This window comes from Vibrio sp. 1-Bac 57, from assembly GCF_037546855.1.
In the GTDB taxonomy this organism is placed as follows: Bacteria; Pseudomonadota; Gammaproteobacteria; order Enterobacterales; family Psychromonadaceae; genus Psychromonas.
The window spans coordinates 1-57,671 of record NZ_JALAAC010000020.1 but is presented as its reverse complement, the minus strand read 5'-3'; the positions used below and the strand labels follow the sequence as shown (position 1 = coordinate 57,671).

The window sequence follows — 57,671 nt, the reverse complement described above, 5'->3', positions numbered from 1 at the left end:
GGGCGCCGTAATAAACTTGCTCAGCCTTTAACGAAACGGCATAACCAATCGCTAACGATAATAAAATCATATTGCGATTAGGCACCACGGTATTGAGCATATTGCTTTCTTCGTAATCACCTTGCGCAACGTCTATCGTGTTATCAGTTAATGATGACCCACCTATGATTTGATTAATTGAAGTAATATCAATAACCTTGTGCTGCACACCCAACTCTTGGCAGACCTGTCGAGCAATTTCTACTTCTTTTACATGACGCTGACCATAATCAAAGGTCAATGCGTAAGGGGTTAACCCTTCTTCAATGGCTTTGTGTAAAACAGTGTATGAGTCCATTCCACCTGAATATATAACCACGACTTTTTTGCTCATAGCACTTATTTTTCCTATTAGTATTGTTTGATAGCGATGCAACTTCTTTAACACTGAAACACGGTAGCTGCATAATGCGCTATTTATGTTGGTGGCTTTACATCTTGCGATATCACGAGTATAAAAACAGCCCACAAAAAGAGTGAGCAAGATCAAATAAGGTATTTTACGTCAATGACACAAAACTATAAAGTAAATGAACTGTTTCAAACTATCCAAGGGGAAGGTGTTTACACCGGCGTCCCTGCCATTTTTGTTCGTTTACAAGGTTGTGACGTAGGTTGTGCTTGGTGTGATACTAAACATACTTGGGATATTGACCCGTCAAAACAATCAGAATTAATGCTATTAACTGACAAAAGTACCGAGTCTGATCGTTGGGCTGATGTTTCAGCAAAAGAGATTGTTGATGAAATTAAACGTTTAGGTTACACCGCTAACCTGATCGTGATCACCGGTGGCGAACCGTGCATGTTTGATTTGCGAGAGTTAACCCAAGTATTACATGAATTTGGGTTTCAAATACAATTAGAAACTAGCGGTACTTATCCAGTGTTGGTTGATGATCAAACCTGGGTTACGCTGTCTCCTAAAATTAATATGCGTGGCAAAAAAGAAGTGCTAAAAACAGCATTAGTCAGAGCCAATGAAATCAAACATCCAGTTGGAACGGAAAAGGATATTGAACAATTAGATGCGTTATTGCAGCAACTCAAATCTGTAAATGACAAAACTATTTGTTTGCAACCGATCTCTCAAAAGCCTAAAGCAACGGCTTTATGTATGAAAACATGCATTGAACGAAACTGGCGCTTATCAATACAAATGCACAAATATTTAGATATTGATTAAGCATCGATTAAAGGTTTATTAAAACAAGAGTTTGACCCTGATTAATCATTTGGATTCATGTTTATTTAGCTGATTTAAAGGGTATTTGTAGTCTTTTATCAATAGATTGTATATTGTTTGAGCTAAGTGTTTATTTCTGTTTATCGCTATTTCTAGTGGTTGATATACAACCTTCATTCGAGAGCGTTTTATGTTTTTTGAGTCGTTACAATTTTCATTTTCTATTATTGGTCCCATTTGTTTACTGCTATTTTTAGGCTGGTTGCTAAGAAAGACGGGGACTATTAACGATGCATTTATTGAAACAGGATCAAAGGTTGTTTTTAAAGTGACGTTACCGACTTTATTATTTCTTGGGATTATTAATACTAACCGTGATGCAGAAATCGACTTCCCTTTAATTGTTTACTCTATTATTGCAAATTTTGCTTTTTTTCTATTCAGCATTTTAGTGACCAAATATTGGGTCAAAGATAAGCAGGATCATGGTGTGATCATCCAAGGTGCATTTCGTAGTAATACTGCGATTATCGGTTTAGCCTACGTAGCAAATGTTTATGGTGATGCGGGTATTGGATTAGCGGCTGTTTATGTGGCTTTTCATACCATGCTATATAACATTTTATCAGTGATCATATTATCGCCTAAAAAAGAGGGCGTTAACCCTGTAATGTTAATCAGCGTGTTTAAATCGATCGCTAAAAATCCACTTATTATTGGTATCATGCTCGGTTTGGTGTTCTTTGTTCTTGCCATTCCAGTACCGGATATTGTGATTAATACTGGGCAGTATTTTTCAGATATGACCTTACCGTTGGCACTGTTATGCACCGGAGGGAGCTTAAATATTCAAGCATTAAAAGATAATAGCTTTAATTGCCGATTTTCAACGTTATTAAAAATTATAGTGGGGCCGATCTTTATAACAGGGGGCGCTTATTTATTTGGTTTTACAGGTATTGAGTTAGGTATTGTGTTCTTTATGTCTGCGGCACCGACGGCAGCCGCTAGCTATGTAATGGCGCGTGCAATGGGGCATAATGCAGATTTGGCAGCAAATGTTATCGCGATGACGACCATAGGGTCACTGCTTACTTGCAGTCTTGGTGTGTCATTACTGTATTGGTTGCAGTTGATGTAACACAATAGGGAAAGAAGCTAAAGTTGAGGCTTAACACTCGGTTTTAATGCTATGCCTCAATGCTTCTTTCAATGCTATCTTTCAATGTTTTTCCTCAACGCTGCTTCATTGCAAAGCCCTAATTCTAAGTACTACTAAGTGCTATTAAGCGCTAATGTTGAGCCGTTTATTCTGAATATTAAGCGCTAATCTTAACCACTTTTTTGCCGGTAAAACTACCATCAAGTTGTCCTTTTAGGGCTGCTGAAACTGCATCAGCAGTAAAATCAACCGTGCTTATTTGTGGCACTTTAATGTCTCCACTAGCGACACCTTCAAGCAGTACATTATTCATAAAGCTCATTTTTTGTTGTGCACATAAGCTTTTTGCAAGCCAAGCGCCAGCAAGCGATACGATACAGATAGTTGGGCCTTTACGGAACATTTGCTCACGTTCAAAGGCGGGTAGTGCTTTTAAACAAGCAATACGACCACAAAAACGCATCAAATCTATATTGCGTACGGTGTTTTCACCGCCAATGGTGTCGATCACTGCATCAAACCCCTGTGGACCTAATTCACGACGAATTTTTTCACATAACTTTTTATCGTGATAATCAAATATTGCATCGGCCCCTAATTTTTTAAGTAACTTGTGATTATGTGGCGAAGCGGTAGCAAAAACCGTAGCACCACGTTGTTTTGCAAATTGAATCGCAAATTGTCCAACGGCGCCTGCACCTCCGTCTATAAATATCGCTTCACCATCTGTAACATCAAGCTTTTCTAATGCAATTAATGCGGTCATACCGGCACAAGGTAAGGCAGCTGCAGTAATCGCTGGAATGCTATTAGGCACAACAGAAACTGCACAATTAGTCACTTTTGCATAACCGCTTAATACACCTTGATCGCCAAGACTCGCATGCCACATTACACGGTCACCAATATTAGGATAAACTCCTTTTTGGCTTTAACGACAATGCCTACCGCATCTAAACCTAAAACATGTGGGTACTGCCATTGGAAAAAGCCTTTCCCGGCGAACAGCGCATCGACGGAATTTAATCCTGCATATTCAACCTTAATTAATAATTCATTATCATCACATTCAGGTACAGGTAAATTCACCTTTGATAAGGTGATATCTTGGTTTGGTTCATCTAATACAATGCCGGACATTGTTAATGGGATATTTATTGTAGTATTTGCTATTGTCATGGTTAAACTCTATCTCTTAAGGCCTATAAGGAAAGCACCCAATAAGCAATGTTAAAATTGTACGATTTGTAAATTCCGCACGGTGACAACATCCTGTCTTATATTCAAAAAGGTACTTTAATTAGGTTATAACAAAGTTAAAAAACCATCCTCTCGAGTCATTTATTTATCGAATTACTCACCTTATCTTTACTTATATTTTGATGAGCTTTGAGGCAGATATAACCTGCTTGTATAATCTAATTATTGCTAGTTTGAATTAATTTATATCAATATATTAGCTTTTTTACTTTAAACTAACATATTGATTTAAATTAATTTTATCTAATAAAACGTTGTGCAATATTGATATGAATAACAAAATTGATGTAAATAACAAAAGCACAACATTTATATTTTTCTTTAAAATTTTTAATACAACAAAATAGTATATTGATGAAAACCGCCTGAAGATTGATGTGTTTCAGGCTGTGGGTTGACTTGCATAACTACTGTACCATCAGATACAAGTTTATTAGGCCAAGCACTATCATCAAAATTTAATAGTAAGCTAGGTTTATATCCCTAGCTTACCAAGCTACTTTCGTTATATTTTTTGCTGCTTATTTTAACTGCTTGGTTTTACTCATCAGCATATAAAATACAGGTGTAAATAATAAACCAAACACTGTTACACCGATCATTCCTGCAAATACTGCATTACCCATGGCATGACGCATTTCTGAACCCGCGCCAGTGGCTAATACTAATGGAATAACACCCGCAGTAAATGCGATAGAGGTCATTAAAATAGGGCGTAAACGCATACGACACGCTTCAATCATGGCATCTAAATGAGATAGTCCTTGATCATTTCTGTCTTTAGCAAACTCGACCATTAATATTGCATTCTTGGATGCTAATGCAACTAATACAATCAAAGCAATCTGAGTAAAGATATTATTATCCGAGTCAACTAACCACACTCCTAATAGTGCTGAGAAGATGGTCATTGGTACAATCAAAATAATTGCTAGCGGTAAACGCAGGCTTTCATATTGTGCAGCCAGTACCATAAACACTAACAACACAACTAACGGGAATACATAAACCATGGTATTACCCGCTAATATTTGTTGGAAGGTAACATCTGTCCACTCGTATGCGATTCCTGCCGGTAACGTATCCGCTAGAATCTTTTCAATTGCTTGTTGCGCTTGGTCTGAGCTATAACCAGGTGCTGGGCTACCATTTAGTTCAGCACTTGGGTAACCGTTGTAATGCATTACACGGTCTGGACCAATTGCTGGTGTAACGGTTAACACTGAACCTAGTGGCACCATATCACCGCGTCGATTACGCACTTTCAAATTAAGAATTTGCGACGGATCTTCACGGAATTCCGCTTCTGCCTGTGCATTTACTTTATAGGTACGGCCAAATAAATTGAAATCATTAACATATACCGAGCCTAAGTAGACTTGTAGTGCGTTAAATACTTCATCTAATGGAATACCTTGAATTAATGCTTGTTCGCGGTCGACATCAATATCCATTTGTGGAACTTGAATACGGAAGCTTGAAAAGAGTCCTGTCAATGCTGGATCTTGACGTGCTTTACCTATTACTGCTTGTAAACTATCAAATAAAGGTTCAAAACCTTTGTTATTACGGTCTTCAATCTGTAATTTGAAACCACCTGTTGTACCTAAACCTTGGATTGGTGGTGGTGGGAACACAGCAACAAAAGCTTCATCGATAGCAGTAAATTGTTGGTTTAATTTTCCAGCAATGGCCATCGCAGAGCGGCTTGGGTCTGTACGTTCAGAAAAAGCATCTAATGTTGTGAATATAATGGCGCTATTGGGGCTATTAGTAAAACCATTCACCGATAGACCAGGGAAAGCAACGGTATGCGCTACACCGGGAACTTGCAGTGCAATTTTTTCCATCTCTTTCACTACTGCTTCAGTACGATCTAAACTTGCCGCATCAGGTAATTGCGCAATCGCCACGAGGTATTGTTTATCCTGTGGAGGAATAAACCCACCCGGTACTGAGTTAAATAGACTAATTGTTCCACCTAATAAAGCGACATAAGCGACCATTACAACCACTGCCATACGTATTAGCTTTTTAACTAGTTTTTGATAACCCTGTGCTCCGCGGTCAAACAATTTATTAAACGGTTTAAATAACCAACGTCCAAATAGGGCATTTAAAAAACGAGTTAGTCGGTCCGGTTCGCTATCGTGAGGCTTAAGCAGTAATGCCGATAAAGCCGGTGATAACGTCAATGAATTAAACGCTGAAATAACTGTAGAAATAGTAATCGTCAGTGCAAACTGTTTGTAGAATTGACCCGATAAACCGCTGATGAATGCTGTTGGAATAAATACCGCACATAACACCAATGCAATTGCAATAATTGGGCCGGTTACTTCACTCATTGCAACACGCGTTGCTTCTATTGGTGATAAGCCTTTTTCAATGTTTCGCTCAACATTTTCTACCACCACAATCGCATCATCTACCACAATACCGATCGCCAGTACTAAGCCAAATAATGACAGTGTATTAATAGAAATGCCCAACCAGTTCATGACGGCAAAGGTACCAATCAATGAAACAGGCACAGCAATAAGTGGAATAATAGATGCGCGCCATGTTTGTAAAAACAGGATAACAACAATTACTACCAGTACGATAGCTTCAAGTAATGTCTCAATAACGGCATCAATAGAATCACGAACAAAAATAGTTGGATCGTAAACGATATCGTATTCTACCCCAGCCGGAAAGGCTTTAGATAATTGCTTCATCGTCTCACGAACTTGATCTGACAAGTCAATGGCATTGGCATCAGGGCGTTGGAAGATTGGAATAGCCAGCGCAGGTTGGCTGTCTAACATCGACCTTAGAGAGTAATTATCTTGTCCTAATTCAATGCGAGCAACATCATTAAGACGAGTTAATTGTCCATTGTTGCCCACTTTAATAATAACTTGCTCAAACTCTTCAACACTTTCAAGACGACCTTTCACATTCAATAAAATTTGAAATTGACTGTCCGTTACAGCGGGTTGAGCACCTAAACTACCGGCAGCAACCTGTTGGTTTTGCTCGCGTAATGCAAGTATAACGTCCATTGCTGTAATTTCACGAGCGGCTAATGCATCGGGATTTAGCCAAACTCGCATTGAGTATTGACCTCCACCAAATAAACGTACATCACCGACACCACCTAAACGCGCTAACTGGTCTTTAACATATAAGTCAGCATAGTTAGATAAGTAGGTTGTATCGTGTGTTTTTTCCGGTGAAAAAAGATGCACTACCATGGTTAAATCTGGCGAAGACTTTTCTGCTACCACACCTAATCGTTGCACTTCTTCTGGTAAACGTGGCAGTGCACTATTGACGCGGTTTTGTACTTGCGTTTGTGCTCGGTCAAGGTCTGTACCCAGAGCAAAAGTAACCGTTAGCGTCATACGTCCATCACTGGTCGCTTGAGAAAACATGTACAGCATGTTTTCTGTGCCGTTGATCTCTTGCTCCAGTGGTGTTGCTACCGTTTGTGCAATAACCGTTGGATTAGCACCAGGGTAATTAGCCGTCACCACTACAGTCGGAGGCACGACTTCAGGGTATTCACTGATTGGTAATTGAAATAACGAGATGCTACCCGCAATTAAAATTACCAATGACAGCATAGCCGCAAAAATAGGGCGCTGAATAAAAAAGTGTGAAAATTTCATTATGGTTCCTTACGGCTTGCTGCTAATTGTTGTTCTGGTTCACTTAACGTAAAGGAAGCACTGCTACTATCAATCATGGTCACATTTGGAGAAATTGGCATACCCGGACCTACACGTGCTGGGCCGTTAACCGCAATAACATCACCTTTCTTTAAACCTGATGAAATTGCACGAAGGCTACCGTAACGCTCGCCAACTTCGACTAATTTGTATTGTAAAATATCGCCTTCACCCACAGTTAAAACAAAGCGATTTTTTAAATCTGTGCCGATTGCACGATCGGGTATTATTACCTGTTTAGTCACTTCATTTGCCGCTAATCGAATACGTGCAAATGATCCTGAACGTAACTCATCACTCGCTTCATGGAAAATAGCGCGGATACGTAACGTACCCGTTGCAGAGTTAATGCGGTTATCAATGAAGTTGATGTAACCTGAATACGGGAAGTCCTCTTGACCTACTTTTTGCATCACAACCTGTTGCTTGCTTGATGCAGTTACATCGTTAAACGAACGATTCCAAGTACGTTCATCAACATCAAAGTAAGCGTACATTGCTTTGTTTGATACAATTGACGTCAATACGCTTTGCCCTGCAATTACATTATTTCCTTTGGTGATATTAGCGCGAGAAATAATGCCATCAATAGGGGAACGGATTGCTGTAAATTCCAAATCTAATTGTGCAGCTGTTAGCTGTGCTTTTAATGCAGCAAGTTGTGCTTGGCGTTGACGCAATGTGGATGTGCGTGATTCAGCTTCTTCCGTAGAAATAGCTTTGCGTTGTCTCAAACTAACTGCACGCTTTGCTTCACTTTCGGCTTGGCTTAATGCTGCTTGCGCGCTCATTACTTGTGCTTTTAAGCTAGCAACTACGGCTGCAAAAGGGCGGCTATCTAGTTTAAATAATAAATCGCCTTGCTTAACATGGTCACCTTCTTTAAAGCTGATTTCTTCTATCAATCCTGAAATACGTGGCATTAATGCAACTTCTTCAGGCGACTCTAAGCGAGACGTGTAGGTGTGCCAACTTTGAGTTGGTTTAATTAAAACCTCTGCAACATCAATCGATTGTAAAGGTGCTTGGCTTACTGCCGGTACAGGTTCTTCAGCACAGCTGATTAATGTAAAGCTTGCCGCTGCAATAGATGCGGCGATTAGGTGTTTCTTCATGACGAGGCTCCAATAAAATATTGAGGCTATAATACGAAACTAAGTAGTGATAAAAAAGAATGGTTTTTTAATTTCATTAATGCCAATATCGCATCAATGTTTTAATAATTAACTATTTTGGATGAAAAAATGGATACGACCAGTCGCCTTTTAATGTTACTTGAAGTGGTTGAGCAAGGATCTTTTGCTAAAGCCGCTGAAGTTCGAAATGTAGATCGCTCTGTTATGTCAAAACAGATAGGCCGCTTAGAGGATGAGTTGGGCGTAAGATTATTGAATCGTTCCACACGATCATTTTCATTAACCGCAGCCGGTGCTGAAATGATTAAAAAAGCCACTGAGTTGCGGCAGGTATTATCTGAAACATTGCGTATGGCTGAAAATTATCACCAAGAACCTCGCGGTTTATTAAAAATTACTGCTTCCGCTATTATTGGTCAACGTTATTTACAACCTGTAATTAATGATTTTCAAAAACGTTTTCCACAGGTTGAAGTGGAGATGCGTTTAGATGACCGTTTGGTTGATATTATTTCTGAAGGGTTTGATTTAGCATTTAGAGTAGGTAAACCAAAAGACTCTTCATTGATTGCTAGACCGATTGCGCGTAATCGTTGGTTAATCTTAGCTACTTCAGAATTCATTGAAACCTATGGGCTTCCAAAAACCATTGAAGATTTAAGTGACTTTCCGGCTGCCAGCTATGCTAACTCGCAGGTCAGAATAGATCGAATCTCCTATATCGATGAAGATGGCAAGGATTGTGAGCAAAAGATGCGTAGTATTTTTAGGGCAAATGATGGTGAAGTATTAAAAATGAAAATACTATCGGGCACTGCTTATGGTTTATTACCTTCTTTTTTAATTAAAGATGAAGTGAAAGATGGCACCTTAGTCCCTTTGTTAACGGATCTTAAGATGGCTGAAGATAACCCAATGTATGCTGTTTATCCGCATCGTGATTTACCGGTAAGAACACGTTTGTTTTTAGATGCTGTACGCGAATTTATTGGTAAGGATAAACCTATATGGGAAGAGGCGATCCCAAATTTTGATAACCTTTATAAAGGATAAAATAACATTACTCGCCTAGGTATTTGCTTGGGACTAGAGAGCCTGAAATTTTCGGTTCTTAACGATTTAGGCTTTAAAATATTAAGGGGCTGTCTGTTTAAGCGATCAAACTTGCCGTGCTTAAGCTTATACTCGAATCCATTGGGTATAAGCATAAGCAAAGTTATTGCTTGCCTGCGTGTTTTGAAAAGCTGGCTGCTTTTTCAACAATTGCTATGTCTTCCTCCACATCAAGGGCGAGTCGAGCACGCTTTAATGCTAATCGGGCATGGTATAATGCCGCTTCATTCATTTCAGTATCTCCGATTGCAGACAAGGTATTCAATGCTTTTTGTAAACGCACTGACACTTCTATAGCGCCCGCGCCATCCCTTGCAATGGCTGTGAATGCATCATCAAACATATCTTGTACGGAAAGAGTCGGGACAGCTATTCGGTCATATTTGCATTGCTCTTCCTCACTTTCTGTTTCTTGATCTGGATGAATAGTCGCCCCATTCCACAGAGTTAATAATCGTAATAGAGAGCCTATAACGTTGATCGCCGTGCCAGAATCATTGACTGCTGGCGATAGGGCGCGAGCAGCTATTTCAGATAAAACCACCAGACCAAAACGAGGATCATCTTCAAATAGTCGATTATTTCCAATCTGAAACGCTTTAATTACACTGCAGCAGTCGACGGCTGATTTGTCATGGGATAATTTATTCTGTGGAGCGTTATTGACGAGATGATTAGAAGTACTGATGTAAGCTAATGCTTGGTCCGGAGCGGCGAGCGTTCCGGGTAGCGCTGCAATTAAAACCTGTGAGTGAGTTTCTTCAGCCCAACTTTGAATTGCCGCCATATCAATATGTTGAACATATCCGACGCTGGTGGCAAATATTGGCTGTCCTTGTAACTCGGTACTCGTTTCTGGCATCGCACACAAAGTGGGGTATTTTTTTCGCTGTTGTAAAGCTCGCTCAGTGGCTTTTTCAACTTTATCTATGGTTGAGCCAAGCCTTCCTAAGCGAGCAATGTTATCTACCCAACGTACAAAAGTGACAATCACGATGGCGAAAACCATTGCCGTGAGAATAAATAATATGAATAAACCAGGTTTTTCAAAGTAAGCATTTTTAACTGCCATTAATGCCACTACGCTAAAAATAAAAGCGCCTACAAAAGTCGATAATGCATTTTGTGATACATCATCTGCGACCACTAAACTAAAGGATCGTGGTGTTGCTGTATTACTGGTTGATGCATAGGCTGATACCATTGAAGATACAGAAAAAGTGGCGATCATTAACATGCTGCTTGCCATGATAGCTAATAGTGTTTCGATTGAGTCCAGCGTTACTTCGGGAACAAAGTCTGCTAACCCACTATCATCAGCCAGTTTTGCGGTAAAAACCGCTACAATCGATATTAAACAAACGGCTAATGGTCTGACCCAAAGGCGTTCTCGCAATCTATTGAGTAAAAAGCGCAAACGATCTGTTGAAATAGGAGATTGCATGGTGATTTCCTTTACGCTGCCTAATGAGAATGGAGAGTGTAGGTTTTTATGCCTATGTTGATGACAATGCTCATAATACAAAAAAATACAGTAATTTACATTTACTTGATCTTCAATGATTTATTCTATTTTCAGCAATTGTTTGATTAAACTGTGTCGTGGGTAGGGATTTGCTAATTCAACTCTTTATTGTGGAGAAGATATGAAGCTTCCTTTTGCTGATTTTTGTTCTGGCGGCTTTCAACACTAATTTCGACGCTACTTTGAATGCTATTTCCAATACTATTTTCAACATTACTTTCAACACTGTTGACTTCAATACTATTTTCAAAACAACCTTTATAATGACTTTTAGTTTCGTTATGGGGAGTGTGTGCAGCCTTTATATCGGCTTCACGCTTCATTAATAGAATGGTCAAAAATATTTTAGTGGGTAAGGAAAATATGAATCCTATTGCGATACAGGTTGCACTGATAATAATGCCTGTGACACCAAGTTGATGCATTTTTTCACTGAACAAGTGTAAGTAAATACCCAATGCGATTAAACATAAGCCGATAGTAATTGATATTTTTAGCATATTTAATAACGTATTTTGGGTCATTGATAGATTAACTTTCATTGCCAACAAGTATTAACAAACATATATTTTTTAAGAGCAATAGAAGTTAAGCTATATCAATACCAGCTAAATAATTTTCAGCTCTTTGATTATTTTTTGCATTTTTCTGTTTTTAGTCACTTAATCTAGTTAGGCTCTGGCTACTATTCTTATTTCTATTTTTATTCCTATTGCCATAAAAAAACCAATCACTTGGATTGGTTTTTGTTGAGCGGCAAAGCCTGTCATTATTGCCTTACCTGCTTTACTTATCGTCATCACTTATCGGCGATTGCTTATCGACAAGAGCCTATAAACAAGAGCTTATGGGCAAGCACTTATAGACAACTTCTTATGAAAACTGACTCATTGTATTATTGACACCGGATGCTTTCAGCGCTTGATCTCCAGAGAAGTATTCCTTGTGATCATCACCAATGTTAGAGCCGGACATGTCTTGATGTTTCACAGAAGCTAATCCTTCTCTGATCTCTTTGCGTTGAACATTATCAACATAAGCTAGCATGCCTCGTTCACCAAAGTACTCTTTTGCCAAGTTATCAGTAGAAAGTGCCGCCGTGTGATAAGTCGGTAGGGTGATCAAGTGATGGAAAATCCCTGCCTGCTGTGACGCTTCCTGTTGGAAGTTTTGGATTTTAAAATCCGCTTCTATTGCTAATTCGGTAGCATCGTACAACTGACTCATTAAATCGCCACGTTGGTATGAGGATAAGTCTTTACCTGCAGCTTGCCATGCATCAAATACTTGCTGACGGAAGTTAAGCGTCCAGTTAAATGACGGGCTATTGTTGTAAACTAATTTAGCATTTGGTACCACCTCTCTAATACGGTTTACCATGCCCGCAATTTGTTGCACGTTAGGTGCTTCGGTTTCAATCCATAATAGGTCAGCACCGTGTTGCAATGAAGTGATACAATCTAATACCACTCTGTCTTCGCCCGTATCAGCTTTGAAGCGTACTAAACCATTTGCTAAACGATGTGGTTTAATCAGTTCTCCGCCTCGACTTAATACCATGTCACCGGATTGTAATTGGTCTAATGATGTTAACGATTCACCATCAATAAAATCATTATATTGCTCCGCCAAATCACCAGGATATTGCGATACAGGAATTTTTTGAGTTAAACCTGCTCCTAATGAATCTGTACGCGCAACAATAATTCCATCTTCTACACCCAGTTCCATAAACGCGTAGCGTACGGCATTAATTTTTGCCAAGAAATCTTCGTGTGGTACCGTAACTTTGCCATCTTGATGACCACATTGTTTTGCGTCAGAAACTTGGTTTTCAATTTGAATACAACATGCACCTGCTTCAATCATCTTTTTCGCTAATAGGTAAGTTGCTTCTTCGTTACCAAAACCGGCATCAATATCGGCAATGATTGGCACAATATGTGTTTCAAATTCATTGATGCGTTTATGAATGGCCTGTTGCGCTAATTGATCACCACTCTCGACTGCACTGTCTAACTCCTGAAAAACATGATTTAACTCACGTGCATCTGCCTGCTTGAGGAAGGTATATAACTCCTCGATAAGCATAGGCACAGTGGTTTTTTCATGCATTGATTGGTCGGGTAGTGGACCAAACTCGGAACGCATCGCTGCCACCATCCAACCTGACAAATACAAGTAAGTACCTTTAGTGGTTTGAAAATGCTTTTTAATGGAGATCATTTTCTGTTGACCTATAAAACCATGCCAACAACCTAATGACTGCGTATAGTTGCTGCTGTCAGCATCATAGGCATCCATATCTTCACGCATTATTTTGGCAGTATACTTGGCAATATCTAACCCCGTTTTAAAACGGTTTTGTAAGCGCATACGTGCAATATATTCCGGATTAATGGCATTCCACGTTTGTCCTTGTTGTTCAGTAAACTGGCGAGCATTATTTGTTTCAGTTTTATAGTTCATGATATTTCTCCATTTGATGTCATTAAGTTATGTAAGCACTTTAAGGGTGTTATAAACGCTAGCGAAAATTGGAAAGAGCAATAGGCGCTAGTGATTTTTGGCAAATAATCGATATTCATGTAATAAAGGTTCGGTATATCCGTTAGGTTGTTGTGCGCCTTTAAAAATTAAATCTCGGGCGGCTTTGAATGCCATATTGTTAGAAAAATTCGGCATCATATTTTGGTAACCCGCAACGCCTTGGTTTTGTGTATCCACTATGCTGGCCATATTCTGTAAAACTTGCTCAACCTGCTGCGCATTACATATATTGTGATGTAACCAGTTGCAGATATGCTGACTAGAAATGCGTAATGTCGCGCGGTCTTCCATTAAACCTGTGTTGCTAATATCTGGTACTTTTGAGCAACCCACGCCTAACTCAACCCAGCGCACCACGTAGCCTAAAATCCCTTGAATATTATTTTCTAATTCGCTGATAATTTGATCTTCAGTTAAGACCATAGATGCAGGCATCACCGGCATGCGCAACAAATCGTGTAATTTTGCTGCTGGCTGTTGTTGAATTACTTTCTGCTGCTTAAAGACATCAACACTGTGATAATGCAATGCGTGTAAAGTAGCCGCAGTGGGCGAAGGAACCCAAGCTGTATTAGCACCCGATTGCGGGTGTGCTATTTTTTGTTGCATCATTTGTTGCATTTCATCGGGCATTGCCCACATGCCTTTGCCTATTTGTGCTCGGCCACTAAAACCACAACGTAATCCAACTTGTACATTATTGTCCTCGTAAGCCTGGATCCAAGGTTGTTGTTTGATTTGAGCTTTTGGATAAAACGGACCGGCTTCATTACTGGTATGGATTTCATCACCTGTACGGTCTAAAAAGCCGGTGTTAATAAATACCACACGTGATTTTGCCGCTTTGATGCAGGCTTTTAAATTAATTGTGGTTCTTCGCTCTTCATCCATAATGCCCATTTTAATGGTGTTCTCTGGCAGGTTTAACATCTGTTCAACACGTTCGAAAAGCAGATTAGTAAAAGCAACTTCATCGGGACCGTGCATTTTGGGCTTAACGATGTAGATACTGCCAGTGCGTGAATTACGTAGCCCAGATGTTTTTTGCAAATCGATGCTTGCAATCAATGAGGTCACTATCGCGTCAACAATGCCTTCCGGCGCATTGTTACCAGCGCTGTCTTTAATCAGCTCAGTGCCCATTAAGTGCCCAACATTACGTACTAGTAGTAATGAGCGGCCATGCACGTTATAGGGGCAACCGCTTTTATCGGTGTAACTACGATCTGGATTCATATTGCGAGTGATTAACTGATCTTGCTTTTTAAACGTCGCGCTTAAGTCTCCGTTAATTAACCCTAACCAATTTTTATAGGCATCAACTTTATCTTCCGCATCAACGGCCGCAATAGAGTCCTCAAAGTCGACAATCGTTGTTAGAGCCGATTCAACTTCAATATCATCAATATTTGCAATATCGTTTGCACCTATTTTTCCGTATTTATCAATGGTGATGCCGACATGTAAGTCATTGTTTTTAAGTAGTAAATATTTTGGTTCATGTTTTGAACCATCGAAGGCCACAAATTGACAAGGACTACGTAAACCACTTTCTGAACCATCAGGGAAAAAAGCTAACAGATGTTGAAAATAAACTAAGTAGCTAGACACATCTTTGTGCGAACCGTTATTCAATGGGAAAGCTTCATCTAAAAATGTTTTAGCAGCATCAATAACACTTGCACCACGTTGAGCATCAAAGCCTGACTCTGTAGAAAGTGGTGCGATTGCATCGGTACCGTAATAGGCGTCATATAAACTGCCCCATCTTGCATTGGCCGCATTTAATGCAAAGCGTGCATTTTGAACTGGCACTACTAATTGTGGTCCCGCCATGGTTGCAATCTCCGCATCAACATTTTCTGTTTCGATACAAAAATCTTCTACTTCAGGTTGCAAGTAACCAATCTCGCGTAAAAAAGCTTCGTATTCAGTCGGGTCATTTGCTGGGTTATTACGGTGCCATTGATTGATTTGTTGTTGCATGTTTTTACGAATGCTAAGTAAGTTGACATTCTGTGGCGTTAGGTCACTGATCAAACTATTAAAGTCATACCAAAAATTAGTCGGACTAATCTCTGTGTGGGGTAGTACTTGGTTATTGATGAAATCGTAAAAACCAAGATCTATTTGATTTTGTTGCTGTTGTAGTAGGCTCATCATTTAATTCCTTATATGGGTTAGTTAATGCGTTGTTTGTGATTGTTGAAAACCGATTCCTGAAAACCGACAGTTGAAAACTGCTTGTTAGCTCTCGTTGTTCACGAACTTGGATCACAAACTTGCTTTTCATCGCGTTAACCGTTCACTACTCATTGTTTGCTTTGTGACCGATGTGAGAGATATTAGATTATTTTTTTATATAATTTCACAAAGGAAATTACACAGTGTGAATTTTACAAATGAAATCAAATAAAAGTTTAACTAGACAGTCGCATTTTCTCGGTACAAAAATCCGTAACTTACGGAAACGTAACCATTTAACCTTGGATGACTTATCATCTAGGTGTGTAAAATTAGCACCTGAAAATGCACCATCCGTTTCTTACCTTTCTATGATAGAACGCGGAAAACGTATCCCTAGTGAAGAAATGCTAGAGGTAATTGCACAGGTTTTTCAAAAAAACGTGCAATGGTTCTTAGATGATGCACCCGCGCCCGATGAGTTAACGCCTGAAAAGGGGAGTCGAGGCGGCATTAGCGGCATGGCGCTTGAGCCTAGCTTTTTGTTTTCTCAAGATATTCTGCAAATAGCGATTCCTGAAATGCTGTCTCAAACGGGTACCACGGGACGCCAATTTGCGCATTTATTAATACGTGCTTACCAAGAGCACCATCAAAATCATTTTCCCGACCTAGAGCGTGCTGCAGAAGAGGTTGGGCAAAAAAGAATGCCGTTATACGTGGAAGATCTACAAGAAATTGCTGAGCAAAAAGGGTTAAGTATTCGCTGGTTTAGTGATCTTAAAGATCAAAAGAATTTATCGGAGGACGAACAAACTCAAAGTATGAAAAGCATGGTGACTTCTTATCTACAACCGCCATCTACCGTGTATTTAAATAAGAAATTGAAAAAAAATTCGGCACGTTTGAAATATGAATTAGCTGTACATATTGCACACTGTGTTTTACATAATAATGACGGTGAAAAAAGCATTATGGTCGCGGGGGATAGAGCCCAATATGATGTGCAAAAGAAACGACCAAACAGTTCGGCCCCATCTACTCAGTTAGAATCCCAGGATATTTTACACGCATGGCGTGATTTTGAATGCAGCTTTTTTGCCGCGGCTTTGTTATGCCCTAAAGTGGCGTTTAGACAATTGTTAGATAGACACGGTTATGAAATCAATATCGGTAAAGTGATTGATGTTTCTTCATCGGTGGTAATGCGCAGAATGACTGCGGTATCAGCTTATCCTCATTGGCATTATTTTGATGCCTATAGTCCCGGTAAACTAAAAGCGGTATATCGTGGTAATGGTATTCCACTACCTTGGGGAAATATGCGTATTGTTAATGACCCTTGTCAACATTGGTCTGTGTTTCGAATGCTCGCGGCTAATCAGGAAGGCACTGCCGCACAGTTATCTATTCTTAATGACGGTGATATACCAAAAATCTATTGTTGTGAGTCGATTAAAGTTAAAGATTTAACCGATGCATCGCATGTTTTGTGTGCAGGCATTGAGTTAAGTCCTGCGATCACTGCGCAAGGCTATGACGCGTTAGCTTTAGTTAATGAATTAAAAAAATTGTGTATTGAGAATGGTGGTGAAGCGGTGATCCCCGCGCATATTAAAAAGGTGTTAATTGCCGTTGCACGTATTCTTAATATTAATTGGATAGAGCGAGGGATCGAAGAAAAAGCACGTTTAATCTGCTCGCGTGGGGCGGTTTGTCCACGTAAACCTGGATGTTACTCAATACCAAAAATGTAATGTTGCTCGCATTACATTTTTGGCGCTTTAGAGACGATGCTATTTTAACTAGTTTTTATTATTTAGGTTTACCCTATTAGGGCTGTAATAAGAGGGCGGCAATAAGAGGGGATGAGATTAATAGTATGGCCATCGATAAAAATAGATACACAACGACTAAAAATAGTCTGTGTTTTTTTCGGTTGTAGGGTACTGGTTTGCCTGTTAGTAAGTCTGTTTGATAGTAGTATTTAGCCGTCAACATTCCCACTAAACAGATTAAATAAGCACTTAATAAAACTAATGTCCAATAACCATCTATTTTCACTAAAAATCCTGCTAGTACGGGCAATAAGATTGCTGCACCCATGCACATTAACCAGAGGGTTAATATAGAAAAATCACTTAACCATTTAAACTGGCGGGCTAATAATTTGGGAAGGTATTCCATTATATTTCCTGTTCATAGGTTAACGGTTTTAAAAGTGATGTTATGTTTTTGTACATTTAGCTATTTTCTATATTTAGCTTTTTTTCTACACTCAGTCATTTTTGTAAGCATTACTTATTCTGAGTTGAGATCACATATCTAATTTATGGCGTTATTAAAAACACTTTCCCTAGGCGCTTGCCGTGGGATCGTTTATGCTATTTATACTCTTGAAATATTATGGGTATCAACTCTTCAAAGCAACTTATTAAAAAGGAAAGACTATGCGTATCACTGCTAATTTCGATGCAGGCAATATTGAAGTTATTAATTTAGATGATAAAAAAGATATTCAGCTGGCTATTCGTCCTGATGTTGGAAACGAGTTCTTTCAGTGGTTTAACTTTCGCATAGAGGGTGAGGTTGGTGAACAATATATTCTTAATATTCTCAATGCTGGTCAAGCCTCTTACATTGAAGGCTGGGAAAACTACCAAGCGGTAGCTTCCTATGACCGTCAACATTGGTTTAGATTACCAACATTTTATAAAGATGGAAAACTCACTATTGTCGCCGATATGGACTGCGAAAACATTCAGATTGCTTATTTCGCTCCCTACAGTTATGAACGTCATCAAGACTTATTAGCGGCAGTGCAGATGCATCCATTAGTCAGTTTAGAGCATCTTGGTGAAACCATTGACCAACGTGATTTAACCTTGGTTAAAATCGGAGACGGGGATACTAATAAACGTAATATTTGGATCACAGCACGTCAGCATCCTGGTGAAACAATGGCAGAATGGCTGGTGGATGGGCTCTTACATAGTTTGTTAGATAGCGATAATTCAACTGCTAAATTATTGTTAGATAAAGCGAATTTTTATGTGGTGCCAAACATGAATCCTGATGGCAGTGTGCGTGGACATCTGCGTACTAATGCTCTTGGTGTGAATTTAAATCGTGAATGGTTAAACCCAAGTTTAGAAAAAAGCCCTGAAGTATTTCATGTTGTGAATAAGATGAAAGAGACTGGTGTGGATCTATTTTATGATGTTCATGGCGATGAAGCTTTGCCTTTTGTATTTTTAGCTGGCTCTGAAGGTGCTCCAAGTTATAATCTACGACTTGCTGGATTACGTGAACGTTTTTCTGACGTACTTAAACTAGCCAGTGCCGATTTCCAATCTCAATTTGGTTATGACGTTGATGCGCCAGGTGAAGCAAATATGACCGTGGCAACTAATTGGGTTGCAGAACAATTTGATTGTCTTGCAAATACTTTAGAAATGCCATTTAAAGATAACGATAACTTACCCGACCCAACCATGGGTTGGTCGCCTGAGCGTTCAATAAAACTAGGTGAAGCATCTTTAGTAGCAATGTTAGCTGTGGTTGATGATTTACGTTAATTTCCGCTATTGGAAGTGTTGAATATAACGTATCAAATGAGTCGTTTACAAAGACGACTCATTTGATTGCTGATTAAGTTGATTACTATTAATAAAAATTCAGGATAAAAACTTAGCGTATTCTAACTTTTGAGAACACGCTCCTTTAAAGTGTGATAATCCTCTGTGTGCCTATCTTTGGTAACACAAATACTGAGTAAATCTGCAATAAAATGAATCAATGCACGATGCTCTATCCCTCTAATCACAGTTTGAATTTCAGGCGTTAGCATGTGGTACATACTAGCGGCACCAAAATCTCCAAAAATAATATTAGCTTGCTGATCAAATAAAGTATTGTGTGCATACAAATCACCATGACAAACCTGATTATCATGCAAGTGATCAAATACTTGTTGCATTTGATTTACTATTTTTTCAATTGCAGTTATCGGTAGGCTAAACTCTGGATCAAAGGTATCGCGAGTACAAGTGTTAAAATCTGGTGGCAACCCTAAGTTTTTAAAGTGTGTTGGAATCAATGCCATGATCAATGCTAGATAACCCTTTTCATTAACCTGTGCGATAGACTCAATAAGGTTGTTATGAGCACCTACTTTTAAACAAGCTTGTAATTCATCTTGAGGATAACCATCACTAGTGACTTCGCCTTTGAATACCTTAACTGCTACCTGTTCAGGAAAGTCACAGAGAGTGGTTGCAGTTGTTTCATGCCATTGTGCTTTATAGATAACGCCCGATGCGCCCTGACCAAGTACTTCTAATAACGTGTAATGATCCGATGATACTTCGGGTACAGTTTGAATATGCAAATCGGTTTGACAAAAAGGATTACCAGCAAAAGCAAACCAAGCCAGTTTAGGCAGCGTTAACAACTGTTTTGGAAATGTGCTTAGTTGATTGGCTGAAATACGTAATAACGCTAAATTCTCTAATCTACTAACACTTTCCGGTAGGTGTGTTAAACGATTGCCTGCTAATGCGAGTTTTTGCAAACGAGGGCGCTCGCCTAATGTTTCTGGCAAGGTAACTATCTGATTATCCGTTAAAATTAACCAACGTAATAACAGAGGTAATGAATTTGCTGGTACCTCTTTTATTTGGTTGGCTTTAAAACCCACCATTTCTAATAATGGGCATGCCCCTAAGGCAACGGGTAATACTTCAAAACAGTTGTTAGAGGCAAAAATAATCTTCAGTTTAGTGAGTTGAGATATTTGCTCTGGCAGTGTGCTTAGTTGATTATTGGATAGATCTAATATCTCCAAGGTATCTGCGAGTGTTAAAATTTCCATTGGAAATTCAGTTAATTTTTCAGAAATTTGTAGGCGTTTAATACCTATTAATTGACCTGCTTTCAGTTGTGCAATGGTGTGCAAATTATTTCCTCATGAGCGTAAATCATTATTTTATTAGGACATAATATAATAAATAAGCTGCTAATACCCACATCAGAATAGCGATCACAAAATCAATGACCTGTTGGCTTTTCGGTTTGGATAAAATAGGTGCTAGTTTTTGACCCAATAAAGCCAGAGCAAAAAACCATATAAATGAAGCACTCACACCTCCTAATACAAACCATGGGCGTTGATCGGCTGTTAAGTTGGCGGCAAAACCACCTAAAATGACAATAGTATCAATGTAAACATGCGGGTTTAAGATAGTGAATGCACAACAGGCAATTAAAATAGCTTTGAACCCACGGTTTTTATGGTCGGTAGTGAGGTTATTACCACCCTTAAATGCGCTTTTAAAACATAAAAAACCGTAATAGGCCATAAATACAGAACCGATAACGCCAATACTTGTTAATAACCAAGGGTAGGCATTAAATACTTTTGCCCCTCCCCATACACCCGCAGACATAAATACGGCATCGGCAATAGAGCAGAAACTGGCAACAAATAGGTGATATTGACGCTTAATACCCTGGTTTAATACAAACGCGTTTTGCATTCCAATGGGCATTATTAAAGTCGCCATCAAGGTGAGGCCGGTAAAATAAGTGCTTAACATAATTACTCATTAATAATGATTATCTGAAAGAGGGCGTTACTATAAATATTTTATTGGTGTTAGTATAATTAATGTATTTAATATTAGATTAGTTTTACTAATGAAGTGGCCATGTGAACAAGTCATTCTCTGATTAGATAATGAGTCGTTTGCGTAAGGTGAGTGCTTGAGCTAAATAGTTAAGCTAACTATTAAGCTCAGAGCTTTATTTATCGTTTTAAATTATCGTTTTAAATTAAAGGTTTTAAATTAAAGGTTTTAAGTTAAAGTTTTTAAGTCAAAGGTTTAAACAAAAGGTGTAAGTGATGGATTTAAGTAATATCGATTATAAATTACTAAAAGCACTCGATGCAGTGGTAACCGAGCAAAGCTTTGAGCGAGCGGCCCAACGCCTTTTTATTACCCAGTCTGCAGTATCGCAGCGTATTAAGTTATTAGAAAAACACTTTGGCGAGCCATTATTAATTCGCTCTTCACCACCACAGTCATCCAATCTCGGACGCTTGCTATTAGGCCATTATCAACGCGTTTTACAATTGGAAGTGGAGTTAAATCAGCAGCTAGATCTGCAAAGTAACAAGGTACAAACCTTACCTTTGGCGGTTAATGCAGACAGCTTAGCGAGTTGGTTAATCACTGCATTAAGTCCATTGTTACAGGAGAAAAATGTACAGCTTAATTTGTTTGTGCAAGACGAGTCGACTACCTGGGAAAGAATGCGCAGTGGTGAAGCATTAGCTTGTTTGAGTAGCAAAGCTAAGGCGATTAGTGGTAGTGATAGCCATTTTTTAGGTTATATGGAATATGTATGTGTTGCCAGCCCTGAATTTATTGATCGATTTTTTAAACAGGGAGTCAATAAACAAAGTTTACAGCTTGCTCCGGCCATGTCTTTTGACCAAAGCGATGATATTCATTTAGCTTTTTTACGTGAACATTTTCAATTACAAATGGGGCAATACCCTTGCCATACAGTACGTTCATCTGAAGCTTTTGTAGACATAACATTAGCCAGTGGAGCTTATAGTTTCAACAGTATATTTAATGTTCAAAGCCACTTAAAATCTGGTCGATTGATTGATATTTTGCCTGACTATAAGTTACGAGTTCCCTTGTACTGGCATTGTTGGCAGTTAGGAGGAGAGTTGATGCAACAACTAAGCGAGCAAGTAATAACCTATGCTAGGCAGGTATTAAAGTAGTAGTAAATAGCCCTTAGCGTTTCAGCTTGTTAGTTTTTTTGTCTTTCTCTTTTACCTTTTGTCTTTGGCATCTGGATGGCTATAAGTTCAGCTATTATGAATGTAATTGCGTTATTTATGACAATTACTATTATTTATGACAGTTTTAGCTGCCACACATCATTATTTTCTTCGATGCAAATATCCGCAAGTGTATATTTTTTCAATTCTTCAATAAAGGCATTCATTGCTTTATCTAAAATAGGTTTTACTAAGCAAGCACTTCTTAGTCGACAGGGAGGTTCGGCACAGTTGACAGGGTCCAATGACTTTTCCATTGCTTGTACCACCTCACCTAAGTTAATTAAGTGAGCGGATCTGGCCAATTTTACGCCACCACTTTTGCCTCTAACCGTTTCAATAAAGCCTGCTTGCCCCAAGTGTTGCACGACCTTAGTAAGGTGATTAAAAGAGATATTAAATACCGACGCAATATCCGTTGCTGTCGATAATGAGTCTTTCCCATCCTGCATTTCAATATATCGTTTTTCTAAATAAATCAAAACGCGAATTGCATAGTCCGTATGTTTAGTTAACTGCATTTTAATCCTTTGCACGCCGATAGGCATCGAGTGTGTTTATTATTTCAAGCGACTCATGCAAAGCGAGTGACTTTTTAATGAAACTTATTATGCATTTAGTTTGCATGTTTTAAAAGAAGCATTTAATATGCGTATTATAAATTTTAACAAGTATTTTAAATGCAACTTATGGGGTAGGTCATGTTAACTGATAATGAAATAAAAATAATTAAAGCAAGTGCACCAGCATTGGCAGAGTATGGCGAGCAGATCACTGGCCGTTTTTACCAAATTTTATTGCAAAATAATCCTGAACTATGCAATATTTTTAACATGACCAATCAAAAAACGGGTAATCAAAAACAAGCGTTAGCAATGGCTGTATATGCCTTTGCAAAGTACGTTGATAATTTATCGGTTATTTTAGGCGATGTTGAACGCATTGCTCAAAAGCACGCGAGTTTAGGTATTAAAGCTGAACATTACCCATTAGTTGGCAGTGCTTTATTAGCTGCTATTAAAGAGATATTAAACCCTGGTGATGAAGTGCTTGCTGCTTGGGCAAGTGGTTATGGTTTGTTAGCTAATGTGTTTATTGATCGAGAAAAAGAACTGTATCAAGAAAGTGCTGAAAAAGAAGGTGGTTGGGTAGCAACGCGTGAATTCACTGTTGTTTCAAAACAACAAGAAACGCCTTTAATTACATCATTTTATTTGCAACCTACAGACCAAGGTGCAGTGAGTCAATATGAAGCAGGACAATATATAGCATTGCATTTGCATCCCGTTGGCCATCAGCATCATCAAATTCGTCAATACAGTCTTTCGGGCGCTTTTGATGCTAAAGGTTATCGAATTTCTGTTAAAAAAGAAGCGAGTGAGCAGGGTGAAGGCGTTATTTCCAATTACCTACATAAGCAACTCAATGAAGGGGATGTTATTCAAGTGTCTAATCCCTATGGCGAGTTTGTATTAACCGCTTCGCAAAACCCAGTGGTATTGATCAGTGGTGGGGTTGGTATTACGCCAATGCAAGCAATGTTAGAAACACTAGTAGTTGATTATCCGGCTCGAGAAGTACATTTTGTACATGGTGCGCTAGATCAAGAACATCATGCCTTTAAACCCTATTTAGATAAATTAATCGCAGATAATAAAGCAAACGGACATCTTTTTTATCAACAAGCTGACACAATCAATCAAGGACAGCATCAAGGCATGATCAATATGGAAACTATTAAAGCAGACTTACCAATGGCTGAAGCTGAATTTTATCTGTGTGGTCCGTTAGCGATGATGAAAGCTGTTTATCAACAACTTAAAACCTTACAAGTAGCCGATTCGCAAATTTTCTATGAAGTATTTGGTCCAGCTAAAACATTAGCCGATTAATGATGTTTATGGCCTGCTTTATCGATTACAAGATAAAGTAGGCTGAGCATGCACTTATTTTTAAGTGCTATTTAAGCTACTTAACCTTTGCTCGAATATCTGCTAACTCTTGTTGTAAAGCTTTTAAACGTTTTGCATATTGCTCTGGTAGGTGCGTATTATTAAGCAATATAAAACTATTTTGACATTGCTTAATTAGTGCTTGATGATCTTTTCGCTGCGGCATTTCTTGCAACATTTTAATAAATACCTGAGAGCGGTTTAATAATGCCCCGGTATTCACTGGCTCTAATGCTAATGCTTGATCAAAACTTTCAATTGCTTGCGAGAATTGTTTTTCTCTAAAAAATTTAATACCTAATTTATTATAATTAGTGAAACTGTTAATACGGTTATCAAGTAATTCGCCAGTATGTTTTTTAATACTAAGCTGAGTACTTTGATCTACAATATTACGTTGCTCAAGTTCAGCTAAAAAAGGGCTAGCCTCTTCAAATTCTCCTATATCTAGCAATGAAAATAAACTTTCAGTTAAAAAAGTGGTATCAAAATCTGCAACTTCTTCAGTCGTATTGCTTAAAGTATTAAATATACGGCGCTTTGCTTTTAATGGTTCATTAAGTGCTAACAGCACATTCGCCTGATATATTTGGTCAAAACCATCGAAGTTAAAATCTTTATTTTTACCCTCTTCAAAGCGACTTTGGTAGAGTGTTGAAGCTACTTTTTTTAATATATCTTTGCGCTTTTTCATATCATCTTCTTTCTTTGCAAAGGCAACAATACTGCGCAAATAATTGGCAAGATGACATGGGTCAGGATAAAACGAGTTACGACTTAAGTGCAAGATAGAGGCATAACTGCTTAGCATTAAAATGTATTCTTCCATTTCCGTGGCTAATAATGCCACTTCCTGATGGCGTTCAATACTATGATGAGTTGTTGTCGCCGCGTGGCTTAATATATTCAAGGCATTTTGCAATTGCCCATCATGTTTGTAAGCACGGGCTAACCATTGATAAGCTTCCATTTGCATCGGCGCATAGGAAATTAAGCGCGTTAATACTTCAATAGACTTTGTATAATCTTCCTGTAAAAAATATAACCTACCTAAACTGATGCTCGGGTGTACTAATGGTCTTAGGTCTACCATTGGTTTCAAAATTCTTTCTGCATTACTAAATTGCCCCATTTGAATATAAATGTCAGCTAATACATTTTTACATAGGGCACGAAATTTAGGTTCTGCATCAATCTTTTGTTGGCAAAGTGAAATCGCCACCTCAAACTTATCATTATTGACTGCTTCATTTATTTCCTGCAGTACTTGCTTTCGTTGCATTGCTGCTGTGAGACGATTACTTAGTTGTATAGGTGAAAATGGTTTCATTAGGTAGTCATCGGGCGATTTTTCCATGGCAGTCAATACCATTTTTTTATTACTGTCCCCGGTGATAATGAAGCACAACGCATGCTCAGGTATTAAGTCATTTCGCTTCAGGTAATCAAATAATTGCACTCCATTTTTACCGCCACCTAAGTTGTAGTCCAACAGGTAGATGTCAAATTGATCAAGGTTAGTTATACGCGCCGCTTGCTCTGCAGATTCTGCAAACGTGATGTTTTCTGCCCCCTGATTAGTGAGCATTGCTTTAAGCATTACATGGAATGCTTTTTGGTCATCGACGATGAGTATTTTTTTATTACGATAACTAAACATTGTGAGGATCTTTAATTAATAACAAAAAGTAATAATAAAGCATTTAATTTTGCACCATTTATACACTAGTTAATGAACTGCCAACTGCTAAGCACAGCTTAATATTGATAATTATTAGTTATAAAGCACTTAATTCAATTACAAATGTAACAATAATTAATACCAACCACTTTATCAAATGATTGATTAACATTCAGTAAAGCAGATCAAAGACTAAAGGCAAGGCAATAATAAAAACAGATAAATTTTAGTGAATAAAAAATAGTAGTTAAATAGAGATAAATAAAGGGGATTTTATATATTTGCAATGAAGTTGCATGGGGAGTGAAATGGTGGAGGGAGGTGGATTCGAACCACCGAAGCTTTCGCGACAGATTTACAATCTGTTCCCTTTGGCCACTCGGGAACCCCTCCGTTATTTCGAGTGAGATAATATCAGAAAAAATTCGCTTGTGAAGAAGAAACTTTAAAAAAACATTAAATAAAATCAATTTGTTGCCGATAAAGAGAATACTTCAACAAGGAATCTTTCTTTTAGTATGAATATTGAGCAACTTAATCAACAGATATTAATCAACGAGTGGCAATTAGGACAGCAGCTAAACACTGCTGTGCAAAATGGCACTCGTGATAAATTTAATTTGTTATTAAGTTTGTTATCCGATGATGCGCGTGATTTTGCGCAATTCACTGGGCGAGTTGAGCAAAGCGAAGTAGAAAAGAAGATTGATCTACGCGCTTATTTTGATTTGCCAAAAGCACAACCTCTAGTTAATACTGGGCCAAGCGCGAATGTTTTAGCCGAGTTGAACAGTGACTTACATAATAACAAACTCACTGATATTCGTTTTAAACAACTGCTGGCTAATGAAGCATTATTATCAAAGCAAGTCAGTGGCGAGTTCCCTGATGATGTTTTAGACAACTTACCTCTTTTGAAAAAACAACGCGTAAATGCCGCTTATCAATCAACACTCTCGAGTTCTGTAAATGATAAAGAGGTGAGTGCCTACGCTACTGATGCATCCTCTCCGATCGGTATGGATGTGAGTTTATTAGATGAATATAAAAACTTAGACTTAGAAAATAAACCGTTACGCGTACATTACGCTTAAGCTGTGTTTAGATTCATTTAATTACAAATAATGACGCAGTTTTTATTACAGTCTCGATTTTTTACTTGAACTGCTCGATCTTTGTTAATGACCCTGTAAATAATTTACCTATCACCTTCTTATTATATGAATATTTTTATTGGTTAGGGATTAATACTGGCCGCTCTGAACTTGATGTTCAATGTGCGGTCATAAATTCAAGTTTTCATTTTAAAGTATAATTAATACCTTAAAATATCTTATTAATTATAATGTTATATATCAGGGTAAACGTGTTTATGGGAAGTAAAATAGCTAAATTCACAACTAAAAGAGCCACTAAAACCACGGCGATGATAGTGATTGTTGGCTCTCTAACCACCTCATTGTCAGCTTGTGTGGGTAGTAATGCGGTGACTGACAAGGTGATGCAGTTCAATTTGGAAGTGGTAGACAATCGCTATGGTCGTGGTGGTATTAATATTCTATTGATCCCTGTGTATGCATTAACACTGGCTGTTGATGTTGTTATTTTTAATGCACTTGAGTTTTGGACAGGTGAAAACCCATTAAATGGCGAACCACATATTTTTGATTCTAAAGTTAAAACTATGTACAAAGTGAATGAAAAAGTGGACCCAGCCTTAACTAGACCCCCTCTAAAACCATTACAAAAAACACAAGTGGATCATAACTCAGCTGAAAAATCGGTGTATTCGATGCAAGTTAATCCAGTTAATAGTAAAACAATTGATTATAATATTGTTTATACAAATGGTGAAAAAGCGGTATTACGAGGAGAGAAAGTAGGGGAATTAGTGACTTTTTCTTTAAATGGTGAGTTTGTCACAATGGCTTCGCTTGATGAATTAAGCGACTTTATGACACCAAAGTCTTAATACTAATAACGCTAAATAGTTGATCTATTGTTTAGTGACCAATTACAAACAAAAAAACCTTAACAATTGTTAAGGTTTTTTATTATCAGCTATTGCTCGCTTTTTACTCTTAAACGGAAAGCTAGCTATACAAGACAACTATACAAGACAACTATAAAAGACAACTATACAAGACAGCTATACAAGACAGCTATACAAGACAACTATAAAAGAGATAAGTATAAAAGCTATTACCTAAAAACAACGGTGCGGTTAGCATATACAAATACTTTATCATCTAACACACGTTGTAATGCGCGGCTTAATACTGATTTCTCTACATCTCGGCCTGCTTTTGCTAATGCTTCCGCATCATAAGCATGGTCAATATGTGCTACATCCTGAGTAATAATAGGACCTTCATCGAGGTCATTATTAACAAAATGCGCCGTTGCACCAATGATTTTAACACCACGGTCAAACGCTTGCTGATAAGGTTTAGCACCAATAAAAGCTGGTAAGAAAGAGTGGTGAATGTTAATTAATTTGTTGGCATAGGTTTCAACAAAATTTGGCGTTAAAATACGCATATATTTAGCTAAAATCACGTAATCCGGTGTATACGGTGCAATCGCTTCTAATACCTTTTGTTCGTGCTCTTCACGTGTAAGACCGTCATGGCTTACTGTGTGGTAAGGAATATTGAACTTAGTGACTAAATCTTCTAAGGTATCGTAATTCCCAATTACCGCAGCAATCTCTACATCAATACCGCCATAGGTACTTTTCATTAAAATATCACCAATACAATGTGCTTCCTTAGTGACTAAAATAACAATGCGTTTACGTTGGTTTGCACTGATCAAAGAGCGAGTAGAACCCTTTGGTAGATTTAAATCTAAATCTGCTAATAGCGTATGGTCGTTAAAAATGCCTTCAATCTCTGTGCGCATAAAAAAACGATTATATTGATGGTCAACAAACTCATCATTCTTAACGATGTTTAATTGGTGTTTTTGACAGATATTAGTAATTTGTGCGATTAACCCTTTTGAGTCGGGGCAATTTGTTAGTAATGTTTTCTTTTCCATTATTTTCTCTATTGGTTCAATTTTGCTGTTAAGCACAGCATTTTTTATATTTTTTGCCACTACCGCAGGGGCATGTGTCATTGCGCCGTATCTTACCTGATTTTTCACTAGGATAAAAAGTTCCGTCGCAATAAAGCCATTGTTGATGATCTTTCACAAAGTTAGAAAGTTCGTGATGGCAACTTAATTGTCCTTGATCTTCATACCAAGCTTTAAATTCTACGGTTCCCGTATCTGCAGCCATTGTTGTATTAATAATATCGAGGCGTTTCCAATCTAATGACTTTTCAGATAATTGTGCCACGGTTAAATCACCTAGATAATCAAGGTGATAGGTCGAGAATAAATATTCACCGAGTTGTAAGCAGAATGCGCTAAAACGAGATCGCATTAATTGTTCACAGGTAGCTGGCTTTTGTTGTAGGTCATGAAAGGGTTGGCAGCAGTCTTGATAGATTTTTCCACTACAACAAACACAAAGTGTATTCTTCATTTCTCTCTTTCCTATAAAAGTCCATAAAAGGTCAATAAAAAAAGCCCATAAAAAAAGCGCTCATTGAGCGCTTTATTGTATCAATCAATAATAATACTTATTTTTGTGCGTAAGCGTCATTATGGATGCCTGCAGCACGACCCGAAGGATCTGCATTATTTTGGAAACTTGCGTCCCATGCTAATGCTTCAACCGTTGAACAAGCAACAGATTTGCCATGAGGAACACATTCTGCCGCACTGTCTAGTGGGAAATGGCCTTCAAAAATACTACGGTAGAAGTAAGCTTCTTTAGTATCTGGCGTGTTAATAGGGAATTTGAACTCTGCTGCAGCAAGTTGTTGATCCGTCACTAGCGTCGCAACATGCTCTTTTAGTGTATCAATCCAGTTGTAACCAACACCGTCAGAGAACTGTTCTTTTTGACGCCATAATACTTCAGGTAATAATTGACCATCAAAGGCTTCGCGAAGAATATTTTTCTCAATTTTACCGTCTTTGATCATTTTAAGTTCAGGGTTAGTACGCATTGCTATGTCTAAGAACTCTTTGTCTAAGAAAGGTACACGCGCTTCAACACCCCAAGCGGCCATTGATTTGTTAGCACGTAAACAGTCAAACATATGTAGCTTGCTTAATTTACGGTTTAACTCTTCATGGAACTCTTTTGCATTAGGCGCTTTATGGAAGTATAAGTAACCACCGAATATTTCATCAGCACCTTCACCAGAAAGTACCATTTTAATACCCATTGCTTTGATTTTTCGTGCCATCAAGTACATTGGTGTAGAAGCTCGAATAGTCGTTACATCGTAAGTTTCTAAGTGGTAAATTACTTCTTTTAATGCATCAATACCATTTTGTACGGTAAAGATAATCGGGTGGTGAATAGTACCTAGTTCATCAGCAACTTTTTGTGCTGCTGCTAAATCAGGTGAACCTTCAAGACCAACAGAGAAAGAGTGAAGTTGTGGCCACCAAGCGCCAGTTTCATCATTGTCTTCGATACGCTGTTTAGCAAATTTTTGCGTGATTGCAGAAATAACTGATGAATCTAAACCACCAGATAATAAAACACCGTAAGGTACATCACACATCAATTGACGTTTAACAGAATCTTCTAGTGCTTTACCAATTTCAGCAGCACTGCCACCATTATCTTTAACTGCATCATATTCCATCCAATCACGAACGTAATATTTAGTTAATTCACCGATTTCACTGTCTAAGTAATGCCCTGGTGGGAACTCAGATACTTTTGAACAAATTGGTGTTAAAGCTTTCATTTCAGATGCAACATAGTAGTTACCATGCTCATCCCAACCTTGATACAAAGGAATAATCCCCATGTGGTCACGGCCGATTAAGTATTTGCCTTTTTCTTCGTCATATAAACAAAAAGCAAAGATACCGTTTAGATCATCTAAAAACGCATTACCTTTCTCTTCATATAAACCAAGAATGATTTCACAGTCTGATTTAGTTTTAAATTGGTAACCACAAGTTAATTCAGCTTCTAATTCTTTGTGATTGTAGATTTCACCATTTACCGCAAGTATGTGTGTATTATTTTGATTGTATAAAGGCTGTGCACCATTATCCACGTCAACGATAGAAAGACGTTCATGAACAAGGATCGCTTTATCAGAAGAATAAACACCAGACCAATCTGGGCCACGATGACGAAGCAGTTTTGACATTTCAATTGCTTGTTGGCGCAATGCGATAGGATCGCTTTTAATGTCGAGCACACCAAAAATAGAACACATAAGGTTACCTTTTTTATTGTAAACGGGGATTAAAGTAGCCCGTTACTTCTTGAATTACTTCTAAGCGTAAGATTATTAAACAATTCGCTTAGTGATCAAACTAGATCAACATATTGAGGTTTATGATTTTTGCAGAATAAACATCAAAAGTCACATGAAATCAGTACAATTTAGTAACAAAAAAAACTGATTCCATAATATTTGGTTCTATAAGTCGAGTTTATAGGGACTATCCGGTAAAACGTTCTCCAAATCTGACCAAACATGGCGGGCAAAACCTGCTCCGGCTTCTTCGTACATGTTAAAAACTAAATGCACGCCTAATTCGTTTAATTCGACTTCATCGGTTTTATAGTGCGCTAATGCGGCGACTTTGAAGGTATGACCATCAATTTTATTTAATTGCTCTGCGGCATAACGATTACCATTATGGTCGGGCATGGCTAATAAAATTAACTTCACATTGTCTGTAAGTTGTAATTTGCTCCAAAAATCTGAATCCAATGCATCGCCGGTGATCACGCGACGACCTGCTTCACGATGTTGCACGGTGGTATGATGGTTGTAATCAATACCCATCACTTTTTCACCGTAGGTATCTTTTAATGCGTCGTAAGCACCGACACCAATTCGGCCCATTCCCATTACTAAGATTTGAGCATCACCAACACGAACTGGTCGATCATCTTGATGTAAACGCGTTGATTGGTAACGTTTTAAGGCTAAGCTATAACGCATATAAAGCGCATCAGCATATTTATTTAATAAAGCAGAAATAATAAAACTCAGGGAGACAGCAATGGCAATAATAATTAACCAGTCCTGACTTAACCAACCTTTATGAGTTGCTAATGATGCGACAATTAAGCCGAACTCACTGTAATTGGCTAAACTGAAAGCAGCGAATAATGAGGTACGTGAACGTAGTTTAAATTTACTTAAGGTTAAGAAGTAAAAGATGATTTTACCCGCTAATAAAAGGGATAAAATACCAGCGACCATAAGGTGATCAACGTTAGGCAGACCAGATAATCCAATACTTAAAAAGAAACAAACCAGAAACAGCTCTTTTAAATTAAACAATGACCGAGCCATCTCTTTAGCACTAGGGTGACCTGCTAGCAGCATACCTGCAATCAAAGCACCTAAGTCAGCTTTCATACCGACACTTTCAAATAACCCCGCACCGACCACTAACGCTAAAAAGAAACCATATAGGACCAGTAGTTCACCATGCCCAGCTTTGTCTAATAGTTTATATAAAATAGGTCTGATTAAAGGTAAAGCCAGTAACCCTATCGCCCACAAAGAGGGGATTTTTCCGACTGAAATAGTTAAAAATAGTACCGCAAAAATATCCTGCATGATCAGTATACCAATGGCGATACGACCATAAAGAGAGTTACTTTCACTCTTTTCTTCTAAAATTTTCACCGCAAAAACGGTACTGGAAAAGCTTAATGCAAAGGCGATGAGGACAATGCCTGCAATATCTAACTCAGAGAAAAGTGAGACACCAATTTGTTTGATCGCAAATAGCAATAACGTATAAAACACAATACTGGAAACAAGGTGGATAGTCGTTCCTGCCCACACTTCGGATTTAAATAAAGTGCGAATATTGAGTTTTAAGCCAATAGAAAAAAGCAACAAGGTCACGCCTAAATCAGCAAACGTTACTAAAGCATCAGTGGATTCAAAACCAAAAAAATTAAGGCTAAAACCGGCTAATAAAAAACCAACCATAGGCGGTAGTCCGGTTAAATTAATTAACATTCCAAAGCTAAAGGCAACGCCTATAAAGAGTAATATTGTGCTATCCATGAGTTCTCTTATTGTAAATGGGTGATTGTTTTTATCTGAATTTAAGTTTTTAAATCATTTTCAGTATTGTTATTCAACATCTTTGAAATTTTAAGTCTTATTTTTTTATAAATATGTATTGTAAATATGCGTCGTAAATATATTTCTAAATTTTAGTGTCACCATTGTTATCTTTGTATTTTTTCATAAGCATGAAGAAAAAGGCATTACTTTACTTAAATAAATTTATGACCTTATTGCGACATAGTTTATGAGATTGGTGTAGCTAGGACAACGACTCATTGCTTGAGAGGTCAGTACTCTTATCTGCAAATCGCATTTAAAAGTTCACTTAAAACAATGTCATTGGAGTCGAAGTTGTTGATTCGGATTGTTGTTCTGATTCAGGCCTGAATGCATGTTCCATTGATTGTTGCTGTTGGTTCTTTTGCAATTGCAGGTTTTGCGGTTGAATATATTCAACAAAAGTAGTGGTATCGGGCCAGAAACGATATACGTTTAATATAATACTGTCTTTCAGTGTCCATTGAAAACTCGCTTCACCTTTAAGTGCTTCACCAATAGATAAGTGGGGTTGCCCATAACGTTCAGTTAATTGTTGTTTTATTTTACCTATCAATGCCGGATTATTACGGCCAACAAAAGTATAGGTAGCTTTGACGAATTGATTTTCTCGTGTGTAGTTAATGTTCAGCTCACTAGAGCCTTTGATCATGGCGCCGGTAAAATAACGATCTGCCCATTGACTATTATCTTCTGACAAAACTTTAATCGATTGCTGCTTTATTTTTTCACGTAATAAAGCGCGGTCGGCACAACTGATTAACTCAGAGAATAATAAAGTTGTCGCGGTAGCTAAACATTGCTCATGGCTTACTAGTTTTTCTAACTTTGTTTTTGCCCAAGTCTGCGATGCTTTTTTATACAATGCTATCGCTTCAGCTTTGTTAACCTTAGTAAAAATGCCATGTTCATAAAAGTAAGCTAATTTAGCATGCGCTAATTTAAAACCTAATGCGGAAGCATATTGATAATTTTTAAATGCCTTCTGTAAGTTTCTACTTATATCATGTGGATAACCAGAAGTACCATATTCATATATTTGTGCCAGTTGATAATAAGCTTGTGCATGGTCACGGCGCGATGCTTGCGTATACCATTCTATAGCCACCTGAATATTTTTAGCGGTGCCTTTACCCATCTGTGATAAATAACCAAGTCGATATTGAGCATCGGTATTGCCTTGCAATGCCGCTTGACGAAACCAAACTAAAGCCTGTGGGAAATTTGCAGGTGAGCCTTGTCCTAGTTCTAACAATCGCCCTAATTGATAAGCTGAGGGGGAATAACCGTTATTAGCAGATTTTGTATAAAGCTGAATAGCTTTAGGGTAGCTTTGCTTTTCTCCTAAGCCTTTTTCATAAATCATCGCTAATTCATATTGAGCTGCAAAGTTTTTTTGATTCGCGGCTTTTTGATACCAATAAATGGATTTTTTATAGTCTTGCTTTATGCCTAAGTTATTATCGGGAGGGCTTTGATATAACTTACCTAAGCTTACTTGCGCATTAACATGACCTTGTTCTGCAGATTGTTGATACCAATAGATGCTTTGTTTGATGTCCTGTTCGGTGCCAATCGCGTTGAAATAATAATCACCCGCTTGGTATTGTGAAATGGCATCACCTTGTTTTGCAGCGAGCAAAAAATAGTGCAGTGCTTGGCTATAATCTTGCTTAATACCAGCTCCTTTAGCATACATGGTCGCAGTTACATATTGTGCAGCAGGGTTACCTTGCATCGCTGCTTTTTGATACCAATAAATTGCTTTTTTGAAATCTTTTGGCACACCTTGTCCACTTTCATACATCCAACCGATTGTATATTGAGCTGCAGGGTCGCCTTGTGTTGCGAGTGGAAGCCAGATTTGTACTGCTTTTTTATAATTTCCAGACTGCGCTGCTTCATAGCCATCGGTGAATTTAGCTTGCGCGAAAAGGTGTCCTGAAAAACAGAACAGTAAAATAGATGAAATAAGTAAGAGGGGTACTTTCAGCATCATGCCGATGATAAATTCCATGTATAAAAAATTGATATCATTTTATTATAACACTACCCATTTAGTTAGGCTTATTTATATTTATTTAATGAGAAGTAGTCTCAGTCAAATTAATATTGGTCAGCTCATTAATTTTATATCAAAAATCAGTTTACCTTGCTGATTTTTGTATCTTTAAAGGTAACGAGTATAAACTCTCTCAATGAAAATATGAGCAAAAATATCCAGAGTTTGAGCACTAATCATTGCTTAAAAACAGCTGATGTTATTTATATTAAGGGCTTGTTTTGAATTGAGGTAATTATTTTTTTAATGTCTTCTTCTGATAGGTGCTTGGTCGCTTTATCTAAATCGCTATTTCCAAACCAATCATGGCTTATTGATGCACCTTGTTTAATGGTGTGTATGACTGAATCAGCAGACAGATATAAGTTGTGGATTATAAGAGGTTGTACCGAAAAGGTATCCCCAGTATTGGCTATTTCTAAAGACAATACGCCATCAATTAAACTAGCCACGGCCACCCAACCTTTTTGTACAATATATGTTTCTTTAATCGCTTGATGATGATGGCTGTTTTGCCAGACCCCATGCTTTGCGTTTACAGTTCGTATATAGGAACTTCCATCCTCACTTATTAATCTAAAGCGCAGCTCTCCACTTTGCATTTTTTCGTGTTGAAATGTGATCCCATAATCACTTGTTGCAATGTCATTAGTAATTTTAGCCATAATTATTCCATTTAAGAAAAGCTTTAAAGAATAACTTTATAATACCTTCAAAATACCAATCCTACTAAATAGATGCTCAATATTGTTGGTTAATATTACATCGTTTTTGCTTAATTAGTCTGCTAAAAGCAGAAGGCTCTGGGCCTAAATCGTTATAATGGTTAGCTCTGATTAAATGTGAAACTTAGTATTATTGTTCTTCGAGTGAAATAGAAGGGGGGGAGTTGAGAGATAAAGAGCAAAACAGCATGTGTGCTGTTATTGACTCTTAATACAGATGTCGTCTTCGCTTTTGCTGCAGCAGAGTAATACTTCACCATCTTTCAAATAAGCTAATGGGAAATCGCTATAATTTGCAGTGCCAGCTAGCAAAATAGAACGGCAAGCGCCACAGTGCCCATCTCGACAATGAAACTCAACGGACACCGCTTGAGACTCTAAATTCTCAAGCAATGTCTTGTTCGGATCAAGCGGGTAGGGTTTGCCGTTATAAGTCAGTGTTGATGACATTTTTTAAACTGTTTTACAGTTCAAAAGTACTAAGATCTGCACTGTCCACGGAACTGTTAATTTGTCCTACTAAGTAAGAACTAATTTCTGCTTCCTGCGGTGCAACTTGTACATTGTCACTGACTAACCAATGGTTAATCCAAGGGATTGGGTTACTTTTAACTTCAAAGGGTGCTTCATAACCAATCGCTTGCATACGTTGGTTAGCAATGTATTCAACGTATTGACATAAAATTTGTTCATTTAAGCCGATCATTGAGCCATCTTTAAATAGGTATTGTGCCCATTCTTTCTCTTGCTCAGCAGCTTTCATGAAAATAGCGCGACCTTCAGCAAAACACTCTAACGCTATCTCTGCCATTTCTGGATCATCTTTACCGTCAGCCCATAGATTTAACATTTGCTGTGTAGAGTTCAAATGTAACGCTTCATCACGTGCAATCAACTTGATGATTTTTGCATTACCTTCTAATAAATCACGCTCAGCAAAAGCAAATGAACAAGCAAATGATACGTAGAAACGGATCGCTTCTAAGGCATTAGTTGAACAGATACAGAGATATAATTTTTTCTTAATATCACGTAGTGTCAATGCTTCTGTTTTACCTTGAATGTTGACGTATTTTACTTCCGTTTGCTCAAATCCGTGTAACTGCATGAATTGCACTGCATGGATAAGTTCATCGTAATAAAAAGAGATATCGATAGCACGTTTTTGAATCTCATTATTATTAACAATATCTTCAAATACTTCATTCGGGTCAGTAAATAGGTTACGTAAAATATGCGTGTAACTACGGCTATGAATTGTTTCTGAGAAAGCCCATGTTTCAATCCAAGTTTCTAATTCAGGTAATGAAACAATCGGTAGTAGTGCAACATTTGGGCTACGGCCTTGAATTGAATCCAACAGCGTTTGATATTTTAAGTTAGAGATAAAAATATGCTGTTCATGATCCGGTAGATTTAAAAAATCGATGCGATCACGGCTAACGTCAATTTCTTCTGGACGCCAAAAGAAAGACAGCTGTTTTTCAATAAGCTTCTCAAATACCTCAAATTTTTGTTGATCGTAACGAGCCACGTTAACTGGGTTACCAAAGAACATAGGTTCTTTCATAGCATCGTTGGAAAGGGTTGAGAATGTTGTATAAGCCATGTGACTCTCCGTCAGAATTCTAATTTCGCGTATCTTAACAACTTACTACGATCCGATCACGGCTTTAGTTTAATTTTGTTTTTATTTTTAATGCAAAAAAATAATGCAACCTTATTATTTGTGTTTAAAAGGCATAGTTAATAATCCCCACAAATTTGCATTGTCTTTTGCATCTGGAAATTCTGTGATACCAATATCGATTTCCAAATCGGGTTTAGTGGCTTGTGCAGAATAACTACCAAATAATCTATCCCACCATATGACACTGAAACCATAATTCGAGTTACTTTCTTTAAATAACTGGCTGTGGTGAATACGATGTAATATCTGAGTCATTAAAATTAATCGTGTTATTTTCTCTACTTTTTTAGGTAAGCGTATATTGGCGTGATTAAACAAAGCAAACCCGTTTAATAGCACTTCAAATAAGATAACCGCATAGGCTGGAATGCCTAAAATCATGATTGCAATGGCTTTAATAAACAGGCTAGCAACAATCTCTAATGGGTGAAAACGCAACCCTGTACTGGCATCTACATGTAAATCTGCATGGTGTACTTTATGCAATTGCCATAGTAAGGGTACTTTATGAAATAATCGATGTTGCCAATAAATGAGCATATCTAACAACAGTAAACTGAAGGTAATAGTTAGCCAACCTGGTAGTTGAACAAGATTAAATAATCCCCATTGCTGTTCAGTGCAATAAAGTGCAAATCCTGTTAATCCAAGGGGAAGGGCTAATCTCGCGGATAAACCGGAGATAAAAACAATGCCAAAGTTACCGATTAAACGTGTTGTTTTTGTGGGGGCTGTTTTTGTTGTGGGTAGCTGTCGTGCAGGGAAAGCATGCTCCCAGCCTATCATTACCGCTAATATAGTAAAAAATATACCTAGTCGAATAAGTGCATCATCAGCCATGGTTATTTATCCTGCTCTTTGCTTTGTTGAGCATCCGTAACAGTATGACTTTTTAACGTTTGGTAACCGCCATTGATGCGAGTAAAAATAGTGATCGCTCCTAAAAAAGCAAAACTGTAAGCCAATTCAGGAAAGTAAGCTGGCCATAAACAAAAAGCCACAAAAAAGGCGATAGTTTCTGTGCCCTCGGTCAAACCATTTAAAAAATAAAAACTCTTATTAGCAAACTGTGGACGTGCTAGGTTTAATTTTTCAGCGGGAATAGCAAAGGCTAAAAAGCTTGAACCTGTGCCAATAAAGACGGTTAATAATACCGATGCGGCTAATGCATTTTGAACCGGATCCGCTAAAGCAAAGCCTAAGGGAATAGCAGCATAGAACAAAAAATCGACACAAATATCTAAAAACCCACCCGCGCTACTACTACGTTGTTGATAACGAGCCAGCGCACCATCTAAACCATCAAAGACACGATTAAGGATGATCATCACTAAAGCTGCTGTCCAAAGTTGTGCCGCTAATAAAGGAACCGCTAATAAACCAATAACAAAACCAACCACGGTAATTTGATCCGCGTGTACACCACGTTTATCTAGTTGCGTTACTAAGGGCATTAATAAGGGTTTGATGTAGGGAGTGACAAATTTATCTAGCATCTCTTTTCCTATTATTTGGTTTTATGAAGCGACTTCATTTAAAGATACAGTATCTAATGTGATCACTTTACCCTGTGCTGCAACCGCATCACTTTGGTCATGTGTCACCATCACCGCAGGTAAGCTATAACGCTGTATTTGTTCAAACACTAATTGGCGCGTTTCTTGGCGCAATTGGCTATCTAATTTACTGAAAGGTTCATCTAATAAAATTGCTTTTGGTTTGCTTAATAATACACGTAACAAAGCTACTCGCGCTTGTTGACCACCCGATAATTGTTGTGGACAACGTTTTTCCATGCCAGCAAGACCTACTTGATTTAATGCTTCGCTAATTTCATCTTGACGCGTTTGTTTATCACCCTTAGGCATCGCAAAGGCAATATTGCCTGCTACGATTAGATGCGGAAACAATAAAGGATCTTGATATAACAAACCAATATGGCGAAGGTGGCTTGCGGTATTCGTAATATCTTGGCCATTTAAATACAGCTCACCAGTGGCAGTAAAATCGCTGGGTAACATGCCTACTAACCAATTTAATAAGGTCGATTTACCACTACCAGAAGGCCCCATAATGGTTAGCACTTCACCGCCTTTAACTTCTTCATTAAGAGATAATAAAGACGTTCCTTGTTGTTTCAATTGCAAGTGACTAATGTTCAGTGATGGTATTTTCTGAGTCAATGTTGATTTCATTTGATTTCCTAACCTCTCTTACGAAAGAAAAATTTTGGTACAGCCCAAGCTAATATAAAAAATAGTGCAGGTAATAACATCTGCATTAATGCGTAAACCGCACTGGTTCTTCTACTTGCACCATTAGCAAGGGTAACCGCTTCCGTTGTGATGGTATTAATTCGACCTGCACCCGATAACAGCGTCGGTAAATATTGGCTAAAGCTAATAGCTAAACCTAACGCGCTGGCAATTAAAATAGGTGAGATTAAAAGTGGCAATTTTAACTGCCAAAATATTTTTGAGGGCGGCACGCCAAGACTTGCTGCTACTGAGCTAAAGCGAGGATCTAAACGACGATAGCTGTTGGCCAGAGATAAAAACACATAGGGCAAAACAAACAATAAATGCGAAAAAACAACATTAACATAAGCATGTTGGCTGTTTACTTGCTCAAATAACCAAACGATGCCAAATAGAAAAGCGATACTTGGAATAAGCAACGGTAGATAAATAATAAAACCACTGATCGCAGAGATGGTTTTAGTATTTTGTTGTTCAGCTTCAAGTACCAGCAATGTTAACGCAATAGCAATTAAAGTAGTGCTGATGGCTATTACCAATGTGTTAAATAAGGGCGTTTGCATCTGTAATAAGGCCGATGTCCAATGCAAGCTAACCAGTTGTTGCGGCAGAATATCAGGGTAAGACCAAAAACCTGCAAAAGACCATAACACCATTGCAACTAAGGCTAAGCCAATAATGGAGAGCATCGCGATTGTGATCATATCTGTTAATCGCTTGATGAACATGCCGCCATATTCTCGTTCGCCATTAATTAAAAATGCCGCGCTGCACTTTTTAACCAATAATTCTAATAACCACCAACTACCTAATAACGAGAGAGTAATTACAATTTGTAAAATTGCCCCCGATGACGCTTTAATACGTAAGCTTAAATCAACATCGCTAAACCACTGCATGATTGCAACGGCTAAGGTTGGAGGAGTGTTTGGTCCTAAAATTAAGGGAATTTCTACACTCGCGCTTGAATAAGCTAATACTGCAAGAAGCGGTAAACGCATATAACCGTAAAGGCTTGGTAAAATGACTTTAAAAAAGCCAGTCATTGGACAATAGCCTAAACTCGATGCCACTTTATGTTGTGCACGAAGGGTTTTACCAATTTCAGGTTGTGCTAATACCCCTAGGGCGATTAACAGTAAAAAGGGGAGTTCTTTAAGGGTCAGTCCGAAGATGATACTTAAGCCATAGGGATCATGTGGCAGAAGCCAATCTGGTGGAGTGTCCCAACCTGTTAACCAAGGTGAAACAAGTCGAGATAAAAAACCAGAAGGGGTGATTAAAAAACCAATTGCTATCGCGGCTGCTGCATGAGGAATAACTAATATCGGGCCTAATAAACGCTGGATCCGTTTTAACCATGGGCTATTGAAATAACTCGCGAGTATTAAAATAGTGATTATAAAAGCTAATAATGTACTGACTAAGCTTGTACCAAAGCTGAGCAATACCATACGCTCAATGCCTGGAGTTTGAAAAAGTTGAACAAACCCAAACAAACCAAATTCATGCGCACCAAGTGCGGGAAACCAACCAAAAGCAGGTAACAACACACCTAATAGACCACCTAATACAGGCACTACTAATAATGCAATTAACAGGTATGGACTATTACGCACTACACGCGTAAACAGGGTATTAGCAACTATCATCATTGTACTCCATAGCGGGTAAGCCACTGTTCTGTGATGACTTTAACCCAGCTAGGGTGTAACTCGCCTAACAAACGGGTGTTATCTATATTGATGATATTCGCGCTTGCATGTTGTTTTTCAGGAGCATCAAAGAGCATTTTTTGTGCTGCAGTTAATTGTGATAAATCGAGTACACTACTATCGCCCCAGACAGCTGTCTTTTGTTTTCTAGATTGTGCTTCTGGGCTTAATAAAAAGTTAGCTACTAATTTAGCGCCCTCAATATGAGGTGAGTTATAAGGAATTGCTACAAAGTGGATATTGCTTAAACTACCATCTTTCATTCTATAGCTGCGCGTACTATCTGGTAAGTCATAGCGAGAAATAGCAGAAGGGATTTCAGCGGCTGAAAAGGTAAATGAGACTTGTAGCTCTGTATCGCCCATTAGACGGCGCAATGCTAACCCATTGGATACAAAGTGTTTACCTTGACGCCATAAAGTTGGGTGCAATTGATCTAAAAACTGCCATAACTGCGGTAATAATTGCACTTGGCTTTCTACTGTCGCTTCTTGGTAGAGTTTTTCTTTAATATTCGCCGGCTGTTGTTCATTTAAAATGATCAACGCGTATTTGAGAAAGCTCATACCTAAAAAGTCGGGTGGTTTAGGGTAAGTGAAATGACCTGGGTGATTTTCACTCCAAGTTAATAGTTCGGGTAATGTTTGTGGCACATCATTTACTTTTAAACTATCAAAGTAAAAAGTCAGGGCGGCTTGTCCCCATGGTGCTTCCATTCCCTGTGTTGGGACACCAAAATCGCGTGTCATCGCAGGGTTATTAGTGGGATTGGTTAATTCAAAATTAGGCAACTCTCCCGCCCAATCTGCTGCGAGTAATTCATATTTGGCCATCGATGCAAAGTTAGCCCCGTTGATCCAAACTAAATCAACTTGGCCATTACGATGATTGTCTGCTGCTTTTTCTGCTAAAACACGACTGACTGCTTCACTGGTATCTGTGAGTTTTACATGGTGTAAATTTATCTGATATTTTTGCTTAACTTGATCAGCAACCCATTGAATATAATTATTAATTTGTTGATCGCCTCCCCACGCATGAAAGTATACGTCTTGCTTTGTGCCACGTTTTTCAACATTGTGCCAAGCACGGGAAGTCGATTTAGCTTCAATATTTACTTCATTTGCAAATACATTGCAGCTAAGCGAAATAACGCTTAGCAGACAAAGACTAATGATCAATTGACGGTAATAGTTATTTAAACATTTACTTAGTCGCATTAAGTTTCCAATTGTAATCTAAAAATTTAACATTAAAATCTTGGTTTTTTAATGTTAATGCTTGCTGCGTATTCAATGTCAAAGCCTCTGCATAAAGCCCTATAAAGCTTTGTATTGACTTAGTACCACGAAACCCAACTTCAAAGTCATCACCATACCATTTAAAGATTGACGACAGATAAAAACTATCACCCTTGATGTAGTTACGACTTGTATCTGTTAAGAAACGCTCAGTTTGTTGCGTTAATTGCTGCTCAAGGTTATCGGCTGTGTAAGCTTCTTCTCGAAGTGCAGGGCAGCCAATACTGGCACAGTTTACGGCAAAATGAATACGTGGATCGTTATAGCGGTCACTACCGCGAATAAGATCATGCTCGATATTGTTTAAACTTATTTTTTTACCTAACAGCGGAATAAATTTTTTATCCCACGGAGAACTAAATAAACTTCCTAAATCTTTAATCGATTCTAGGTCAGGGTATTCAGTTAAAATAAACTCAACAGTCCATGCATTATAAGCATTGATTAAAAATGCTAATTGCTTCTCTTTCGACCAAGCATCAAAATCTGCACGAGAGACTTCACTTAATTTATCAAGGTAAACTTGTAGTTCGCTTTCTTGACTCTTAAAGGCAGCGTAGTCAACTGCTGTGCTGTGTCCTTTATTAATTGGGGAGATATTTTGCTCAAGTAATTCAGTCCAACTAGCATGTAAATTAGTGCTTGTATCAGCATAAACATTACTTAGCATTGAACTGCTCAATAGTGCAGCCCCTAAGGTGAAGCGCACTAGGGCGCTTACCTTATTGGTTGTATTTGCTATGACAGATGCCATTAACCACGTCTCCATGTATGGTATTTCTCTAACCAGTTTAATACTGTTTGTGGTGCATGATTACGCTTCCATTCACCGGCTGCGTACTTATTACCTTCAGCCCATGTTGGGTAACTGTGGATCGTACCTAGAATCTTATTCAGTCCTAGGCCGTGTTTCATGGCTAAAACAAACTCTGCGATTAAATCACCAGCGTGTTCTGAAACAATGGTTACCCCTAAAATCTTATCTTTACCTTTAGGCGTGATGACCTTGATAAAACCTTTAGTCGCACTATCTGTGATTGCGCGATCCAGCTCTTCAAAATCAAAGCGAGTAATTTCATAATCAATACCACGTTCTTTAGCTTCTGCTTCATTAATACCAACACGAGCAACTTCAGGGTCAATAAAGGTTGTCCATGGGATCACGCGGTAATCCACTTTAAATTTCTTCAAGTTACCGAATAAACCATTGACTGCAGCGTACCAACCTTGATGCGCAGCAACATGTGTAAATTGATAAGGACCAACAATGTCACCAGCAGCAAAGATGTTCGGGTAAAGAGTTTCTAAATACTCGTTAGTTAAAATAGTACGGTTTGTTTCAATACCTAACTCTTCTAAACCATAACCCGTTAAACGTGCACTTCGACCTACCGCACATAATAATTGGTCATACTCAATTTCAATCTCTTGTTCGTTATGTTTAACGATGATGAACTTCTTACCGTCTTTCATTTCACAACGTAATGCTTGATGTGAAGTCAGGATATTAACGCCACTTTCTTTTAGCGATTCAGTTGCAAATTCAGACACTTCAAGATCTTCTTTGATCATGATGCGTTCAGCCATTTCAATTTGCGTCACGTTAGAACCTAAGCGTGCAAAACTTTGTGCTAATTCTGAACCGATTGGACCGCCACCTAATACCACTAACTTTTTCGGAGCTTGTTCAAGCTTAGCGAACTCATTCCATAATGTATCACTGGTCACATAACCTGTTTCTTCAATACCTGGTAGTGGTGGTACAAATGGACGTGCACCGGTTGCAATAACAATACTGCGTGTTGTTAGTTTCTTGGTTGTTCCATCTTCATAGCTAATTTGTACAGTCCAAGGGTCAAGGATTTTTGCATAACCTTTCTCTACTTCAACACCTAAGTTAGTATAACGTTCAACACTATCGTGAGGTGCTACATCGGCAACAACTTGATGAACACGTTCCATTACTTTTTTGAATGAAAATTGTGGTGTTGTATCTTCTAAACCGTAGTGGTGCGCATTACGAATTTGTTCAGCAATTTTTGCACTTTTAATAATAGCTTTACTCGGAACACAACCATAGTTAAGACAGTCACCGCCCATCTCTCCGGCTTCAATTAAAGTTACCTTCGCTTTTACTGCGGCTGCAATATAACTAGTAACAAGGCCACCTGCGCCAGCACCAATAACAACCATATTACGGTCGAATTTAGCTGGTTTAGTCCATTTCTTGTAGACTTGACGTTTTTTAATCATATTAACAATACCTTTTGCAATGAGCGGGAATACACCCAATAAAACGAATGAGATAATTAAACCGAAAGATAAAATACCTGACAGACTCTCTATTTGCGCTAACTGTGTACCTGCGTTTACGAAGATAAACGTACCTGCTAGCATACCTAATTGGCTAACCCAGTAGAATGTCCAAGCTTTAAGTGCAGTAACACCCATTAATAGGTTGATTAAGAAAAATGGAAATATCGGTACCAAACGCAACGTAAATAAGTAAAAAGCACCTTCTTTTTTGATCCCTGCATCAATGGCAGCTAAACGCTCTGGGAAACGTTTCTTGAGTGAGTCGCGTAATAAGTAACGCGATACTAAGAATGATGCTAAAGCACCTAAACTCGAAGCAAATGAAGCAATCACAAAGCCTTCAAACAATCCAAATAAAGCGCCGGCAGCTAGTGTTAAAATAGCCGCTCCGGGTAGTGCTAAAGCGGTAACTAAAACATACAGAACAAAGAAACCACCAATAACTAAAAGCGGGGATTGCTCTCTCAACTCACTGAATTGATCCATTGATCCTTTCAATCCATCTAAGGTTAAGAGTTGGTGTAAGTTGAAATGAAAAAACAATCCTATTAATACGATTGCCAATAACAGTAGTACGATCTTCTTTAACATAGTTTATAACCTTTATATGGATGCGATGTGGTGGTCTTCAATTGAGTAACAACTTCTTAAGCACCAACGTCGAATTTTCATACCCATGACTTTATTATTTTAAAATCGCTGCCTTATTATCGAACAGCTTTTCATCGTGCAATGGATAACTCAAACATAAAGACCTTAGTAAGCTGTTTTTAATTGCTTATTAATCTAAAAAAAGTGAAAAAGTTAATTGAGATATTTTTTTGAATAAAAAGTATAGGAGAGATAGTAGAAATGATCTGGTTATTTTATTGTTTAAAAGCAAAATGTTAGTTTTGTCTACAAACGCACGAAACATAAATTATAAGCAAAAAAAAAGAATGTACTCAGTACATTCTTTTTATAACAATTAATTGTAACTTATCCACAATAATGACACATTTAATTAAACACAACGGTTATATCTTACAAGCGCCACCGGCACAGCCATCGTCTTCAATTACTTTTTCATCATCAGCACCATCACGGGTGTTATGGTAATAAAGTGTTTTAAGACCCATTTTGTAAGCCATTAACAGATCTTTAAGTAACGTAGTCATCGGCACTTTGCCATCATCAAAACGTTTAGGGTCATAGTTAGTGTTTGCTGAAATAGCTTGGTCAACAAACTTTTGCATGATACCTACTAACTCTAAATAACCTTGGTTATTAGGGATGGTCCATAACAATTCGTAGTTTGCTTTGTATTTATCAAACTCAGGAACAACCTGTTTTAAAATCCCATCTTTACTCGCTTTGATACTGATGAAACCACGTGGTGGTTCAATACCATTGGTTGCATTAGATATCTGGCTTGATGTTTCAGAAGGCATCAATGCTGATAATGTTGAGTTACGTAAACCATCTTTAACGATATCTGCACGTAATGTTTCCCAATCTAGGTGATAGGCTTCATCACAAATCGCATCTAGCGATTTTTTATAGGTATCTAATGGAAGAATACCTTTTGCGTAATTAGTTTCATTAAATAGTGGGCAAGCACCACGTTCTTTGGCTAATTTGTTTGATGCTTTCAATAGGTAGAATTGAATCGCTTCAAAGGTTTTATGTGTCAGGTTGTTTGCACTGCCATCTGAGTACTTCACGCCATTTTTTGCTAGGTAGTAAGCATAGTTAATTACGCCTATACCTAACGTACGGCGATTCATGCTGCTTTTTTCTGCTGCTAGAATTGGGTAATCTTGATAATCTAATAAGTTATCTAAAGCGCGTACCGCTAGTTCAGACAGTTCTTCGATTTCATCTAATGACTTAATCGCACCTAAGTTGATGGCTGACAACGTACATAACGCAATTTCGCCTTCTTCATCTTTAATATGACTTAACGGCTTAGTCGGCAATGCAATTTCTAAACATAGGTTACTCTGACGAACCGGTGCAACTTTACTATCAAATGGGCTATGCGTATTACAATGGTCGACATTTTGAATGTAAATACGACCTGTACTTGCACGTTCCTGCATCAGTAGTGAGAATAATTGTACTGATGGAATCGAAGTTTGACGAATAGACTCATCACTTTCATATAGATGGTATAAACGCTCAAATTCATCTTGGTCTTCAAAGAAAGCATCGTATAGTCCCGGTGTATCAGATGGGCTAAATAAAGTGATGTCTTTTTTGTCGATTAAACGTTGGTAGAATAAACGGCCCAGTTGTACACCATAATCAAGATGACGAACACGGTTTGAGTCGATACCACGGTTATTTTTAAGTACTAATAATGATTCAACTTCTAAATGCCAAATAGGGTAGAAGACCGTTGCTGCACCACCACGAACGCCACCTTGAGAACAAGATTTAACCGCCGTTTGGAAGTGTTTGTAAAATGGAATACAACCTGTGTGGAAGGCTTCGCCACCACGGATAGTACTACCCATTGCGCGAATACGACCTGCATTGATACCAATACCTGCACGTTGCGATACATATTTCACAATGGCGCTTGAGGTTGCGTTGATAGAGTCTAAGCTATCATCTGCTTCAATAAGTACACATGAACTAAATTGACGTGTCGGTGTACGTACGCCAGACATAATAGGCGTCGGTAATGATATTTTAAATTGAGACGTTGCATCGTAAAAACGTTTTACATAATCTAAACGCACATCTTTATCGTAATCAGCAAATAAACAAGCAGACACCATCAGGTATAAAAACTGTGCACTCTCATAAATCTCGCCGGTAACACGGTTTTGAATCAGGTATTTACCTTCTAGCTGCTTTACTGCCGCATAAGAGAAGTTCAAGTCACGATCATGGTCGATAAACTTGTCCATTTCTTCAAATTCTTGTTTGGTGTAATCGGCTAATAGATGCTCATCGTATTTGCCTTTTGACACCATTTTACTGACATGTTCAAACACACTTGGTGGCGTGAAACGACGGTAAGCACGTTTACGTAAATGGAATACCGCTAAATGAGCTGCTAAGTATTGGTAATCTGGTGACTCTTCAGAGATTAAGTCCGCAGCGGCTTTGATAATAGTTTCATGAATATCGTCGGTACGAATGCCATCGTAAAACTGGATATGTGAATTTAACTCTACCTGTGAAACAGAAACATTACTTAGCCCTTCAGCCGCCCATGTGATCACGCGGTGAATTTTCTCAAGATCAATGCTTTCTCTCTTTCCGTTTCGTTTGGTCACAGATAGGTTTTTATTCATTTTTTTACCTTTTTCGAAGAACAAAATAATTACTTTAGCGATTACAAGCAGTTATTTCTTATAGTGTTGATTGTTCATTTAAAACACAAGATGTAGTGTTGGTTTTAAGGAAGAGGCACAAGATAAAGCTTTTTGAAAATTTTTCAAGGGATAACTATTATTAAATTAGTGGATAAAATTGTGGACAAATTGGCATGGTTTATATCTGTTAGTACTTACTAACAAAATGCTGTAAGTGAGGTCTGTTTTATACAAATTGCAATAACTATTTTGGTTTTTTTTAAATGTAAAAATTGCGTTTTATAGCAGCAATAATTTTTAAAAATTTATTTTTTGATATCTCAATTTTACAATTCTTTATGTTGATAGATTATTGATAAAACCTATCAACTTAGTTTTTAAATAATATAATAACGATACCTTCTATATTAACTCTCCTTGTTCGTCGACTCTTCATCCTCAGTTATCATTAACTTTCGTTGATCCCATAATTTAATTTTTTGCTTTTAAGTTGTTGATCTTTGTTAAGAGTGTAGTAGACTCCGGTGAAAATTTATTGTCATAAATTAGTCATTTATATAATCACTAAGTGTTATTTTATCGGCGATGATTGTTGATGTGTTTATTAGGCTTCTATTCGTCCTAGCCTACTATTCAAATATTGATAGGACGTGAGATATTAAAATGAAAAAAGTAATATTATTATTAATGGTGTCAGTGTTAGCCGGATGTGCAACTCATGCAGAAATTAAAATGCCAGTCGTCGTAAAAATACATGATACGGCCTATGAAAATAAGTCGCTAAATTATGAAATATTATATAGCCAACCTAAGCCTGGTATCTTCACTGGAGGAGAACAATTACCTTTAGCTCCATTAGAAGAAGCTGAGTTATCTGTTGCATCGGCATCAACTTTAAAAGAGCTGCCTAAACTTATATTTGAACAGTTACCTATTTCGGTTAAGTATTTAGTTGATAATCCTGACTTAACGTTAAAAATTGAACTGACCGCATATAACAAGCGCGGGCCTGCTTATGCAGATTATGAATTTGCAAAAAGCCTTGGTAAAGACTTATTAACGTTGGGTTTTGCATCTTCTGAGTACGATATTATTGCAGACTTTGACGCGAAATATATTTTACAGCAAAAAGGCGAAGTTATTTTTAGTAAAAACTTTAAAGTAAGAGACCAAGTTGACCATGAAAGAGGTGATTTTGAGTCTTATAACACATTAAATGACTTTACATCTCAAATACTAGAAAAGCACCTGATCTTGACTTTACACGCCTTTTTTAAAGATGCGGCAGTGAATGTAAAAGGTTAATTGTTAAGTCGCTGTAAATATTTACAGGGACTTCAAAATACTAGTACAGGCCCTTAGATTATTATTAAACGTGGCTATTGATAAAGGAGTGCTTATACACTCTTTTATCAATGCTCTACATTAAATCTTACCTGACAACATTCATTTAACCATTAATAGTGTTTATAAATTTAACAAAGGTGCTCTTCTGGCATTTTAATCCCCTCTACTGATTCTATAAACTTTCCCTTCGATGCTAGAAACTCAATCAATTGATCTGCGCTTAAGTCGCTGCCCATGCAAGTATGAAAACGTGCATTCTCACCAAAACTAGTAGCAATTTCTGCTTTTAACGCTTGTTTAGTATAAGTTTGTTCTGATTTTGCCATCATTTCCATAACCTGATGACCGTGTATAGATTGATTCATGTTTAATCTTCGCTCCGATTTTTATCAAATATCCACAGTAGTGGATGAGTTAACTTCGGCACACTATAACCAAACCAATTACCTAGGTATTGATGCAAAACAAATTGTGTCTATAAGCAAATTGTCAACAATAGATTTATATAGATTGAGTCTTATTAATAGATATCAGTTTGATAGGCTGTGAATGCGACTGTTATTGCTGGAGCTAGGTATTAGTGGTGTTTACTCGAAGATTTTTTGAAGTGTTTTATTTGAACTTCAGCGCAAATAAGGTTTAAAAAAACGCCACTAGTCAGCGGCGTTTGATCTTATTAACAGTCAGTTTTATACCGTTTCTTGGAATGCTTTTTTGCCTTCGAAGATCTCTTCATCAAGCTCTCCTTCATTTTTAGCAACCAATAATGAAACCATCATATCGCCACAAATATTAACAGTAGTACGCGCCATATCAAGAATACGGTCGATACCTGCAACAATCGCTAATCCTTCCAGTGGAAGGCCGACGGTTGTTAATACTAATGAAAGCATGATCAGACCAGCACCAGGGACACCTGCGGTACCTACTGACGCTAATGTAGCCGTTAGTATGATCGTAATGTAGTCAGCAGCCTCAAGGTCAACACCAAATGCCTGTGCGATAAACAGAGCACAAACCCCTTGATATAAAGCCGTTCCATCCATGTTAATGGTTGTACCAAGTGGTAGAACGAAACTTGCGATACCTTTAGAAACTCCTAGTTCTTCACGTGAAGCTTTAATTGTCGCTGGCAGAGTGCCTGAACTACTTGCTGTGGTAAATGCAACGGCAGCTGGGTTTGTTAAGCTTTTTAAGTAACGAACAGGGTTTAGGCGGCCCACAATAGCAATCACACCACTGTAAAATACAACAATATGGATTAATGCCCCTAAATACACAACGGCAATTACTTTTATTAATGGTAGTAATACGTCTGCACCATACTTGCCTGAAACCCAAGCCATTAGGCCAAATACGCCATAAGGAGCAAGTTTCATCACTAACTCAGTTAGTTTATACATCGCTTCTGCAAGGCTTTCAAAAAGCTTGATCGCAGGATCGGCTTTTTCACCAATCAACGCTAAAGAAACACCTAAACCAATAGCAAACACGATAATTTGTAAAATATTACCCGCTGCTAATGCGCCTACTGGGTTTTTAGGGATCATATTAAGTAATGTTTGGACCAAAGTCGGCGCATTAGGTATCGCTGCATCTGATGATACTGCAACCATCTCCAATCCTGCGCCCGGTGTGAAAATAGTAGCAAGCCCAAGACCAATAGTGATTGCAAAAGCCGTGGTTCCTAAATAAAGCACAATTGCTTTAAGCCCAATTCGTCCCATTTTTTTGGTATCTTGCATTGAAGTGATACCGACAATAAGTGAGAAAAAAACCAACGGAACAATCAGCATTTTAATGGCATTAATGAAAAGTGTACCTAATGGTTTAAGAATTTCAGCACTAGGCCCCATCAAAGTACCAACCATCACACCGAGAAGCATTCCTATCAGAATTTTTTTCCATAGTTCCAGGCGTGACCATACTCCACCTGATTGAGCTGAGTTATTTTTGTTGTTCATAACAAGTCCATAAAGTCGTTAAAAGTGATAAAAAATGAATTTTTAATAATATAAATTGTTGAGGGAGCACATCATAATCACTTGATCTGTTAATTGATATAGATTGGTTTTTATTTTATTTATGAAAATAATATCTGTTTTTAAGGTTATAGGAGGAGAAAACCTTGCTATTTTAGGTGTTTATTATTTTTTCAGGGAGGTGTCTGGGAGGAGGCAGGTGTTTAGTTTTATGCCGCTTTGATTGAGCGAGATCAAAACCGTAGAGCTTAAAAAACGTTGGTGTATGAGAGAAAAGGATTGAAAGTTAAACGTTTCAAAACTGCATTACTATGCAAATAAAGTCCTTCAGTTTGTTGTTTGAATACTCATGATCTTACCCTGAATCTGTATTTTGATTGTTATTAATGTGCTGATATATTGATGCATTGATAATTCGAATTTTCTTCTGAATGGTGTATTTCTTTATGACTAAACAAATTGTATTTATTGGACAAATTTCAGATAAAGAAAAAACAGCTTGGATAACGTGTATTCAAGCGCAATTAACAGGCGTGAGCATTATCGCTTATGAGGCGCTATCCCCAGAGCAAAAACTCAATATTGAGGTCGCGATCGTGGCGAACCCTGATCCTAAACAACTCACAGAATTACCTAAATTAGTCTGGATACAAAGCTTATGGGCAGGCGTAGAAAGGTTAGTGTCAGAACTACCTAATACAAAATTTGATATTGTGCGTATGGAAGACCCAAACTTAGCTGAAACAATGGCAGAGGCAGTCGTCGCATGGACTTTTTATTTACATCGCGATATGCCCAAATACCTTCAACAACAAAGACAAAAAATCTGGCGTGAACTTGATTTAGTAGAACTAAAAGAGAGAAGAATCGGAATATTAGGGTTAGGGATACTGGGTAGTACATCTGCAAAGAAACTACGACTTAATGGTTTTAATGTTTCTGGATGGAGCCGTAAACTGGCGAGTATAGAAGGCGTACAATGCTTTAATGGTATAGATGGGCTACAGAAAGTATTAACACAGTCAGATATTTTAGTGAGCTTATTGCCATTAACACATGAAACGCAACACTTATTAAACGACCACAACCTAAGTCTATTACCTCAAGGTGCATCGATTATTAACTTTTCACGTGGAAAGGTAATAGATGAAAAAGCATTATTATCTCACCTAGAAAGCGGTCACTTAAATCATGCTGTGTTAGATGTTTTTAAAATAGAACCTTTACCGGTTGATAATGCACTGTGGGAGTCGCCAAAGGTAACTATTTTGCCTCACATATCAGCACCGACTAATACCAGAACTGCATCAAAGTTAGTTGCTAAGAATTTATTGAACTATTTTGATACCGGTGAGATCCCCAACGCAATTGACCGTACTAAAGGTTATTAATAGCGAGCGTGATGAGTTAATTTTCATTGAAAACCTCAATTCTGGTTAATGAAAGCGGAATTGAGGATAGTTAAAATCATAAAATCATAAGATTATATTTTTTAGTTATACAGTGCCGTTACTTTTGCGTAGTTCAAGGCGAATTATTGAAGCTTGGATCTAAGGTTAACTGTAGATATTCATTATTTTAATATTAATTGACGAACTTGGTCTGCGCTTAATGGCCTTACTAGACGGTCAACTTCTTTACCATCGCGAAGTAATATTAACGTTGGCCAAAGTTTTACCTTAAATGCGCGACCTAAAACTTTGCCTTTACCGTCATATATTTTGATATGAGGCAGCTTTGACTGTGTAGTTAAGGAGTGCTCAGTTAATACTTCTTTTATTGCGCCTGTTGCTGCCTGACAGTGAGCACACCAAGGTGCACCAAACTCTATAATAGCATCGCCCGTTAACTCGCTAATTTGTTCAAATGTAAGCGTTTCTTCTTCGTAATCAGGGTTAAAACCGGTTTCATTAATTTTCATATTATTTATTCCTCTTATAGAGTGCAAACCTGTTTAAGGTAATTTTCTGCTGTGCTAACGGATCAAATCCGGTTATCTATTAGCTTGACTAATATTGGCGCTATTTTTACCTATCGCCATTAAAACAGGCATCTGGCCCTTTGAACTGTTCATACTAAAAGGCGTTGTTATAGTCGTATTCACTAAGTTATTCGTCGCAAAGGCTTGTTTAACTCTTTTTACTGATAACCCCATTTCATCCGAATCATTACCTGATAGCCAATCCCATTGTACGAAGCTGCCTTGCTCTTTTAATAATGATGCTAATAAACTTAATGTCGTTTCATAATCAGGTAAGAAGCTACAAACGGAGGAGGCGACAATCAGATCAAATTGCTCGATTAACTCTGGCTGGTGGCTAATGAGATCTTCAGACAAATAATCAGCAACAGAGACCACGTTATTTAATGCCTTGTTATTTAAATGCTTTATCATTTCTGAAGATGGGTCAATCGCTACTATTTTTCTTACGCTTGGACTAATCAGTTCAGTTAATGCCCCTGTACCACAACCGAAATCAAGCACCCTCAAACCATCAATATTTATGGTTGCAACAAGCGCTGAAAATGCGTTTTTTGCATATTCTTTAACACTAGGAGCACTGTCCCAACTATCGGCATATTGGTCCCATTCATTACTCAACATATTCTCCAAAAATAACTTATAAAATCGTTTACAGGACAGAGAACTAACTTAATAAAGGTTATAAGTCTGCTAGGGAAGGTAGTTATATCCGTTACCAATCAACTTTGAATGATAACGGTTATAGTAAGGCGTGTTAGGTAGAAAAATCGCCTTGTATTTGTGCGTTGCCCATTTTATTTGTGAGCAATAGGCTTATCAGTGAAAAGGTAGTCCTTTAATTCTTTGTCAAAGGTCGGATCCTGTCGTCTGATCCATTCAAGCACCATTGCGGCGTGCTCTTTTTCTTCATCTCTATTATGTGCAAGTATTGCTTTTAATTCTTCATTCTTACAGGCATCGACTCGCTGGTTATACCAATCCACAGCTTCAAGTTCTTCCATCAGAGAAGTAATAGCTCGATGCATATCTCTGGTTTCATTTGACAGTTCATCTATTGGTTCGTGATAGCCTTCATTTGACATTTTTATCTCCTCAATAATTGATGTGATGATTGTAATGTATACCCAGGTTGTTATATTTCTAAATTTCACCCTGCTTATTACAATAAAAATACAATAAATTACATTGAGTTGAGGTTCAATAGATTCTTGTGTTTTCAATGCAATAAGTGGTGCTGTAGCAAACTTTATTGCGAGTGATTGAGCATGCCCATTTTTTCGTTCGAAAGGGCAGTGTTTTTAAAGATAAACTTAGTCTTGATGTGCTTTATCTGTTTTAGCCTTTAATATCCGCTTTAGTCTTTAATCATCGACGTTAGATAGTTTGACCCAAGCTGACGCATTTGTCGCTCAACCCAAATCACTCTTTGGTTAAGTTCAACACTTAAATCTCGAGGATCTCGTGTTTGCGGACTGGGTAGCAATACTGCTAACTGTGCTGCTTGATTATTGGTGAGATAACGTGCTGATTTTTTAAAATAAAGTTGGCTGGCAGCCTCAACACCATAAATCCCTTTACCAAATTCAGCGATGTTCAAATACACCTCTAAAATACGCTTTTTACCCCAAACTGCCTCGAGGCTAATCGCTAAACCAGCCTCTAGACCTTTACGTATAAAGCTTCGACCCGACCATAGGAAAATATTCTTTGCAGTTTGTTGGGTGATAGTACTTGCACCACGAAGCCCATCACCATCACCGTATTGTTCAACGGCCTTAATGATCGCACTAAAATCAACACCATAATGCAGAGGAAAACGTTGGTCTTCAGACGCGACCACGGCCAAAGAGATCGAGGATGGCAGTTTATCAATACTGATCCATTTTTGTGTCACAGGATAAGGGCTTTGCATCATAAACGCCGTTGTTGGCAAAGGCACAAAGCGGAATGCTAATAAGATTAAAGTTATAACCAATAATAAGCGCCACAGGACGAACCATATTTTTCTCAAAAAACTCGATTTACGCTTTGCCATGGGTTATCTCTAATTGGGTTCAACGAGGTGGTTAAGGTAAACAACTCGAAAAAATATTGATGATTAATCTAAACTTGCTCGTTTGTAATGAAAACAAGCAGTGTCATATAATGCCATATTTTAAGCTTTTTGCTTTTAAAAAATTAAAGCAACCACGAAGCGCTGCGCTTCACGAAGGACACGAAGAAATAATTAAAAAATTTATAAGATTTTATCTTTTTATCTTACCTTCTCTTAACTTCGTGCCTTCGTGGTTAATTGCTTTTGACCTAATCTTTTTCAACTCAGTAACTTTGTGGTTAATGGTTTTTGCTTTTAAAAGATTAAAGCAACCACGAAGCGCTGCGCTTCACGAAGGACACGAAGACAAAATTAAAAAGTTAAGATACTTATAGCAATTTATCTTTTGACTTAACCTTCTTTTAACTTCGGGCCTTCGTGGTTAATTACTTTTGACCTAATCTTTTTTAACTCATTAAGTTTGTGGTTAATGGTTTTGTGTTTAAAAGCATAAAGCAACCACGAAGCGCTGCGCTTCCCCCTGTGTCAGACTAGTTGTCACCCCTTAGTTTTCACTTAATAATAAAGACAGGGAGCGGTAATTTAGATTTGAATGAATCGATATTCACCAGAAAGAAAAGAAGCAGTCTTAAGTAAAGTATTACCACCGCAATCAAGGTCAGTAGTTGAAGTTGCTGATGAAGAAGGCATACACTGTAGCACTTTATATACTTGGCTAAAAACAGCTCAAAGCAACGGTGTAACTATGTCTAATTCAACGTCTTTAACGGCGGAAAAGAAACTTGCAATTATTATTGAAACGAGCCCATTAACTGAATCTGAATTGGCAAAGTATTGTCGTGAGAATGGCTTTTATCCAGAGAAAATAAAAGCTTGGAAAAGTGAGTTTGTGCAAGGCATGCAAACAAAAAAAGTAAGCAGCAAAGCCAGTATTAAAGAGGCTAAAGATGATAAAGCCGAGATCAAGGCATTAAAAAAAGAGTTGAGACGCAAGGATAAGGCACTTGCTGAAACTGCTGCCATATTGGTGCTCAGAAAAAAGTTGAGCGCTCTCTACGACCAGGAGGACGAGGAGAGCTAACGCCACTGCTTGAGCGACAAAAGTTAATTATTCTGATCAATAACGCTTTTACAGCAGGTGCTAGAAAAAAAATTGCTTGTTCTGAAGTAGGAATAAGCCTGAGAACCTATCGTCGCTGGATAAAAGAAGATGCTTTGACGGTTGGAGATAGGCGCGTTGATGCTGATAGACCTGAGCCGAAAAATAAGTTAACTGATGCTGAACGGGCATCAGTTTTAGCGATCTGTAACAGCAAAGAATACGCCAGTTTACCCCCTTCTCAAATAGTGCCTACATTACTGGATGCGGGGGTA

The 57,671-nt window shown here is 37.9% G+C and carries 48 protein-coding genes, 1 tRNA gene and 1 pseudogene (1 of these 50 running past the window's edge); 12 read left to right on the top strand and 38 right to left on the bottom strand.

The window, feature by feature from the left end:
* Positions 1-373, bottom strand: partial view of a 7-cyano-7-deazaguanine synthase QueC gene (queC, locus tag MT391_RS13525; protein WP_499498532.1) — the 5' portion only. It extends 287 nt beyond the left edge of the window; 373 of the gene's 660 nt are visible here — the first part of the coding sequence; its start codon is at positions 371-373; the stop codon falls past the left edge of the window.
* Positions 374-547: 174 nt separating this feature from the next.
* Between queC and queE the strand changes: the two genes are divergently transcribed.
* A complete protein-coding gene (gene queE / locus MT391_RS13520) occupies positions 548-1,225 on the top strand; it encodes a 7-carboxy-7-deazaguanine synthase QueE (protein WP_166369575.1) in 678 nt (225 codons plus the stop codon).
* 190 nt (positions 1,226-1,415) lie between these two features.
* A complete protein-coding gene (locus tag MT391_RS13515) occupies positions 1,416-2,366 on the top strand; it encodes an AEC family transporter (RefSeq protein ID WP_166369577.1) in 951 nt (316 codons plus the stop codon).
* Between the two features lie 178 nt (positions 2,367-2,544).
* On the opposite strand, the gene MT391_RS13510 is transcribed toward MT391_RS13515, so the two are convergent.
* The 4 genes from MT391_RS13510 to MT391_RS13495 all read right to left on the bottom strand — a co-directional run bounded on the left by MT391_RS13510 (position 2,545) and on the right by MT391_RS13495 (position 8,478).
* On the bottom strand, positions 2,545-3,279 hold the full coding sequence (locus tag MT391_RS13510; protein ID WP_499498530.1) for a zinc-binding dehydrogenase: 735 nt from the start codon (positions 3,277-3,279) through the stop codon (positions 2,545-2,547).
* Positions 3,279-3,566 (bottom strand): alcohol dehydrogenase catalytic domain-containing protein, encoded by a 288-nt coding sequence (locus tag MT391_RS13505; RefSeq protein WP_499498529.1) that lies wholly within the window; start codon positions 3,564-3,566, stop codon positions 3,279-3,281. The genes MT391_RS13510 and MT391_RS13505 overlap by 1 nt, the downstream gene beginning before the upstream one ends.
* A 602-nt stretch (positions 3,567-4,168) precedes the next feature.
* On the bottom strand, positions 4,169-7,303 hold the full coding sequence (locus MT391_RS13500) for an efflux RND transporter permease subunit (protein WP_499498527.1): 3,135 nt from the start codon (positions 7,301-7,303) through the stop codon (positions 4,169-4,171).
* Positions 7,303-8,478, bottom strand: a complete 1,176-nt coding sequence (locus tag MT391_RS13495; protein ID WP_166369583.1) for an efflux RND transporter periplasmic adaptor subunit — start codon at positions 8,476-8,478, stop codon at positions 7,303-7,305. Before MT391_RS13495 ends, MT391_RS13500 begins: the two co-directional genes overlap by 1 nt.
* A gap of 129 nt (positions 8,479-8,607) precedes the next feature.
* Between MT391_RS13495 and MT391_RS13490 the strand changes: the two genes are divergently transcribed.
* On the top strand, positions 8,608-9,552 hold the full coding sequence (locus MT391_RS13490) for a LysR family transcriptional regulator (RefSeq protein ID WP_499498525.1): 945 nt from the start codon (positions 8,608-8,610) through the stop codon (positions 9,550-9,552).
* A 163-nt stretch (positions 9,553-9,715) separates the two neighbouring features.
* On the opposite strand, the gene MT391_RS13485 is transcribed toward MT391_RS13490, so the two are convergent.
* From MT391_RS13485 to MT391_RS13470, 4 genes are all read right to left on the bottom strand, one after another.
* Entirely contained in the window at positions 9,716-11,056 is a 1,341-nt protein-coding gene (locus MT391_RS13485) for a DUF2254 domain-containing protein (RefSeq protein WP_499498524.1), read from the bottom strand.
* Positions 11,057-11,229: 173 nt separating this feature from the next.
* Positions 11,230-11,661, bottom strand: coding sequence for a hypothetical protein (locus tag MT391_RS13480; RefSeq protein ID WP_499498523.1), 432 nt, complete (start codon positions 11,659-11,661; stop codon positions 11,230-11,232).
* Between the two features lie 349 nt (positions 11,662-12,010).
* Complete coding sequence (locus tag MT391_RS13475) at positions 12,011-13,606, bottom strand: isocitrate lyase (RefSeq protein WP_499498521.1); 1,596 nt, start codon at positions 13,604-13,606, stop codon at positions 12,011-12,013.
* A gap of 87 nt (positions 13,607-13,693) precedes the next feature.
* The gene (locus tag MT391_RS13470; protein ID WP_499498519.1) at positions 13,694-15,850 is read right to left on the bottom strand and encodes a malate synthase G; all 2,157 of its coding nucleotides are present in this window, start codon (positions 15,848-15,850) and stop codon (positions 13,694-13,696) included.
* Between the two features lie 239 nt (positions 15,851-16,089).
* On the opposite strand from MT391_RS13470, the gene MT391_RS13465 reads away from it, so the two are divergent.
* Positions 16,090-17,628 (top strand): DUF3612 domain-containing protein, encoded by a 1,539-nt coding sequence (locus MT391_RS13465; RefSeq protein WP_299666014.1) that lies wholly within the window; start codon positions 16,090-16,092, stop codon positions 17,626-17,628.
* A 76-nt stretch (positions 17,629-17,704) separates the two neighbouring features.
* Here MT391_RS13465 and MT391_RS13460 read toward each other — a convergent pair whose 3' ends face one another.
* Positions 17,705-18,058: a hypothetical protein gene (locus MT391_RS13460; protein WP_499498517.1), complete on the bottom strand. Its 354-nt coding sequence runs from the start codon at positions 18,056-18,058 to the stop codon at positions 17,705-17,707.
* A 263-nt stretch (positions 18,059-18,321) separates the two neighbouring features.
* Between MT391_RS13460 and MT391_RS13455 the strand changes: the two genes are divergently transcribed.
* A complete protein-coding gene (locus MT391_RS13455) occupies positions 18,322-19,449 on the top strand; it encodes a M14 family metallopeptidase (RefSeq protein WP_166369597.1) in 1,128 nt (375 codons plus the stop codon).
* Between the two features lie 122 nt (positions 19,450-19,571).
* Here the strand turns inward: MT391_RS13455 and MT391_RS13450 are convergent, their stop codons facing one another.
* Both MT391_RS13450 and MT391_RS13445 read right to left on the bottom strand, forming a co-directional pair.
* The gene (locus MT391_RS13450) at positions 19,572-20,828 is read right to left on the bottom strand and encodes a leucine-rich repeat-containing protein kinase family protein (RefSeq protein ID WP_499498516.1); all 1,257 of its coding nucleotides are present in this window, start codon (positions 20,826-20,828) and stop codon (positions 19,572-19,574) included.
* A 25-nt stretch (positions 20,829-20,853) separates the two neighbouring features.
* Positions 20,854-21,468 (bottom strand): LysE/ArgO family amino acid transporter, encoded by a 615-nt coding sequence (locus MT391_RS13445; protein ID WP_499498514.1) that lies wholly within the window; start codon positions 21,466-21,468, stop codon positions 20,854-20,856.
* A gap of 305 nt (positions 21,469-21,773) precedes the next feature.
* On the opposite strand from MT391_RS13445, the gene MT391_RS13440 reads away from it, so the two are divergent.
* Positions 21,774-22,670, top strand: a complete 897-nt coding sequence (locus MT391_RS13440) for a LysR family transcriptional regulator ArgP (protein ID WP_499498513.1) — start codon at positions 21,774-21,776, stop codon at positions 22,668-22,670.
* A 134-nt stretch (positions 22,671-22,804) separates the two neighbouring features.
* Here MT391_RS13440 and MT391_RS13435 read toward each other — a convergent pair whose 3' ends face one another.
* The gene (locus tag MT391_RS13435; protein ID WP_166369605.1) at positions 22,805-23,251 is read right to left on the bottom strand and encodes an RrF2 family transcriptional regulator; all 447 of its coding nucleotides are present in this window, start codon (positions 23,249-23,251) and stop codon (positions 22,805-22,807) included.
* Between the two features lie 180 nt (positions 23,252-23,431).
* Here MT391_RS13435 and hmpA point away from each other — a divergent pair, with 180 nt between their 5' ends.
* The gene (gene hmpA, locus MT391_RS13430) at positions 23,432-24,622 is read left to right on the top strand and encodes an NO-inducible flavohemoprotein (RefSeq protein WP_499498511.1); all 1,191 of its coding nucleotides are present in this window, start codon (positions 23,432-23,434) and stop codon (positions 24,620-24,622) included.
* 76 nt (positions 24,623-24,698) lie between these two features.
* Here hmpA and MT391_RS13425 read toward each other — a convergent pair whose 3' ends face one another.
* Together MT391_RS13425 and MT391_RS13420 are read right to left on the bottom strand one after the other, a co-directional pair.
* On the bottom strand, positions 24,699-26,342 hold the full coding sequence (locus MT391_RS13425; protein WP_166369609.1) for a response regulator: 1,644 nt from the start codon (positions 26,340-26,342) through the stop codon (positions 24,699-24,701).
* Between the two features lie 330 nt (positions 26,343-26,672).
* Positions 26,673-26,756 (bottom strand) — tRNA-Tyr (locus MT391_RS13420).
* A gap of 125 nt (positions 26,757-26,881) precedes the next feature.
* Here MT391_RS13420 and MT391_RS13415 point away from each other — a divergent pair.
* Both MT391_RS13415 and MT391_RS13410 read left to right on the top strand, forming a co-directional pair.
* Positions 26,882-27,457, top strand: a complete 576-nt coding sequence (locus MT391_RS13415; RefSeq protein WP_499498509.1) for a VC2046/SO_2500 family protein — start codon at positions 26,882-26,884, stop codon at positions 27,455-27,457.
* 278 nt (positions 27,458-27,735) lie between these two features.
* The gene (locus MT391_RS13410) at positions 27,736-28,335 is read left to right on the top strand and encodes a DUF3332 family protein (RefSeq protein WP_499442604.1); all 600 of its coding nucleotides are present in this window, start codon (positions 27,736-27,738) and stop codon (positions 28,333-28,335) included.
* A gap of 230 nt (positions 28,336-28,565) precedes the next feature.
* Here the strand turns inward: MT391_RS13410 and purU are convergent, their stop codons facing one another.
* The 17 genes and pseudogenes from purU to nrdA form a co-directional block, all read right to left on the bottom strand.
* The gene (gene purU / locus MT391_RS13405) at positions 28,566-29,405 is read right to left on the bottom strand and encodes a formyltetrahydrofolate deformylase (protein ID WP_166370008.1); all 840 of its coding nucleotides are present in this window, start codon (positions 29,403-29,405) and stop codon (positions 28,566-28,568) included.
* Between the two features lie 28 nt (positions 29,406-29,433).
* Positions 29,434-29,898, bottom strand: a complete 465-nt coding sequence (locus MT391_RS13400; RefSeq protein WP_499442606.1) for a YchJ family protein — start codon at positions 29,896-29,898, stop codon at positions 29,434-29,436.
* Positions 29,899-29,995: 97 nt separating this feature from the next.
* The gene (asnB, locus tag MT391_RS13395; RefSeq protein ID WP_166369615.1) at positions 29,996-31,666 is read right to left on the bottom strand and encodes an asparagine synthase B; all 1,671 of its coding nucleotides are present in this window, start codon (positions 31,664-31,666) and stop codon (positions 29,996-29,998) included.
* Positions 31,667-31,873: 207 nt separating this feature from the next.
* Complete coding sequence (locus MT391_RS13390) at positions 31,874-33,490, bottom strand: cation:proton antiporter domain-containing protein (RefSeq protein WP_499498508.1); 1,617 nt, start codon at positions 33,488-33,490, stop codon at positions 31,874-31,876.
* A gap of 331 nt (positions 33,491-33,821) precedes the next feature.
* Positions 33,822-35,552 (bottom strand): tetratricopeptide repeat protein, encoded by a 1,731-nt coding sequence (locus MT391_RS13385; RefSeq protein ID WP_499498506.1) that lies wholly within the window; start codon positions 35,550-35,552, stop codon positions 33,822-33,824.
* Positions 35,553-35,818: 266 nt separating this feature from the next.
* Positions 35,819-36,280, bottom strand: a complete 462-nt coding sequence (locus MT391_RS13380; RefSeq protein WP_499498504.1) for a hypothetical protein — start codon at positions 36,278-36,280, stop codon at positions 35,819-35,821.
* A 258-nt stretch (positions 36,281-36,538) separates the two neighbouring features.
* Positions 36,539-36,790 (bottom strand): class I ribonucleotide reductase maintenance protein YfaE, encoded by a 252-nt coding sequence (gene yfaE / locus MT391_RS13375; RefSeq protein ID WP_166369623.1) that lies wholly within the window; start codon positions 36,788-36,790, stop codon positions 36,539-36,541.
* A gap of 13 nt (positions 36,791-36,803) precedes the next feature.
* Positions 36,804-37,949: a class Ia ribonucleoside-diphosphate reductase subunit beta gene (gene nrdB, locus MT391_RS13370; RefSeq protein WP_166369625.1), complete on the bottom strand. Its 1,146-nt coding sequence runs from the start codon at positions 37,947-37,949 to the stop codon at positions 36,804-36,806.
* A 114-nt stretch (positions 37,950-38,063) separates the two neighbouring features.
* The gene (locus tag MT391_RS13365; protein ID WP_499498502.1) at positions 38,064-38,870 is read right to left on the bottom strand and encodes a sterol desaturase family protein; all 807 of its coding nucleotides are present in this window, start codon (positions 38,868-38,870) and stop codon (positions 38,064-38,066) included.
* 2 nt (positions 38,871-38,872) lie between these two features.
* A complete protein-coding gene (locus tag MT391_RS13360; protein ID WP_166369629.1) occupies positions 38,873-39,526 on the bottom strand; it encodes a CDP-alcohol phosphatidyltransferase family protein in 654 nt (217 codons plus the stop codon).
* A gap of 21 nt (positions 39,527-39,547) precedes the next feature.
* The gene (locus MT391_RS13355) at positions 39,548-40,225 is read right to left on the bottom strand and encodes an ATP-binding cassette domain-containing protein (RefSeq protein ID WP_499498500.1); all 678 of its coding nucleotides are present in this window, start codon (positions 40,223-40,225) and stop codon (positions 39,548-39,550) included.
* Between the two features lie 8 nt (positions 40,226-40,233).
* A complete protein-coding gene (locus MT391_RS13350; RefSeq protein ID WP_499442616.1) occupies positions 40,234-41,943 on the bottom strand; it encodes an ABC transporter permease in 1,710 nt (569 codons plus the stop codon).
* Positions 41,940-43,223: an ABC transporter substrate-binding protein gene (locus MT391_RS13345; protein ID WP_499498498.1), complete on the bottom strand. Its 1,284-nt coding sequence runs from the start codon at positions 43,221-43,223 to the stop codon at positions 41,940-41,942. The genes MT391_RS13350 and MT391_RS13345 overlap by 4 nt, the downstream gene beginning before the upstream one ends.
* A complete protein-coding gene (locus tag MT391_RS13340) occupies positions 43,210-44,058 on the bottom strand; it encodes a DUF547 domain-containing protein (RefSeq protein ID WP_499498496.1) in 849 nt (282 codons plus the stop codon). The genes MT391_RS13345 and MT391_RS13340 overlap by 14 nt, the downstream gene beginning before the upstream one ends.
* Positions 44,058-45,557 carry a dihydrolipoyl dehydrogenase family protein gene (locus MT391_RS13335; RefSeq protein WP_499498561.1) on the bottom strand — a complete coding sequence of 500 codons (1,500 nt, stop codon included), beginning with the start codon at positions 45,555-45,557 and terminating at the stop codon, positions 44,058-44,060. The genes MT391_RS13340 and MT391_RS13335 overlap by 1 nt, the downstream gene beginning before the upstream one ends.
* 117 nt (positions 45,558-45,674) lie before the next feature.
* Positions 45,675-46,106, bottom strand: a pseudogene (locus MT391_RS13330) (TVP38/TMEM64 family protein); the annotation flags it as partial.
* Positions 46,107-46,636: 530 nt separating this feature from the next.
* Positions 46,637-48,907, bottom strand: coding sequence for a class 1a ribonucleoside-diphosphate reductase subunit alpha (gene nrdA, locus MT391_RS13325; RefSeq protein ID WP_166369639.1), 2,271 nt, complete (start codon positions 48,905-48,907; stop codon positions 46,637-46,639).
* A gap of 684 nt (positions 48,908-49,591) precedes the next feature.
* On the opposite strand from nrdA, the gene MT391_RS13320 reads away from it, so the two are divergent.
* Positions 49,592-50,233 (top strand): hypothetical protein, encoded by a 642-nt coding sequence (locus tag MT391_RS13320; RefSeq protein WP_499498494.1) that lies wholly within the window; start codon positions 49,592-49,594, stop codon positions 50,231-50,233.
* A gap of 170 nt (positions 50,234-50,403) precedes the next feature.
* On the opposite strand, the gene MT391_RS13315 is transcribed toward MT391_RS13320, so the two are convergent.
* Positions 50,404-50,640 (bottom strand): YecH family metal-binding protein, encoded by a 237-nt coding sequence (locus MT391_RS13315; protein ID WP_299666087.1) that lies wholly within the window; start codon positions 50,638-50,640, stop codon positions 50,404-50,406.
* A 324-nt stretch (positions 50,641-50,964) separates the two neighbouring features.
* Positions 50,965-52,239 carry a dicarboxylate/amino acid:cation symporter gene (locus MT391_RS13310; RefSeq protein ID WP_166369645.1) on the bottom strand — a complete coding sequence of 425 codons (1,275 nt, stop codon included), beginning with the start codon at positions 52,237-52,239 and terminating at the stop codon, positions 50,965-50,967.
* Between the two features lie 464 nt (positions 52,240-52,703).
* Here MT391_RS13310 and MT391_RS13305 point away from each other — a divergent pair, with 464 nt between their 5' ends.
* A complete protein-coding gene (locus MT391_RS13305) occupies positions 52,704-53,648 on the top strand; it encodes a 2-hydroxyacid dehydrogenase (protein WP_499498492.1) in 945 nt (314 codons plus the stop codon).
* A 182-nt stretch (positions 53,649-53,830) separates the two neighbouring features.
* Here the strand turns inward: MT391_RS13305 and MT391_RS13300 are convergent, their stop codons facing one another.
* The 4 genes from MT391_RS13300 to mtgA form a co-directional block, all read right to left on the bottom strand.
* Positions 53,831-54,178, bottom strand: a complete 348-nt coding sequence (locus MT391_RS13300; RefSeq protein ID WP_299666097.1) for a thioredoxin family protein — start codon at positions 54,176-54,178, stop codon at positions 53,831-53,833.
* Between the two features lie 72 nt (positions 54,179-54,250).
* A complete protein-coding gene (locus MT391_RS13295; protein WP_499498490.1) occupies positions 54,251-54,862 on the bottom strand; it encodes a class I SAM-dependent DNA methyltransferase in 612 nt (203 codons plus the stop codon).
* Positions 54,863-55,035: 173 nt separating this feature from the next.
* Positions 55,036-55,323, bottom strand: coding sequence for an encapsulin-associated ferritin-like protein (locus MT391_RS13290; RefSeq protein ID WP_028869728.1), 288 nt, complete (start codon positions 55,321-55,323; stop codon positions 55,036-55,038).
* Between the two features lie 272 nt (positions 55,324-55,595).
* On the bottom strand, positions 55,596-56,276 hold the full coding sequence (gene mtgA / locus MT391_RS13285; protein WP_499498488.1) for a monofunctional biosynthetic peptidoglycan transglycosylase: 681 nt from the start codon (positions 56,274-56,276) through the stop codon (positions 55,596-55,598).
* 613 nt (positions 56,277-56,889) lie between these two features.
* On the opposite strand from mtgA, the gene MT391_RS13280 reads away from it, so the two are divergent.
* Positions 56,890-57,378 (top strand): transposase, encoded by a 489-nt coding sequence (locus tag MT391_RS13280; RefSeq protein ID WP_499498486.1) that lies wholly within the window; start codon positions 56,890-56,892, stop codon positions 57,376-57,378.
* The last annotated feature ends 293 nt before the right edge of the window (positions 57,379-57,671 follow it).

Excerpts from the sequence above, each read along its gene's own strand:
- MT391_RS13515 (WP_166369577.1), top strand. The coding sequence starts at position 1,416 with ATGTTTTTTGAGTCGTTACAATTTTCATTTTCTATTATTGGTCCCATT.
- MT391_RS13390 (WP_499498508.1), bottom strand. The coding sequence starts at position 33,490 with ATGGATAGCACAATATTACTCTTTATAGGCGTTGCCTTTAGCTTTGGA.
- MT391_RS13310 (WP_166369645.1), bottom strand. The coding sequence starts at position 52,239 with ATGAACAACAAAAATAACTCAGCTCAATCAGGTGGAGTATGGTCACGC.
- MT391_RS13305 (WP_499498492.1), top strand. The coding sequence starts at position 52,704 with ATGACTAAACAAATTGTATTTATTGGACAAATTTCAGATAAAGAAAAA.
- MT391_RS13340 (WP_499498496.1), bottom strand. The coding sequence starts at position 44,058 with ATGGCATCTGTCATAGCAAATACAACCAATAAGGTAAGCGCCCTAGTG.
- MT391_RS13380 (WP_499498504.1), bottom strand. The coding sequence starts at position 36,280 with ATGGCTAAAATTACTAATGACATTGCAACAAGTGATTATGGGATCACA.
- MT391_RS13500 (WP_499498527.1), bottom strand. The coding sequence starts at position 7,303 with ATGAAATTTTCACACTTTTTTATTCAGCGCCCTATTTTTGCGGCTATG.
- nrdB (WP_166369625.1), bottom strand. The coding sequence starts at position 37,949 with ATGGCTTATACAACATTCTCAACCCTTTCCAACGATGCTATGAAAGAA.
- MT391_RS13335 (WP_499498561.1), bottom strand. The coding sequence starts at position 45,557 with ATGATTAAAAAACGTCAAGTCTACAAGAAATGGACTAAACCAGCTAAA.
- MT391_RS13490 (WP_499498525.1), top strand. The coding sequence starts at position 8,608 with ATGGATACGACCAGTCGCCTTTTAATGTTACTTGAAGTGGTTGAGCAA.
- MT391_RS13460 (WP_499498517.1), bottom strand. The coding sequence starts at position 18,058 with ATGGAATACCTTCCCAAATTATTAGCCCGCCAGTTTAAATGGTTAAGT.
- hmpA (WP_499498511.1), top strand. The coding sequence starts at position 23,432 with ATGTTAACTGATAATGAAATAAAAATAATTAAAGCAAGTGCACCAGCA.
- MT391_RS13425 (WP_166369609.1), bottom strand. The coding sequence starts at position 26,342 with ATGTTTAGTTATCGTAATAAAAAAATACTCATCGTCGATGACCAAAAA.
- MT391_RS13510 (WP_499498530.1), bottom strand. The coding sequence starts at position 3,279 with ATGTGGCATGCGAGTCTTGGCGATCAAGGTGTATTAAGCGGTTATGCA.
- MT391_RS13505 (WP_499498529.1), bottom strand. The coding sequence starts at position 3,566 with ATGACAATAGCAAATACTACAATAAATATCCCATTAACAATGTCCGGC.
- MT391_RS13280 (WP_499498486.1), top strand. The coding sequence starts at position 56,890 with ATGAATCGATATTCACCAGAAAGAAAAGAAGCAGTCTTAAGTAAAGTA.
- MT391_RS13355 (WP_499498500.1), bottom strand. The coding sequence starts at position 40,225 with ATGAAATCAACATTGACTCAGAAAATACCATCACTGAACATTAGTCAC.
- MT391_RS13440 (WP_499498513.1), top strand. The coding sequence starts at position 21,774 with ATGGATTTAAGTAATATCGATTATAAATTACTAAAAGCACTCGATGCA.
- queE (WP_166369575.1), top strand. The coding sequence starts at position 548 with ATGACACAAAACTATAAAGTAAATGAACTGTTTCAAACTATCCAAGGG.
- MT391_RS13470 (WP_499498519.1), bottom strand. The coding sequence starts at position 15,850 with ATGATGAGCCTACTACAACAGCAACAAAATCAAATAGATCTTGGTTTT.
- MT391_RS13290 (WP_028869728.1), bottom strand. The coding sequence starts at position 55,323 with ATGTCAAATGAAGGCTATCACGAACCAATAGATGAACTGTCAAATGAA.
- MT391_RS13455 (WP_166369597.1), top strand. The coding sequence starts at position 18,322 with ATGCGTATCACTGCTAATTTCGATGCAGGCAATATTGAAGTTATTAAT.
- MT391_RS13415 (WP_499498509.1), top strand. The coding sequence starts at position 26,882 with ATGAATATTGAGCAACTTAATCAACAGATATTAATCAACGAGTGGCAA.
- MT391_RS13445 (WP_499498514.1), bottom strand. The coding sequence starts at position 21,468 with ATGTTAAGCACTTATTTTACCGGCCTCACCTTGATGGCGACTTTAATA.
- MT391_RS13475 (WP_499498521.1), bottom strand. The coding sequence starts at position 13,606 with ATGAACTATAAAACTGAAACAAATAATGCTCGCCAGTTTACTGAACAA.
- MT391_RS13495 (WP_166369583.1), bottom strand. The coding sequence starts at position 8,478 with ATGAAGAAACACCTAATCGCCGCATCTATTGCAGCGGCAAGCTTTACA.
- MT391_RS13465 (WP_299666014.1), top strand. The coding sequence starts at position 16,090 with ATGAAATCAAATAAAAGTTTAACTAGACAGTCGCATTTTCTCGGTACA.
- mtgA (WP_499498488.1), bottom strand. The coding sequence starts at position 56,276 with ATGGCAAAGCGTAAATCGAGTTTTTTGAGAAAAATATGGTTCGTCCTG.
- MT391_RS13360 (WP_166369629.1), bottom strand. The coding sequence starts at position 39,526 with ATGCTAGATAAATTTGTCACTCCCTACATCAAACCCTTATTAATGCCC.
- MT391_RS13350 (WP_499442616.1), bottom strand. The coding sequence starts at position 41,943 with ATGATGATAGTTGCTAATACCCTGTTTACGCGTGTAGTGCGTAATAGT.
- MT391_RS13295 (WP_499498490.1), bottom strand. The coding sequence starts at position 54,862 with ATGTTGAGTAATGAATGGGACCAATATGCCGATAGTTGGGACAGTGCT.
- MT391_RS13345 (WP_499498498.1), bottom strand. The coding sequence starts at position 43,223 with ATGCGACTAAGTAAATGTTTAAATAACTATTACCGTCAATTGATCATT.
- MT391_RS13320 (WP_499498494.1), top strand. The coding sequence starts at position 49,592 with ATGAAAAAAGTAATATTATTATTAATGGTGTCAGTGTTAGCCGGATGT.
- MT391_RS13315 (WP_299666087.1), bottom strand. The coding sequence starts at position 50,640 with ATGAATCAATCTATACACGGTCATCAGGTTATGGAAATGATGGCAAAA.
- purU (WP_166370008.1), bottom strand. The coding sequence starts at position 29,405 with ATGGAAAAGAAAACATTACTAACAAATTGCCCCGACTCAAAAGGGTTA.
- MT391_RS13435 (WP_166369605.1), bottom strand. The coding sequence starts at position 23,251 with ATGCAGTTAACTAAACATACGGACTATGCAATTCGCGTTTTGATTTAT.
- MT391_RS13365 (WP_499498502.1), bottom strand. The coding sequence starts at position 38,870 with ATGGCTGATGATGCACTTATTCGACTAGGTATATTTTTTACTATATTA.
- MT391_RS13300 (WP_299666097.1), bottom strand. The coding sequence starts at position 54,178 with ATGAAAATTAATGAAACCGGTTTTAACCCTGATTACGAAGAAGAAACG.
- MT391_RS13400 (WP_499442606.1), bottom strand. The coding sequence starts at position 29,898 with ATGAAGAATACACTTTGTGTTTGTTGTAGTGGAAAAATCTATCAAGAC.
- MT391_RS13480 (WP_499498523.1), bottom strand. The coding sequence starts at position 11,661 with ATGACCCAAAATACGTTATTAAATATGCTAAAAATATCAATTACTATC.
- MT391_RS13385 (WP_499498506.1), bottom strand. The coding sequence starts at position 35,552 with ATGATGCTGAAAGTACCCCTCTTACTTATTTCATCTATTTTACTGTTC.
- nrdA (WP_166369639.1), bottom strand. The coding sequence starts at position 48,907 with ATGAATAAAAACCTATCTGTGACCAAACGAAACGGAAAGAGAGAAAGC.
- MT391_RS13485 (WP_499498524.1), bottom strand. The coding sequence starts at position 11,056 with ATGCAATCTCCTATTTCAACAGATCGTTTGCGCTTTTTACTCAATAGA.
- yfaE (WP_166369623.1), bottom strand. The coding sequence starts at position 36,790 with ATGTCATCAACACTGACTTATAACGGCAAACCCTACCCGCTTGATCCG.
- MT391_RS13410 (WP_499442604.1), top strand. The coding sequence starts at position 27,736 with ATGGGAAGTAAAATAGCTAAATTCACAACTAAAAGAGCCACTAAAACC.
- asnB (WP_166369615.1), bottom strand. The coding sequence starts at position 31,666 with ATGTGTTCTATTTTTGGTGTGCTCGACATTAAAAGCGATCCTATCGCA.